This is a genomic window from Polyangium sp. 6x1 (assembly GCF_029946515.1).
GTDB lineage: Bacteria > Myxococcota_A > Polyangia > Polyangiales > Polyangiaceae > Polyangium.
Genome location: NZ_JARZHH010000044.1, coordinates 1 through 57164, shown reverse-complemented (window position 1 = coordinate 57164; position 57164 = coordinate 1). Strand labels below are relative to the sequence as shown.

Here is a 57164-nt window from a genome sequence, read left to right as displayed (position 1 = left end):
GGGGTCGGGACGCCGAAGCAAACGCGCGACATCGTGCTGCGATGCCTCGACGCGATGCGGGTGGATCAGTTCGCGCTGCACCTGCACGACACGCGCGGGACGGCGCTTGCGAACATCCTGGTGGGGCTCGAGCTCGGGGTGCGGGACTTCGACGCGTCGGTGGGAGGTCTCGGAGGTTGTCCGTACGCGCCGGGCGCCGCGGGCAACGTGGCGACGGAGGACCTCGTGTACATGCTGCACGGGATGGGGATCGAGACGGGGATCGACCTCGACAAACTCATCGAGGCGGGCAACGTGGCCGAGCGCGTGCTCGGGCGCCCGCTGCCGGGCAAGGTGCACAAAGCGGGCGCGTTTCGACGGCGGCCGAGCTAGCAGGTTGTCGAGAAGCGCAGCGAGCGCCTCGAAGCTAGGGAGGGCGACGCAGGAATACGCCCGTATTCCGAGGAGCCCGACCGACGATTCGAGGCGCGCAGCAAGCTCATCGGCAACCTGCTAGGGGACGATGCATCCCAGCCGCGTGAAGAACACGTGCTGCTCGCCTTCACGGTCGTCGCGGAAGAGGATGCCGACGTTGCCGTCGGGGCCGAACGTGGCGATCGGATAGATGCTGTCGCTCTTTGCGAACGTGACGCGTTGCTCGGGGCCGGAGTGCTCGAGCTCCTGGTCGAGCATGAGCGCGTAGAGCTCGTAGCCGTCGTTTTGATCGCGATCGTCGGCGTAGACGAGCAAGACGCGATCGCCGAGGGCCTTGAGGCTCGGATAACGCGAGCGGAAGGAGCCGGGGTTCGTGAGGGCCTTGGGCGCGACGAGTGTATTGCCGTCCTCGTCGACGACGGCGCCGTAGATGGCCTTGGGATTGGCCGTCTTGTCGAACCACGCGATGACGTAGCGATCCTGGTTCCAAACGACGGTGGGGTACACCGAGTCGGAGAAGCCGTCCGTGAGGGAGACGGCCTGCGAGCGCGGCGAGAGATCCTGGTTGAAGACCTGGAACTGGATGAAGTGCTGGAGCGCGTCGCCGGGCGCCCACGCGACGCCGATCGAGGAGAGGCCGGCCGCCATCTGCGGCGCTTCGTTGCCCACGTTGAAGGCCTGCGTGAGCTTGACGTTGCCGCCGATCGGCGCGCCGTCGATGGAGAGGCGCTGCGCGTAGAGGTCGAAGAGACCTTCGCGCTCGTCCTGCCACGCGACGATGAACTCCGCGCCGGTCCAGCCGAGCGAGACGTTGATCGAAAAACCCTCGGCGAAGGAGAGGCGCGTGTCGGGCAGAACCTTCGCGCCGTTCTCGTCGAGCAGCGTGAAGTACACCTCGTAGTCGCCGCTGCGGCGATCCTGCCACGCGATGCCGTACCGATCGCCGACCCACACGATCGGGCCGCCGGCGTTGTCGCCGTTCTGGAAGACGATCGGCGCCTCGGGGCCGAGCGGCAGGCCGGTCGGCGCGAGCATGTTGAGCCGCATCGAGAAGCCGTCGACGGTGCCCGTGTACGCGGCCGCGTACGAGGTGCCGCTCCACGCGAGGCCGCCGGGGCCCGCGGGCGCGATGTTGCCCGAGAGGCGGATGGGCTCGTTGAGCAGCGGGACGTACGTGGCGCCGTCGTCGACGACGCCGTTGCAGTCGTTGTCGACGCCGTCGCAGACCTCGGTGCCGCCCGGATACGCGAGCTCGCTCTTGTCGTCGCAGTCGTCGCCGCACGCGTTGGGATCCCCCGGGAGCGTGCCGGGCCGTGGGCCGCGGAAGCCGTCGCCGTCGTTGTCCCGCGTGGCGAGCTCGTACGTGCATTGCCCCGTCTTCGGCACGCACGCGTCGTCGGTGCACGGATCGTTGTCGTCGCAGTTGATCGGCGGCAGGTCGACGCAGAGGCCGCCGTTCCGCGGGACGCCCGCCTCCGCGCCCGCCGCGAGGTCGCAGTAGACGGGCTCGCAGAGGTTCTTGTGGCCGGGACAATCCGTGTCGACGAAACAAGGAGGCTGGGGCGGGCCGACGTCGAGCGGCGTGCGCGCGCCGCACCCGCTCGCCACGATCCCCGCGGCCACGAGCGATCCCGAGAGCGCGGCGAGCGAGAGTCCGATCAGGCTTCGTCCGCCGCGCGCCTTCCGCAAACGCTTCACAGGCATCCGCCGAATCCCTCGACGTCGATGGGCTCGCACACGAGGCCGGACGGGCAGTCGTCGTTGCCGCTGAGCGGGCAGAGCTTCACGCACTGCGTGCCGGAGCCGGTCACGACGCAAGCGAACCCCGCCGCGCACCAGAGGCCCGTGTTGCTGCCGCACGGATCGCCCTGCACGCCGGAGCCCGCGGGCGCGCAGAACGCGCCGTAGACCTCCTGGCCGCAGGGTTCGTCCGGGTACGAGACGAAGATGAAGCACCCCTCGCCGGGGAAGCAGCCGCTGTTCAGTTGATCGAAGGGATCACACTGGAAGTCTTCGATCGGCGCCGGCGTGGAGGGGCAGCCGGGATCGATGTATTCGTCGAACGCGTCCTTGCCCGCGTCCCAGATGGGACCCGTCGTGGTGCTGCTCGACGAATCCCCGCCCTCGCCGCCGCCCCCGCCCTGGCCCTCGGTCTCTCGCACGATCGAGCTGCCGCACCCGCCGAGACCCGCGGCCGGGACGATGAGGCCAAGCGCGGCGGCCACCAAGATAAGCCGCTTCTGCATGCCGGAAGGGTAACCGAATTTTCCCGCGCGCGCCGCGAGGACGAGGCGTCTTCGGCGCAGAAAAGATCACTTGCGGGAGATGGTGACCTTCTTGATGACGGGCGCGTTCTCCGGCTTCTCGCGGGTCACGGGAACGGAGGCGATCTTGTGCACGACGTCGACGGGCGCGCATTCGCCGAAGATCGTGTAGCCGCCGTCGAGGTGGAAGGCCGCCTCGTCCGTGATGAAGAACTGCGCGCTGTTCGTGTTCGGCCCGCGGTTTGCCATGCACAGGAGCCCGGGACGATCGTGGTTCGCGTCCTCCCAGACCTCGTCCGGGATGACGTACCCGGCCTCGCCCGTGCCGTTCTTCTTCGCGTCGCCGCCCTGGATCATGAAGCCCTTGATGATGCGGTGGAAGATGGTGCCGTCGTAGGCCGGCTTCTTCTCCCACTTGCCCTCGGGCGTCTTCCACGGGCGAACGCCGCGCGCGAGGCCGACGAAGTTGGCGACGGTGATGGGCGCCTTGTCCTCGAAGAGCGTGCACTCGAGGCTCCCGAGATCCGTCTCGATCGTGGCCACGAGGGTCTTGCCGGCGGGCAGGCCCTTCGTGGCGTCGGCGAGGGTCCACTTGCCCTTGACCGGGTCGTCCTCGCTCGGCTTGACCTCGGCGACGGGCTTGGCCGAGACCTTCTTCTTCGTGGGCTTCGGCATCTGGATGCGAGGCCGGGACGTCTTCTCGGGCTGGCCGGGGGCGTCCTTGTTGCTCTGGATCATCCCATCGGTCTTGCGCTCGGGGGCCGCCGTGGGCTCGGGCGGGCTCGACTCGCAGCCGCTCGCGAGGGCGGTGACGACCAGGGCAGAAGCCGCGGCGAAGGCGGCGAAACGAGGACCTTGGATCGAGGGAAGTTTCATAGGAGGTCTTTCCCTTGCGGCGAGGCGCGGCGAAGGTCAAGCGCGGGCGCGCATCGTGCTACGAAGGGGCGCGAGCCATGCCCGTCACGAAGCTCCCCATCGCCCTGTCGCTCGGGTTTCTGGTCATCGCCTGCGAGCCGCGCGTCGAGGAGCCGGTACCGCCCTCACGAGACGCGCGCCCCGAGCCGATCGGGCAAGAGGCCCAGGCCTCGGAGAATCGCCCCTCGAAGGCGCGGTGCATCCACCCGACCGAGGACAAACCCAAGCGCACGCTCGCGCGGACGGGCCCCGATCCGGCGTGCCCGCCCGACGATCTCGCGAAGCCGCTTCTGCTGCGCGAGGGCAAGGTGGTGTTCGCCGACGCGAAGGACGAGGCGGTCACCGTGGAGATCGCGCAGCGGGATCAAGAGCGCGCCCGCGGGCTCATGTACCGCAAGGAGATGGCCGAGGAGCGCGGGATGATCTTCGTCTTCGAGCGGCGCGAGGTGCACCAGTTCTGGATGCACAACACGTGCATCCCGCTCGACATGCTGTTCGTCGACGACGACGGGACGATCGTGGGGATCGAGGAGAACACGCCGACGATGAACGACTCGACGTTCTCGGTCCCCTGCGCGTCGCGTTACGTGATCGAGGTGAACGCGGGGTACTGCCGGCGGCACGGGGTGCGCGCCGGCCAGAAGGTTCGTCTCGAAGGGATCTGAAGGCCCGTCAGGGGCACATGTACGTCGCGGCGTCGCAGTCGACCGGGCAACCGACGCACACGACGCAGTCCTGATACGCGACCAAGTCATCGATGCCGGCCGAGTAGGTCGACGCGCAGTTATCGACGCACACGTCGTCCCCGTCCAGGCAGTTGCCGATGCAGGTTGCGAGGTTCAAGCAGCTCGTGTTCGCGTTGCACGCGTTGTACACGCCGACGCAGCTCCCGGTCGTCGAGGCGCAGTCGGCGCAGTCGCTACAGACGCCCTTGTTGTCACACGCGCTCGAGCCGCCGCTTCCGCTGCTGCTACTGCTGCTGCTACTGCTGCTGCTGCCGCCGCCGCCGCCGCTGCTCGAGCTCGATCCGGGTCCTGGGCCACCCCAGTCGTCGCCTCCCTCGCCGCCGCTGCCGCCAAACCCGCCGCCGGTCGAGCCTTTGGCGCAAGCGAACAGGGAGAGCGCGAGAAACGAGCAAGCGACGGCGAAGATCGAACGCGCGGACATCATGAATCCTCCTGCCGCGCGATGGGGCGCGGCGCCGGGGTATCGACGAGCCATCGTCGCACGAATTCGAGGAAAAAAGGACGGAGGGGCGAGGCGCGCGACGGCTTTCGAGACGAGAGTGAGGCGCGAGCCTTGGCACGCTTTTGTTGGTTTCGGTATACGAGGAATGCGTGGCTGCTTTCGTCGTTCCACATGAGCCAGTCCCTCCCGTCGACGTGCTGAAAGACGGGCTCGTCGCGCTCGCGGAGAAGGCGCGCGTGAAGGTGCGCCCGAACGATCTCGAGGCCCGCGATCCGCGCTTCATCGCGCGCGCGATGCCGCTGCTCGGTCTGCTCTACGATCACTACTTCCGCGCGGAGACCGAGCTCGAAGCGCCGTTCGCTCCCGGGCCCGCGCTCGTGGTCGGCAACCACAACGCGATGACCGGAACGCCGGACATGTTCTGTCACATGCTCGCGTTCTGGAGGCTTTACTCGCCCGATCGGATCTCGTACGGGCTCATGCACGACGTGCCGTTCCGCTTCCCCGGCGCGGGCGCGTGGCTGAACGGAGCCGGCGCGATCGCGGCGAGCCCCGAGAACGCGGCGCGCGCGCTCGATCGAGGCGCGGCGGTGCTCGTGTTCCCGGGCGGCGACATCGACGCGTGCAAGCCGTTCTCGCGCAGGTACGAGATCGAGTTCGGCAAGCGCCGCGGCTTCGTGCGCACGGCGCTGCGCCACCAGGTGCCGATCGTGCCGGTGGTGAGCGTGGGCGCGCATCACTCGCTCTACATCTGGACCGACGGGCGGCGCATCGCGGAGGCGCTCCGTCTGCCGCTGCTCGCGCGATCGAACGTGGCGCCGCTCGGCGTGGCGCTGCCGTGGGGCCTCATCGCGGGCATCCCGCTGCCGCACCTGCCGCCGCCCGTGAAGATCCACACGCGGATCCTCGCGCCGATCCACCCCGATCTGCCGCCCTCCGCGGCCGACGATCCCGAGGCGGTGGAGGCTCTTTTCGAACGCGTGCGGAGCGCGATGCAGCGGACGATGAACGATCTGAAGCAACAAGGTCGCCACGGCCTGTTTCCGGCCTCATGAAGGCGCTCGGACTGCTCGTCACGCTCGCGCTCGCGGCCGTCGCGTCCCCGGCGGGCGCCGTCGCCGTGGGCGGCGCGACGCCGCCGCCGGTGGTGCACGAGGACTACCTGATCGTGAGCCACGACGAGGCGAGCGGGCGCGAGCACGTGCTCTTCGCCGCGCGCCTCGCACCCGCCGCGCCGCGCGTGCTCGTCGGCCTGCCGACGCCGAGCGCGCCGACGATCGAGCCGCTCCCCAAGCTCGATCTCGCGGCGCTCGTGCACGCGCTCGTCGAGCCGTACGAGCGGCGCACCCGCGGCCGCGCGCCCGCGCCGCCCGTGGCGTGGGTGATGGATCGCTCGACGCTGTCGAGCTTCGTCGTCGGCCCCTCCGCGAGCGAGCAGCCGTTCGACGCGGCGTGGACGAAGAGCTACGCGGATCGCAATTTTTCGTTCGCCGTGCTCGACGTGGTCACGCCGCCGGGCGGGTGGCTCGAGATCATGACGCCGGCCGCGCACGTCTCGTTCGACGCGCCGCGCTTGATCGTCGCGCGCCGCGAGCCGCCGCGCGCGGAGCCTCCGCAGGACGACGCACAGGAAGGCGCGGCGCTCCCGCTCGAGGTGGAGTCCGTGAAGGCCGAGCCGAAGGTCGTCGCGCCGAAGAGCGAGGTGATCGCGCGTGTCCTCCGCGCGCGCAGCGGTCCCTTGCTCGACTGCTACGAGCGGTTCCTGGAGCGCCGCCCCGGCGAGGCCACGAAGGTGACGATCGAGGCTTCGATCCGGCCGAAGGGCGACACGGCGTCGCTGCGATCCCCGAGCGGGAAGGGCGACGATGCGACGAGCGAGCTCGCGACGTGCGTCACGCAGATCCTGCGCGCGCGGCAGTTCCCGCGGACGGACGAGGGATGGAAGTTCTCCGCGGAGCTCGCGTTCAAACCGCCGCGCACGCCCGCGCGCCGCACGCACGTCGTGCTCGTCGGGCCCTCGCGCTACGTGTGGCGCGAGCCGCCCGCGTCGGCGCGGCTGCTGCACGATTTCGAGGCGAAGCCGGAGGACGTCGCGCGCGCCATGACGCCCGAGCTCCGCCGCGCGCTCGCGCTCCCCGAAGGAAAACGCCTGTGGGTCTCGCACTGGCTCGACCGGGACGTGCGCCGCGCGCTCGCCGAAGATGCGCTCTTCGATCGGGAGGATCTGCCCGCGGACGGCGCGCCCGGTACGCTCTCGGCCCGCGCGGAAAAGCCCGAAGTTCGTCCCACGACGGAAGCCGCACGCGAGACGCCACGCGCTCGTTCCCGCTCGAAGCGCGCGCGGACCACCGTCGCAGCCGCGGCAGCCGCAGCCCTCGCACTCACGGTCGCCCTCGCCCTCTGGCTCGCGCGGGACGAACACCCCTCGGCGTGAAGCGCCTTGCCCCTTGCGCTCGCCCGCGCCGGCATCCATGGATTTCCGCGGAGGTGTCCATGAACGTCGTGATCAAGTACTGCCACGTCTGAAACTACAAGCCCCGGGCCGTGAGTTTCGCGGCCGCCATCAAGGACGCGTTCGACGTCGACAGCAAGCTCGAGATCGGAAAGCCCAGTCAGTTCGACGTGATCGTCGACGGCGAGTTGATCTTCTCGAAGCAGTCGGCAGGTCGCTTTCCGGAGCTGCAGGAGGTGCTCGACGCCATGTCGAAGCGCGCCGCCGGTTGACCGCGGCGAGCGACAAACGGGCCGCGGCTTGACGGCCGTGCGTCGATGAGGTCCCCTATCCAGGATGCGCCGCTCCCTCGCGCTTCCCTTCCCTGCCCTGCTCCTCGCGCTCGCCGCCGGGTGCAGCGACCCCGACACCTTCGTCCCGGATATCCCCGGGTTCAGCGGTCCGGCGGGCGTCGTCGAAGGAACGCTGACCTATTCGGGCCCGCCGCCCTGCACGGAGGGCGGCCGGGTCGTCGGCGCGGCCGTCGTGCTCGCATTCGACAAGCGCCTCCTGCCGCCGCCCTCGGGCCTCGGCACCGGCGCCGCGAGCCTCGACGCGATCCCGGGCGACGTGCTCTTCGGAAGCATCCGCGACAAACTCGTCTTCGACAAGGACGGCAAGCTCCGCTGCCCCGACGCTTCGGCCCCGAACGTCACCGCGAGCGGGACGTGGACGATCGCGCCGCTGTCCGGCGGGACGTACCAGTTCCGCGGGTTCTACGATCGCGACGGCGACTTCAACCCGGCCTTCTCGATCTCGAACCTGCCGACAGCAGGCGACGTGGGCGGCGGCGCGATCGACAACGCCGCCGAGGTGCTCATGGGCGCCGCGCCGAAGTACACGGAGGTCAACGTCGGCGAGCCCGACGGCAAAGGCAACCTCGTGATCCCGCCCGTCGGCGTGCGCGTGCTCGGCGTCGGCGTGACGCTCGGGCAGGTGCTCCCGCTCGAACGCCCCGTGTTCTACCCGTCGGACGTGACCGACAGCGTCGCGGGCAACAAGGATCCACGCAAGGTCGTGGTGCCGTCGGACTTCGAGTTCGCGACGTTCCCCCCAAACGACTCGTCCTTGATCCGCATCACGTTCACAGCCGGCGTCGATCCGACCGAAGTCGACGCAGCCGCACTGACGCCGTTTTTCCTGCCCGTGAAGGATCCGGCCCCGACCATCTACATGGCCGTCGAGGACGTGAACGGCGACGGCCAGCTCACGAACGAAGACCACGTGGTCGAGTCGGTGAACGTGCCGCAGCTCTACCCGACGTCGGTCTTCTCGAAGATCAACGCGACGAGGCTCTCGAAGGACAAACGCATCGAGACGCAAGCGCGGCCGCGCGTGATCATGCAAGGGATCACGCTCTACAAGAACCTTCTGCTCACGGTGACGAAGCTACCGCCCGCGATGCCGGATCCGATGAACCCGCCCTTCCAGTCGGCCGAGCCCGAGGTGACCGTCGCAGTGCGGCCGGCCGCGATCTGCATCGATCCAGTCGACGCATCGAAGAAGGGCGTATTCGTCCTGAGCCGCAAGACAGCCGCAGACGGGACAGCGATCATCGCCGACGAGGAGGCGTTGAAAGCGAGCCTCGCAGCACGCTTCGGGCGCCCCTTCGACATCGCCTACGGCTGTCTGCCGGAAGGGCAGTACTCGATGAACCTCGTCTACCCGACAGGGCAGGCGTGGAGCGTGCCAAACGAGGCCGGCGTATGCGCCCTCGCCGAGCCACAAACGTCCGACGGCAAGACGTGCAAAGCCGTGACGAACGACCGCCCGCGGCTCGTGTCGCAGGACGCGATGCTCGTCGTGGGCGCGCCAAAGGACGCCGCCTACTGCAAGGCGAACCCGACGCCGGCGGCCTGCACCGCGCTCTGAGGCGTAACGCCGGGGTTTCACCCCGGACCCGACCAGGGGCTCTTCGCCCCTGGACCCGAACCAGGGCAAGCCCTGGACCTCTGGTGCATCGACCGCGATGCGGTCGATGCAAGGATTCGTGGGCTGCGCCTCAGCCCCACCAGTACGATAGTTTGGCCAGCAACGTTTCCTCGGAGGCGCGCGGGCCGAGCCATCCGAAGTCGAAGCCAGCGCCGCGTCGGCCAAGCGGCGCGCGTCCGTCGCCCTGCGCGTGCGTGTAGACGAGGAAGAGCGTCGAGCCGAGCCGGTACTCCCAGCGCAAGACGACGTTCGCGTTGATCGATCCGCCCTCCCAGTCCGGATCTTCGTCGAGCGGTGATCCGAACGGCGAGAGCTTGGCGAGGCGCGCGACCTGCCCCGGTCCACGCGTCTTCGAGAGCGTGAAGCCATCGAAGCTCTGCGCCTCGAGGAAGGCCTGCGCATAGGCCTGGAGCGACAGCCGCGGCGTGAACGTGTACGTCGCGCGCATCGTGAGCCCAAGGCTCTGCGCCCGCAGCCGGCCGAAGACGTGACCCGCGCCGATCGTCGTGACGAACCGCGGCTCGCCGCGCGTGTATTGGAAGGCCGGGATCAGGTCGAGATCGAGCTGCGGCAGGAGGCGCAGCGACAAACGTCCGTCTCCCTGCACGTTGATGCCGGTCTCGATACCCTGCACCATCACCCACGCCTCGCCGTTCACGAGGCGCCGGCCGTCGGTCGCGACCCAGAGCTCGCCGCCGAAGAGGGCCGCGCGCTCGAGCGCCGTGCCATCGCCGACCTCGCGATCGTCGTAACGCGAGGGTTTGGCGTGGATGGCGGCCCAGCTCTCCCAGAAGTTCGCCCAGCGCGTGTAGTTGCCGAGCACGACCATGCGCTCCTGCGTGAGCCAGTCGAGCGTGTCGCGCTCGAACACGTCGACGAACGTCCTCGTCTCCAGCGTGACCCACCACGGATCGAGCGTCCGGTAGGCGACGGACCCGGTGAACGCGTGGAGGTTCTGCCGCTGCATGTAGCCGACGTCGTTGTAGTCGACCTTGCGGCCATGCCCGGCGTACCTCGCGTCGAACGTCCAGTGCTTGCCGCCCTCCTTCGCGACGCGCGCCTGCACCGCAGGGCCAATGTCGCCGGAGGAGATGACGGTGCCGTCGCGCAGGGTGCGCGGCGGGCCGTCGTGCACGAGAGAGGCAATGGCCTGTCCGCTGATCACGTACTCGCCGCCAGGCGAACGCCAGCGGCCATCGACGCCGGCGACGTAGGCGTCGTGGAAGCAACGCGCGCCGTGCGCGACGAGTTGTTCCTTCGGACAAAGCACGCGCGTTTGACGGCTGCCGGGCGTGGCCTCGACGGTCGGGTACACGTTCGGCGTCTCGAAGCGGCTCTTCGCCGTCGCCATGAAGCCGAGCGAGGCGCGCGGGCCGAAATCCTTGCGCAGGCGAAGAACCTTGAACGCAGCGAGCGGCTCGGCGACACGCGAGGCGAAGCTGCCGTCTCCGCGCTTCACATCGACGAGGACGGGCGCAGTGACACCGAGCAGTTCGAACGCCGACACACCCTCCGCAAGCTCGCCCGAGAGCTTCGCCGCGGCGTACACCGTGGCCGGCGACGAGGATCCCGCGGTCTCCTCGTCGTCACGCACGGCCGGCATGCCCGGCGCGCGGCCGAGCCTGCGCGTGTAGACGAGCTGGAAGGGCGTCGCGAGGTTGTCCGCGCCTTCTAGAAAAAACGGCCTGCGTTCCGGGAAAAACTGCTCGAAGTTGCTGAGGTTGAGGACGACCTGATCGGCCTCGACCTGGCCGAAGTCCGGGAAGATCGTGGCGTCGAGCGTGAGGCTCTGCGAAGGATGCCACTTGAGATCGAGCCCCGCCGAGCCCGCGGGGAAGACGCCCGCGCCGCGGATCTCGGCCTCGCTCTCGCTGTAGCGGAGCGCGCCGACCACGAAGGGACGGAGTTCGAGCGCGCCCTTCGGCCGGAGGCCCGAGAGGCCGTCGAGCTTGCCGTACCGCGACACCTCGCCGCCCGCGTCGCGAGGGATGAACGTCCACTCGTCGACCTCCTGCAGCATCGACACGCGACGCCGCACCTGCAGGCCGAAGCTCTGCGAGGGCAGATCGCGGAAGCGCAAGATGCGGAGCGGAATCTTGAACTCGGCCGACCATCCGTGCGGCGTGCGCGCAGTGCGCGCGTCCCAGATCTCGTCCCACTCGCGCGAGAGCTCGGTGTCGTTGAAGCGAAGCGCGTCGGAGAGGACGCCTGCCGCGTTGACCTCGAACTCGAGCGCGCTCCGGCCGTCGCCGCGCGTGTCGAGCGTGACCGTGACGGCGTCGGCCTCGACCTGCCTGTCACGGCGCGTGAGGCGCGCGATGATCTCGTCGTCGGTCTGTTCGCAGTCGATGCCGACGTAGACGGCCTCGTCGTCGTACACGACGCGCACGAGCGTGCGGTAGCGCGGCTTGTCGCCGGGCGTGGGGAGCTTCTGCGTGAAGGCGTCGCTGCCCTTGGCCCGCTTCCAGGTGAGCTCGTCGAGGCGGCCGTCGAGGACCGGTGGCGTGGGGACGCGCGTCGCGGTGAGGTGCGGCGTGGCCAGCTGGGTGGTCACCGCGAGGAGCGCGGGCAAAAGAGACATGACGGGAGATGGACGCCGAGCGTATCACCGCGTGACGCGCGGACGGATGGAAGCGCGCGGCGAGCCGGTTCCCGTCAGAAGACGTCGTCGACCGCGGCCACCGTCTGCGCGATGTCGTGCGTCGGCGCGTAGCCGAGATCGTTTCGCGCGCGCACGTCGTCGACCATGCACACGTAGCGGATGTGATCGATCTCGGGCGCGGGGAACGAGGTGGCCCGGTACTGCCAGAGCTTACGGACGACGCCCTGCGCGACGCCGTGGGGGATGGCGACGCGCGTGCGCCCGGTCATCCGGACGAGGCGCGACAAGGGCAGCGGCGGGGGGCCCGCGATGTTGTAGATGCCGCGCGCGCCGGGCATGAGCGCACGAGCGATGGCGCTGACGACGTCGTCCTGGTGGATGACCTGCACCATCGGATCGAAGCCGAGCAGCGTGGGGATGACAGGCAAGCGCAGGTAGTTCGACGGCGCGTTGCGGACGGCGCCGAGGATGTGCACGGGCCGCAGGATCACGGTCTCGGTGCGCGGCCTCTTCCAGAAGAACGACTGCGCGAGCATGTCGACCTCGATGAGGTCGCGGATCTCGCTGAACGAGGCGCCGCCGAGCAGCGGCGCGTCCTCCGAGAGGAACTGGGGGTTGTCCGGACGAGGGCCGTAGACGTTGGCGCTCGAGAGCACGACGAGCTTCGGGATGTCGTAGTGCGCGACGTACTCGAGCAGGCGCTGCAGGCCGACGACGTTCCAACTGTGGTGCTCGGCCTGGCTCTGCCGCGGATCGTGCATGACGCCGAGGTGCACGACCGCGGCGAGGCGCTCGTGGCGGAAGACGTCCTGCGTCTTCTTGCGGCGGATGTCGAGCTGGTGGTGGACGATGTCCTTTGGTTTGCCCTCAAACGATCGTCGATCGATGCCGATCACCGGCCGCTCGCGGTGCAGGTGCCGAGCGAGCCTGCGCCCGAGCCGCCCGCAGATGCCCGTGATGAGCACCGGCAGATGCGAACGATCACTCTCCACGCTCGGCTCGCGCGCAGGATCTCCCTCCACGCTCACGCTCGCCCTGCGCGGCGGCCGCATCGTGAGCCGCGGCGCGACACGCGTCGCCTCGCCTCCCCCGTTCGTTACACGCATCCCCCCGACCCCCGACGCACACCGTGAAGCTCGCGAGCACGTCACGTCAAGCACTTCGCGTCGTGCTGCGATGGCCTCGGTTTGCTACGTTCGAGTGCATGCTGGATGGAGCAGCGCGCACGCTCGGCAGGCTCTCGACCTTCACGACGCGCGAGGCCCTGCCCATCGCGCGCTCGGCGTTTGGCGTCGCCCAAGACGGAATCGACGAGCTCGGCATCAAGCTGCTCGGCCGCGACTTCGAGGAGCGCCTGCGTCGCGTGCCGATCCCCTTGGGCGGCGGCGGCGTCGACCCCTTCGGGCTCGATCCTTCATGGGCGAAGTACGCGATCGGCGGCGCGGCGTTTTTCCACCGGTTCTACTTCCGCACCATCGTCAGCGGCATCGAGCGCGTGCCCGCGTCGCGTGTCCTGCTCATCGCGAACCACTCGGGACAGATCCCGATGGACGGCGTGATCATCGCGGCGTCGATGTTCCTCGACGCGGAGCCGCCGCGCATCGTGCGGAGCATGGTGGAGAAGTGGTCGCAGACGCTCCCGTTCGTCTCGACGTTCTTCTCGCGCGTCGGGCAGGTCGTGGGCGTGCCGGAGAACGCGCGGCGGCTGCTCGAGCTCGGCGAGGCGATCCTCGTGTTCCCCGAAGGCGTGCGTGGCGTGACGAAGACGTTCGCCGAGCGCTACAAGCTCACGGACTTCGGGCTCGGCTTCATGCGCCTGGCGCTCGAGACGAACACGCCGATCGTGCCCGTCGCCGTCATCGGCGCCGAGGAGCAGTACGTCTCGATCGGCAACCTCCGCCGCGTGGCGAAGACGCTGCACTTGCCGAGCTTCCCGATCCTGCCGCAGCTCCTCTTGCCGGGCGGGGCCCTCCCCTTGCCGACGCGCTACAGGCTCACGTTCGGCGAGCCCATGCGCTTCGACGGCGATCCCGACGACGACGACGCGATCATCGAGGAGAAGGTCCTCCGCGTGAAGGCGACCATCCAGTCGATGCTGAACCGCGGGCTGAAGGAGCGGAAGTCGGTCTTCTGGTGAGGCGGGGGCGGCGGGACCGCCCCCTCGTCCTCCTCAGGATTCGTCGTCGAGAAGCTCGGCCTCTTCGAGCTCCTCGCCCGCAGCAGGCTGCGCGGCGGGCTGCTGCGCCTGCTGCGCGTAGGCCTGCTGCTGCTGCGCGTAGGCCTGCTGCTGCGCGTAGTACGCCGCGTACGCCTGCTGCTGCGCGTACGCCTCCTCCGGCGTCTGCGCGGGCTGCTGCTGCTGCGCGTAGGCCTGCTGCTGCGCGTAGTACGCCGCGTACGCCTGCTGCTGCGCGTACGCCTCTTCCGGCGTCTGCGCGGGCTGCTGCGCGTACGCTTGCGGCTGCTGCGCATGCGGGTCCACGTAGGCAGGCTGCGCGGGCGGCTCGGCCTGGACGTACGCCGGCGGCGCAGCGACCATCGGTGGAACCGCAGGCAACGCCGCCGCGGGCGCGAGGGGCGTCGGCTCGGCGTCCGTCGGGGCGTGCCACGCCGGAGGCGTCGACGGCGTCGCGACTGCAGGCGGCGGCGCGGACGGCGTGGGGACCGCACCAGGCGGCGGCACCGACGGAGCAGCATATGCAGGCGGCGGAGGCGTGGACGTACGAGCGTACGCGGGCGGCGGCGCGGAGGGCCCTGCACCGGCAGGCGGCGGCGCGGAGGGCCCTGCACCGGCGGTCGGCGGCACGGAGGCCATCGCCGGGCGCGGCGGCGTGCGCTTGAGCTTGCCGGTCTTGGCACGCTCGAGGCCCGCAGTCGCCTCGGCATCGCCTGCCTTCATGCGCAGCACGCGCCGCCAGGCATCGGCAGCCTCGCGCGCGTCGCCGAGCTCTTCCTCCCACAGCCGCGCGACCTTGCGCGCGAGCTCGGCGCGGACCGCGGGATCACGGCCGCGGAGGATCTGATCCTCGAAGAGCTGGATCATGCCGCGGTGATCACCGAGCTCGGTGAGGAGGTTCGAGAGCTCGTTCATCACGTCCTGATCGGCAGGCGACAGGTCGTGGAGCTTCTTGAAGTCGACGCCGGCGCCCTTCTTGTCGTTCAGCGCGTCGCGGCGGAGGCGCGCGCGGCGCTGCAGGAGCTTGCGGACGAGCGGGCCATCGAAGACCTCTTCGAGCGCGCGCGTGAGCGTGGCCTCGACGCGCGGCAGATCGCCGAGCTCGCGGCCCAGCGTTTCGAGCGCGTCGAGCGAAGCGTCGTCCACATGCGTGACGAGCGCGTCGCCGAGCCACTTGAAGGCGCGCTCGACGTCGCCGAGCGCCCGATGCGCGATCGTCGCGGCGCGCCGGAGGAGCGCGCTCTTCGTGCGCCCACCGTCACGCGAACCCTGTCCGCCGCCGGCGAGCGCCTCTGCCAGGATGCGGCGCAGGCCCGTGCCACCCGAGCGCTCGTCGCCCGCGCCGGCCGCCGCTTCGAGCGCGCCGAGCGTCTCTTCCTGAACGCCCGCGCTGAGCGCGAGCTCGAAGAAGCTGCGCGCGCGATCGTTCGCGCCGCGCTCGGCCGCGACCTGCGCCGCGCGCGCGAGCGCCGTGAGCCGATCCGCGGGCAAACGGCATCGACCGACCTGACGCTCGTACACGTCGATGAGCTGCGTGACGTCGGGCGCGAGCGCCGCGAGCCGCGCGAGCAAGGGCTCGATCTCGCCCGGCGCGACGCTGGTCAGCGCGCCCTCGCCGTGCTGGATGGCCTCGCTCGCGGGCACGGAGGCGGCGATCTGCACCTCGGCCTGCCGCACCATCTCCGCCGCGCGGGCCGGGCCCGAGACGTCCTTCGCGAGCAGGTCGTGTGCGACGCCGAGGGCGTCGAGATCCTTCAGCTTGATCGCGAGCTGCTCGAGCCGCTCGGCGAGCGCGCGATCGGCGCCGCGTGAACGCGCGAGCTCCATGGCCACGCGCGCCGCGTCCGCGTCGCGCCCGACCTCGATGAACCGTTCGAACGCGCCGCGGAGCGCCTCGTTCCGCGCCGGGCCCGAGCCCGACTCGTTCCACGAGACGAGCTTCGTCGCGACGAGCCCCTTCCACCCGAGTTTGTCGCCGAGCTCGACGTACGCGCGCCGGCACGGCTCGTCGCCCGTCTCGGCGACCTTGTCGAGCGCCGCGAGCGCCTCGTCGCCACGGCCGAGTTTGTCGAAGAGGATGTCCGCGACCCTCCGGGTCATGCGGGACAGCTCCTCCTCGTCGCCCTCGACCTCGATGAGGATCTGCAGGAAGTGCGCGACGCGCGGCCAGTCCTCGACCTCGGCGCACAGCCGCTCGAGCCGCCCGATCGCGTCGAAGTCCTCCGAGTCGGCCGCGTGCACGATCTCGAGGGCGCGAATCGCGCCGCGCGGATCGGAGAGGCGGGACTCGTAGATCTGCGCGAGGCGCTGCGCGAGCTCGACCTTCTGCTCGCCCTCGGCGAGGACGACCTCGCGTTCGAGCGCCGCGGCCGCGCCTTGCGGGTTGTTCCGTCGCTCTTCGAGGTTCGCGATCGCCGCGAGCGCGACGCGGCTCTTCGAATCGAGCGACTTCAGGATCCCCTCGTACCGCTCGATCGCGCCGTCCACGTCGTCGAGCCCCTCGGCCAGGATGCTCGCCTCGCGCAGCGCGTGGTTCAGCTTGTCGGCCGGCGCCTTCGTGATCGCGCCGAGCCTGCGGAGCAGCTCCACACACTCCTGGTGATCGCCGCGCTGCGCCGCGTCCTCGACGAGCAGCGCGAGCGCGCCCTCGTCGTCGCCGTCGGACAGCACGAGCAAGAGGCTCTCGCGCGCGCCCTCGTTGTCGCCGAGCGAGCGCTGCACCTCGGCTGCCGCGCGCCGCGAGCCCACGCGCTTGCCACGATCGGAGAGTTTTTCCGCGCGCCCGAGGAGCAGGTGCACGAGGTCCGGCAGCCGCCCGGCCGCGCGGTACTGCTCCTCCAGCGCCTGCACGTACGCGTCGTTCGTCGGATCGATCTCGGAGGCGCGCTCGAGGCGGATCATCGCGCCCGGCGCGTCGCCCGCCTTGAGGAAGAGATCCGCCGCCTGCGCGAGCAGCGTCGCTTGTTGCTTGCCGTCCGCGAGCTCGGCGCGCTGCTCGATCGCGTTCGCCGCGTCGGACATGCGGCCCGCGGCCGTGTACGCTTTCTCGGCCTGCTCCCAGATCTTCGCCTGCTTGCCGAGCTCGGCGGCCTCGGCGAACGCGTCGCCCGCGGCGCCCGGATCGTTCAGCTTGTTCCTGAGATCGCCGAGCTTCTGCAGGAGCGCGGCGCGCGTGTTCGGGTCCGTGAACCCGGTCATGTTGTCCGCGATCGCCTGCGCCGCGAGGTCGAGCCGCTCGCCCTTCTCGTAGAGCTTGACGGCCGTGTTCACGGCCTGCTCGTCCTCGGGCATGAGCGACGCGATCCGCGTCCACACCTCGGCCGCTGCGACCGGATCCTTGCGCTTCGTCTCGTGCAGGCTCGCGAGCTTCTTCTCGATCGCGAGCTTCTGCTCGGTGTCGGGCGTGCTCATCGCGTCCTGCTCGAGCACGGTCGCGAGGTCGTCCCACTTCGTCGCGCGCTCGAGCAACCTGCGGAGCTGATCGCGCGCCTGCTCGTCGCCGCGATCGATCTGGCAGAGCTGCTTCCACGCGGCGATCGCCGTGTCGATGTCGCGCAGCTGCGACTCGCACATGCCGGCCACGTCGCGGAGCTGGGCCTTGCGCGTCTCGGGCGACACCGTGGGCACGCGCGACGCCGCGAGCAGCACGTCGCGGAGATCCGCGAACATGCGCTTCTGCCGCAGGTACTCCTCGACCCACGAGAGCGCCTCGGAGTTCGCCGGATCGATCTTCAGCGCCTCGCGGTACTTCGTGTACGCCTGCGGCTTCTTGCCCTTCTGCGCCTCGGCCGAGGCCTCCTCCAGGAGCGCGTGCACGTCGCCCGCCGGCTGCGCTTGCATCGCGACGACCGAAGGCGAGGGCCCGCGCGCCTCGGGCGCAGCTCCGAACGAGGGCTGCGCGGCAGGCGCGGCAGGCGCGGCGGCAGCCGGCTGCGCGGCAGGCGCGGCCGGGGGCGGTTGCGACGGCTGCGCGACCGCGGCGGGCTGCACGGCGGGCTGCGCGGCGGGCGCAGGCTGCGCGGGTTGCGCGGACTGCGGCGCGGCTGCTTGCGCCGCGGGCATCGGCGGCGGCGGGGGCTGCGCATTGCCCACCTTCATCCGCGCCACGTTCGCCATGAACCCGTTCGGGTTCGCCTTCAGGTACGCCGCGTACTGCGGACCGAGCTCGCCCGTGCGGCCGAGCAGCGCCCCGAAGTGATCCGCGAGCTGCATCGCGCGATCGTGCCCCGGCGACGCGCCGAGCGCCGACAGCGAGTACGACAGCCCGTACTCCCCGTCGTACGTCTCCGCGAGCTGCACGAAGATCCCGGCGGCCTCGTCGCGCTCCGGCTGCGGCACGTTCTCGCCCGCGTTGATGCGCTCGAGCACGCTCACGCCGAGCTCCTGCGTGAGCGCGACGTCGGTCGGACGCACCGCGCGCGCCGAGCGCAGCGCCTGCGTCGCGCCGGGCATGTCGCCCGCGCGCTTGCGGATGTCGGCCTCGTCCCGATAGAGCGCGAGCTTGCGCTCCGGATCCTCGGCGATCGCCTGCTCCATCGCGAAGTACGGGATCGCCTCCGCGTACTGCTGCTGCGCCTTCAGGATCTCGCGCGCCGCGTAGATCGCGTACACGTTGCGAGGATCGAGCTCGGCGACCTTGCGCCAGTTCTCGACTGCGCGATCGGGCCGCGCGAGCTGCGGCTCGCTCCACATCCGTCCAAGCTCCTCGTGGAGCTTGAGCAGCATCGTCCGCACCTCGGGCTTCGCCGCCGCGGGCGCGAGCCCCTTCGCTTGCCGTTCGTAAAGCTGGATGAGCGACATGACGTCGCCCTTCTCGCGGAACAACTGCGCGAGCCGCTCGGCCGAGCGGTGCATCGGATCCCTGTCGACCGCGAGCAGCAGCGTGCGCACGGTATTGTTCATGTCGCCGAACGCCGCTTGCCAGACGTTCGCGGCCTCGCTCAGCCAATGTGCGCCGTAGGCGGGATCCGGCGTCTGCGAGCCGACGCGCTCCAGCAGCATGGCGTACGAGCGAGGGTCCTGCGCGCCTGCGCGATGCGCGTACGCGAGCGCCTCCTGATCGTGAGGGTTCGCGAGCAGGCGCTGGACGAGCATTTCGATTTCACGAGGATCCATCGTTGTCCGTGCGCGAAGGTACACGGCTCTCCGGGCGCCGTACAGCCGCCTCGCGCCCGCCCGCTGCATGCCGCGCCGCGCCGGACCCCGGCCCTTGGTTGAACGCCTCCTCGATGGCCGCGATGAACGCCCGCGCGCTCTCCGGCCGATCCTCCGGCCGCTTGCAGAGCGCCCGCACCACGAGGTCCGACAAGGCGCGCGGGATCCCCGCCTCCGGCGCGGCCTCGCGAGGCGCGATCGGCGGCTCGTGCACGTGTTTGGCCATCACCCGCGCCGCGTCCCGCTCGACGAACGGGGGCCGGCCCACGAGCATCTGGTAAAGGAGCGCGCCCACCGAATACAGATCGCTCCGCGCATCCACCGCCTCGCCCAGCGCCTGCTCGGGCGACATGTACCGAGGCGTACCGATCGGACCGGCCCCCCACCCGAGCGCCGCCTCGTTCGGGTCGCGCGGCCCGAGCCCGAGGTCGGCGAGCCCGAAATCGAGCAGCTTGGCCACCTCGACGCCTCCTCCGAGGCGCGCGAGGAACACGTTGTCCGGCTTCAGATCCCGGTGGACGATCCCCTTCTCGTGCGCCTCGGCCAGCGAGGCGAGCGCGTGCGTCGCGAGCCGCGTCGCCTCTGCGACCGAGAGCCGCCCTTCCCGCCGCAGCCGGAGGCTCAACGGCTCGCCTTCGAGCATCTCCATCACGAGGAACCGCGACACCGTGGGCGAGACGAGCGCGTCCTCGCCGCCTTGCACGATCTCCCCCACGTCGAGCACCTGCACCGTGTGCGGCGATCGCAGCATCGCGAGGACCCGCGCCTCTCGATCGAGCCGCGAGAGCGCCCGCGCGCCGAGCCCGCGATCCCCGCGAAACACCTTCACCGCGACGTCGCCCTGCCCGCGCGCGACGTCTCGCGCCCGGTACACCGCCCCCATCGACCCCGCCCCGATCCGGCGCAGGACGACGTACCGCCCTCCGATCGTCGTCCCGAGGAACGGATCTCCATCCGCGTCGGCGAGGACGGCTGCGGCGACGAGCGCGAGCCCGTCGCGCGGGCAGAACACGAGCGCTGTCGTAGCGGGCTGGGGGTCGCGGCAGCGCGGGCAGACGAGCCCGGTCATGGACCGGAGCGCGGGCCTTCCCATCAGCGGAGCTTGCAGGCGTAGTCGCCCACCATCACGAACGCGCGCCGGCAGACCACGTCCACCGTCCGCTTCGGCGTCACCATCTCGAACGTCTGCCCGAACGGCGTCCGCTCGAGCCGCGTCACCTGCGCGCGGCAGTTCGGCCCCTGCTCCCCGCATGCCACCGCTGCGGCCGCACGCTCGACCTCGCTGTTGTCCGACATCACGTTCACCGCGGCGGAGACGCTGAACAAGACGCAGAGGACGAAGATCGAGATCTGCCCGGCGCGCTTCATGACAGCGCATCCTAGCAGCGGTCGGACGCGCCGCGCCCGTCATGCCCCCCTGCATCGACCGCATCGCGGTCGATGCACCAAAGGTCCAGCGCTGGCGCTGGTCCGGGTCCAGGGGTGGACAACCCCTGGTCGGGTCCGGGGTGAAACCCCGGCGCTACGCTGCGCAGTCAGTCCCCTCTCACAACTTGATCCCGCCGTTCTGGATCGGCTCGAAGCTCTGCCGCCGCGTCTCGTACTTCCCCCGCACGAACGCGCCGAGCACGGGCGCCATGTTCGCTGGCACGTCCTCGTCCCACTCGCCGCCGTCGATCGCGTCGCGCGGGTAGAGATCCGGCGCCAGGAGGAAGAACGTCGGCACACGCTCGTGCGGCATCTTCAGCCCCGTGAGGTCCTCGTCGAACGCGTCGATGTCCACGCGAACGAGCCGCACGTGCGCGAGCGCGGTCTGCATGAGCGAATCGCCGAGCGATGCCGACAGGCTGCGGCATGAGACACACTCGCTCTTCGTCGTCATCACGACGAGCGTCTCGCCCGCCGCGGCCGCGGCCGCGCGCTCCTTCGCGAGCTCCTGCGAGAGCGACGACACCGAGACGCCGACGTCCACGATCGTGACGTTGCCTTCTTTGTGGACCAACGTTTCTTTCTGAAGCACGGGCACGGCCTTCGAAGGCGGCGACGTGGGCTCCGTGGTCTCGACCGTCCCTTCCGGCGCCCGCGGCGTCTCCCCGACCGCCAGGACATTGGCGATCGCATCGTGCCGCGCCTCGTTGCGCCGCTCGATCGTCCACACCCCGAAGGCGATCGCCGCGCCCCAGGCCACTGTCAGGCAAATCCCGAGGCCCATCCCCAGTGTCGCCAGGACGTACCCGCGACGCTCGGCGCCCACGCCGTCGAGCTCGCGACGCGCGGCCCAGCCGAAGACGATCGCGGCCACCGAGCCCAGCGGTCCGCCCACGAAGGGCGCCAGGATCGACGTCAAGGCCAGCGACGAGAGCGGCTTTTTGGGTGGCCGCCTCGGCCCCCGCAGGTACGGGTCCGAGAGAGGAGGGAGCTCCGTCGGGCCCTCGGCTCGGGCGACGCGCGAAAGCGCGGACCTCGGGGAAATGGCCTCGCTCACCCACGAATTCTAGCGCCTAATCTCGCTTACGCTTGCAAACCAAGGATGGACGGAATGAAGCGTCCCGACCGTGCAGAAGGGATGCGCCATACCCCCACGCAGCGTGGTAGGAGGAAGGTGCCCTCTCATGATCGAACCGGCCCGCTCCTCCGTCTTTCCCCGAGCCCCGGCCGCGAGGCTCGTGTCCGTGACGATCGGTGACTACCAGGCGCTCGGGAGCAGCACGATCGAGCTCGCCATCGCTCCGCGCCGCACCGTGCTCCTCGCGAAGGGCGGGTCCCTCGCGTCCCAGCTCGTCCAGGGCATCGCCGAAGGCGCGCACATCGCCGTCCACGCCCTGAGCGATCCGGAAAAACCGCGCCATTTCCGCTGCGAGTTCGAGGGCGATGCCGGCGAGCACCTGGTCTACGCGTACGACCGGCGCTTCCAGGATCTCGAAGACGACGACGAACCCTTCCCGCCCTCGATGCGCTGGGAAGAACACGCCGCGAGGACCGACGAGGCCAACGTGGACCTCTGGACCGTGCGCGATCGACGCGCCGTCTTCGGCGACGGCAGCCGCATCTCGCTCCCCTCGGGCGTCGGCGCGCTCGCGCTCGCGGGCGAGTCGGCCGATCGCGTCCCCGAGGACGCGCGCCGCATCCGCGCCTACCTCGAAGGTATCCGCTGGCTCGGCCTCGCCCTCGCGCGCCCCCCGATCGAGGATCGCGCGGGCGTCACGCTCACCGGCCGCTCGGGCGTCCTCTGGACCTCGCGTGGCCTCGACGCGCGCCTGCTCTCGCTCGCGTCGACGCTCGTCATCTGGTTCGAGCTCCACCGCGATCGGTACAACAAGCTCGTCGAGCTCTGCCAGCGCATCGGCGCGCCGGGCGAGCTCGCCGTGCAGATCACGCGCGACACCTCCGCGCGCGCGGACGTCGCGCCGCAGGACCGCGCCAGCATCACGTTCGAGGGCGTGGACTTCGGCCGTTTGTCCGACACCGTGATCCGGAGGCTCGAGCTCCTCGTCGCGCTCGTGGATCCGGAGGCGACCGCGCTGCTCGTCGAGGAGCCCGAGATCTACGCGGTCCCCGGCAAGATCGACGCGCTGCTCGACGTGATCGAGTCCTCGGCCGATCACCGGCAGATCATCATCTCGACGAAGTCGCCCCACGTGGTCGACTGGGCGCGCCCCGACGAGCTCCGTCTCGTCGACAAGAACCGCTACCGCGACCTCACGGTGCGCGGGCTCGACTTCAGCGAGCTCGGCGCGGCCCAGGCCCACGTCGCGGCCGGCGGCAAGCTGTCGGCGTTCCTCGCGTCCTGATCCAAAGGCCGACCGCTCGCCGCGCGCGTGTGCAGGACGCTCCCCTGCGCGTGCGCTCGAACGACACGTTGTTCCGCGCTCAGGGGATGCAGCTCGACTCGAGCGTCCGCAGGATCGCGCGCTTCGTGCTCACGCCGTTGCTCATGGGCTCGGTCCACAGGAAGCCGAAGCGCGGGCCGGCGGGCGTGACCGCCGCTGGATCCTTCACCGGGCCCGTCCCGTCGCTGATCCGCATGCCCGTGGACGACGGCTCACCGCTCTCCGAAAGCTTCACCGCGAGGACCTGATCGTCCTTGCCGCCTTCCTGACCGAGGAACACGACGAGCGCGCCGTCGCCGATCGGCGCGAGCGCCGGAGCGCGGCCGCGCCCGACCAGCCACGTCTTGTCGCCCGGGCGCGCCGCCGCGTCGACTGCGCGCGCGAGGATCTTGTCGCCCTCGACCCACACGGCCATCGCGCCTTTCGTCGTGGCCACGAGGTTCACGCGCTCGCGCGCGGGCGCGCCGGCCGGCGGGGCCGCTGCGAGGGTGTAGGCCTCGTCGATCTCCTTGCCTGCGAGATCGAAGCGCGACACGACGATCCGCCCGTCTCCCTCGTGCCAGGCGAGCGTGTATCCGGTTCCATCCGCGGCGACGGCGGACCTGCGCGGCTCGTGGGCGTGGTGCGTCGCGCCGAGCGCCTGCACGGCCGGCGCGGCCGCGTCCGTCGGGGCGAACTGGAAGAGCCCGAGCTGCGCCTTGTCCATGTTGAACGGCGCGACCGCGACGATCGCGCCCGAGGGCGTCGCGGCGAGGGCCACGTCGTCCGCGTTCGCGGCGCTCACCGTGCTCAGGCGCTCGATCACGGGCGCCGGCGCGGTCTCCCAGCGCGGCTTCGTGTACGCCAGGCCGTCGCCGTCGAACCACACGAGCGTCCAGCCGGCGCCGTTCGAGAAGATTCGCGGCGCCGTCTCGTTCGCCGTCCCGATGCCGCGCGCGCGCGCCACCTGCTTCGCGTCGAGGGCAAACCCTGCGAACGCGAGCTGCGCGCCCGGCTTGTTCGCGGCGAGCTTGATGAGCCATGCGGCGGCGATCGCGCCCTCGCGCCCTGCGGCCGTGACCTCGCCGCGTTGCAGGTACGTCGCGATGTCCCCGCTCTGCGCCTTGCACGCCTCGGTCTGCGCGGCCGCGACGAACGACGACACGCCGGAGCCCACGGGCTCGCTCGGCGGAGGCGGCGGCGCCTGGGCGACGCTCGCCGAGGTCGTGGGCGGATCCGCGCTCGTCGCGGCCGAAGCGCTCGTCGCAGCCGACGCGCTCGGGGCTGGCCCGGCGCCGCCTTCCGTCTTGCGTTGCCCGCAACCGGCGGGAGCGAGGCCGAGGACCAGGCTCGTCGCGAAGCCGACGAACCCGAAGGTCCACGCGCGGGTCGCGATCTCGGGGGAGCGAACCTGCTTCATCCCCCCCGAGCCCCCCGGCGCGCCATGCGACATTGGATCGTCCTCGTCAAGGCTGGCACCTGATCCGCGAGGGGATCACGGCTGCCTACCTCATCCAAGCGAAGTCGCGATACCCTCGACGACGTGTTCGACGTATTTGTCGAGCCGAAACAGTGCGAAGAAGAGGACTTGAACCTCCACGCCCTTGCGGGCACTGGAACCTGAATCCAGCGCGTCTGCCAATTCCGCCATCTTCGCGTGATGCCTTCCCGTGAAGGACATCGTTCCGCCAGCCGTTCGGCCAGCGGGGGCGTATAGATAGATCGGCCCGAGCCCCGCGCGCAAGGACGATTTTCGCTTTTCGTCTCCTTCACGGCCGAGGCCCCGAAGCGCCGCGAAAAACCGGCCGGCGCGCGCCTCCTCACGCCCCGGAGCGCTCGCCCTCGCCTGCGCCCGCCTGCACGTGCGCCTCCGCCACACGGGCGCGGCACCGTACGTGCTCCGCGAAACTCCGATGGTGAGGCACGAGCACCTTGGGTCTCTGGTGGTCGCTCGTGCAGCGACCGGCGGTCTGCTCGCCCCTGCGCGCGCGCCCGCCTTCCCCACCGACTGGAGGAGCCTTTTCGTGCCGAGGAAGAAGATCGTCGTCGTGGAGGACGACCCCGAGCTCCGGGATCTCGAGACCTTCCTGCTCGGCGCCGAGGGCTACGACGTCGTCGGCGTCGCCGATGGCATCGAGGCCGCCGCGATCGTCCAGCGCGAGCACGCCGACCTCGTCCTGCTCGACCTGATGCTGCCGGGCAAGGACGGCAACGCGGTCCTCGAAGAGCTCGCCGACCAGCCGGACACGCGGAGCACGCCCGTGATCGTCGTCTCCGCGTTCCTCGCCCAGCTCCGCCTCACGCCGCAGGTCCGCCGCGTCCTCTCGAAGCCGTTCGACGTGAGCGACCTCCTCGACGCCGTCGCGCGCGAGGTCGAACGACCTCACGAAGAGGTGGCTCGATGAACGGCCCTCGCGACGACGGCTCTGCGCGGAGTGGCCTCCCTCCCCTCCCCGTCGACATCGATCCCTCGCCCACGCCGCAGACGAACCAGCCCGCCGGCATCATCTCCCTCGACGCGCCGCCTTCTGCGCGTGACATCCGCGAGGCCACCCTCCTCAAGGAAGGAGATCTCTTCCTCCTCACGGATGCCGAGGGCAACGTCCCGCGCAAGAACCGCGAGGGCTACGGCCTCTACCTCGGCGACACGCGCTTCTTGAGCAGCTACGAGCTCGCCATCCAGGGCCTCCGCCCGACGATCCTCCTCTCCAGCGACCACGCGCATTTCCTCGGCGCGCAGGTGCTCACGAACCCGAACCTCGTCACGCCCGAGGGCCAGGAGGTCCACGAGCAGACGATCCAGATCCGCCGCTACCGCCTGGTTCGTCCCACCGAGGTCAGCGAGTCGCTCACGTTCCAGAACTACAACCGCTTCCCCGTCACGCTCGACGTCGAGCTCCACTTCGAGGCCGACTTCTCCGACATGTTCGAGGTCCGCGGCATCGTGAAGGGCGCGCGCAAGGGCGTGACGCACGCTCCCGAGCACACGCCAAAGGTCCTGCGCTTCCGCTACGACGGCGCCGACGATCTCGCGCGGCGCACCGAGGTCCGCTTCGATCCCACGCCCGACAAGCTCGCGTCGTGCACCGCGAGTTACCGCATCGAGCTCCGCCCCGGCGGCTCCACGTGCATCACGATCGGCGTCAGCGTCGACGCCTCGCCCATCACGAGCACGAACGGCCCTTCGGCCCCGCGCCGCGCGCTCACGGGCTACAAGCAGTGGCTCGCGGGTCAGGTCGGCGTCGAGACGAGCAACAGCCTGTTCAACGCGATCTTCGCGAAGGCGCGCAGCGACCTCCGCGTGCTGCTCTCCGGCGATCCCGACGCGCCGTTCATCGCCGCTGGCATCCCCTGGTACGCGTGCCTCTTCGGGCGCGACACCATCATCACGGCGCTGCTCTACCTCTGGATCTCCGCCGAACCCGCGCGCCAGGCGCTCCGCTTGCTCCACCACCACCAGGGCAGCCGCGACGATCCCATGCGCGACGAGGAGCCTGGCAAGGTCATGCACGAGCTTCGCCGCGGCGAGCTCGCACGCCTCGGCGTCGTCCCTTTCTCGCCGTACTACGGCACCGTCGACGCGACGCCCCTCTGGATCATCCTCCTCGCCGAGTACCATCGCGTCACCGGCGATCTCGACCTCGTCCGCGAGCTCCGCCCGAACCTCGACGCCGCGCTCGCGTGGATGGATCGCTACGGCGATCGCGACGGCGACGGCTTCCTCGAGTACGCGTGCCGCTCGGAGACGGGCCTCGTCAACCAGGGCTGGAAGGACTCCACCGACGCGATCATGCATCCCGACGGCACCCTCGCCGAGCCACCGATCGCGCTCGTCGAAGCGCAGGCGTATGCCTACGCGAGCCGCCGCGCCGCGGCCCGCATCTACCGCGCCCTCGGCGATCCTGCGCGCGCTGCCTCCGAGGAGCTACGCGCCGCCGCGATCCGCGACGCCCTCGACGCGGCCTTCTGGATGCCCGCGGAGAACGCCTACGCCATCGCGCTCGACGGCCACAAGCGACAGGTCGCGACCGTCTCTTCGAACGCGGGCCACGCGCTCTGGGCCGGCGCCGTCCCGCATGCGCGCGGCGAGCTCATGTCGCGCCGCCTCATGGAAGAGGACCTCTTCTCCGGCTGGGGCATCCGCACCCTCTCCACGCGCGCGGCGCGGTACAACCCCACGGGCTACCACGTCGGCACCGTCTGGCCCCACGACAACGCCCTCATCGCGCTCGGCTTCAAGCGCTACCGACAGGAGCCCCTCGCCCTCGAGCTCGTCACCGCGCTCTTCGAGGCTGCGCAGCACTTCCCTGCGTACCGCATGCCCGAGCTCTTCTGCGGCTTCGCGCGCAGCGCCTTCGCCGTCCCCGTCCGTTACCCCGTCGCGTGCAGCCCCCAGGCCTGGGCGGCTGCTTCCTGGGCGGCCCTCCTCGCCTCCCTCCTCGGCCTCTCGCCCAACGCGCCGGGGAGCGAGCTTCGGATCGTCCGCCCCACCCTCCCTCGCTGGCTCCACTGGGTCGAGGTCAAGCGCCTGCCCGTCGGCCGTGGGGAAGTCGACCTTCGGTACCAGCGTGTGGAAGAGCATACTGCCGTGGACGTCGCTGCGATGCGTGGGGATGTGAGGGTGACCTTCGTGGACACCTGGGAAGAGGACGGCACGTACCCGCCCAACCTCACGAATCCATGAAGGTTTTTCGGATCCGGCGCATGCCCTCCCACCTTCACGCACCCGAGCAGCAGTCTCCCCTCATTTTTTCCGATGTCCGTACCGCTCTCGATGCATACCTTCCCGGCTCCCTCGTCCAAGTCAGCCAGGAGGTCCTACCCGTGCGAACGACTGTCTTTCGCTCCCTGCTCGCCACCGCCGTGATCGCTTCCGCCTCTGGTTTCCTGTGCGCGGACGCGGCCGCGGAGGGGACGGTCGGGGTCCTCGTGCTCCGGGAGCACGGGGTGGGGAGCGCAGCGCAAGCTCAGCCTTATGTCGACAAATTCGTGTCCGTGGCGGCCAAGCAGAACGGCTGGGGCGGCGCGAAGGGCGAGTATCACACGAGCCGCGGCAACGCCGAGGCCTTCATCTCCGCCCAGAAGCCTCACTACGGGATCCTCTCGCTCGGTGCCTTCCTCGGCCTCAAGGCCAAGCACAACCTCGAGATCATCGGCCAGGTCGCGGTCAATCGCGCCGGCGGCCAGCAGTATCACCTCATCAGCAAGACCGCCTCGGACCTCGCCGGCTGCAAGGGCAAGGCGCTCGCGAGCGATCACGCCGACGACGCGAAGTTCATCGACAAGGTCGTCTCGAAGGGCGCCTTCAAGCTCGGTGATTTCACGTTGGTCGCGACGACCCGCCCGATCCAGACCATCAAGAAGGTCGTGAGCGGCGACGCGGCTTGCGCGCTCGTCGACGACGCGCAGCTCGCCGAGCTCGGCAAGATCGACGGCGCGGGCGACATCAAGTCCGTCTGGTCGAGCGACAAGCTCCCGCCCATGGTCGTCGTCGCCTTCCCCTCCGCGCCCGCCGATCAGCGCAAGGCGTTCCAGGCAAACCTCGGCAAGATCTGCGAGGGCGAGGGCAAAGCGACGTGCGGCGAAGTGGGCATCCTCGCCCTCAAGTCGGCATCGTCCGGCGATTACGCAGGCGTCGTCGCTGCGTACGACAAGTAGCGCCTCCCCGCTCGCCTGCGCGGGGGGCTTCTCCTCGCCGACAGTGTTATTTCTCCCGCCCGTGCGCTGGTCCTCCCTTTTCCTCGTCGCTGCCCTGGGCGTGTTGCCCGCGTGCTGGGGCGGCGTGACCGGCGCGCAGGGCCCCGCCGTCAACGCTTCTCTCAAGACCGCCATCGCCACGAAGGACGCGCTCGTCATCGCCGACGCGCTCGAAGACCTCATCGCCGCGGGCGTGGACACCCCGGAAGATCGCCAGCTCGCGTATGCCGAAGTGCGCGCGCGCGCGGTCGACACGGCCGCGTACACGTTCGCGCGCGCCGTCGTCACAGGGAGGCTCGTGCAGCTCAAAGGCCTGCTCGGGGCCGACATGATCGGCGAGGTCGAGCACTACGCGCGCCGCAGCCGCCAGCTCGATCCGAGCTTCCGAAGCGGCGCCGCGACGCGCATGCTCGGCACGCTCTACGTGGTCGCGCCCGCTGCGCTCCTGCGAAATGGAGACTCGGAGACCGGGCTCGAGTTGCTCGAAGGCCTCGTGCAGAAGGATCCCGACGTCATCGAGAACCACCTGCGCGTCGCCGAGGCTTACATCGCGCTCGGCGACGTCGATCCCGCCAAGCCTCACCTCTGCCGCTGCTCGGCCGAACGCGGAAAGCTCCGCCGCGACGATCAGGCGCTCCTCGCGCAGCTCCTCAAGGACGCGGGCAACCCCACATGCCCGAAGCCTGCTGCGCAAGCGCCTTCGCCCTGAAACGCCGCGCGGGATCGACGGGCGGCCTGCGCGGGATCGTGATAGCAGCGTCCCGTGTCGACCTCTCCGAGCACTCCGAAAGGCCCCGCGAGCCCGAGCCACGACGCGCCCGGGTGGCTCGTGCGGATCTTCTCCCGCATCATCTCGGCCCGCTGGATCATCATCGCCCTTTATGCGCTCGTCCTGCCGCCCGCGGCCTGGTTCGCGGCGCGCGTCCAGCAGGACAACGCGATCGAACGCCTCATCGCGACGAGCGACACCGACTACGTCAAAACGCGCGAGTTCGAGAAGGTCTTCGGCTCCGGCGAGTTCGCCGTCCTGCTCGCCGAGGCCGACGATCCCTTCGCGCCCGCGGTGCTCGAGCGTCTCGACAAACTCGAACGCGCGCTGAAAGAGATCCCGCGCGTCGAGCCGAACTCCGCGCTTTCCATTTATCGCCGCGCCAAGGCCGGCTTTGATCCCAGGCCGGAGCAATCCGAGGCGCTGCGCAAGTTCGTCTCGGGCACGAAGCTCTTTCAGGATCAGGGCCTCGCCGGCGACGGCTACCTCGCCATCGCTCTCATCCTCGACGTGCACTCGAGCCAGGAGCGCCGCGAGACCCTCACGGCCGTACGTCGCGCCATCGAGGCGACGGGCGGCGACGGCGCGCCGCTCCGGACCCTGCGCCAGGTCGGCCAGCCCTACGTCAACATCTACCTCGACGAGGACATGCAGAAGACCGGGCCGAAGTACTTCGGCTTGTTCGCGGCGTTCATCATCGGCCTCTGCCTCTTCCTCTATCGCTCGGCGCGCACGCTCGCGGCCTTCTTGATCACGCTCGGCGTCTCGATCGCCCTCTCCATGGCCTACATCGGCCTCACGGGCGGCGTCCTGACCATCGTCTCGCCGATGGTGCCGATGACGATCCTCGTCACGACCACCGCGACGCTCGTCTATTTGCAGTCGCGTTTCGTCGAGCGCCCGGCAGATCGCAGCGTCGACGACCACCAGGTCTTCTCCTTCGCCAACAAGTGGCTCGCGTGCACCGCCTCGGTCTTCGCGACGGCTGTGGGCTTCGCGGCGCTCGTCGTATCGAGCATCCAGCCCATCCGGCAGATGGGCGTCTGGGTCGCGGTCGGCCTCGCGCTCAGCTACATCGTCTCGTTCACGCTCTTCCCCGCGCTGCAGAAGATCCTGAAGACCCCGACCGCGATCGAGCAGAAGGTCGCGGCTGCGTGGTTCGTCCGCCTCACGGCGGCGCTGCCCCGGTGGAGTTATCGTTATCGCTGGCCGCTCGTCCTCGGCTCGATCCTGCTGTCCGCCGCGGGCGCCGTGGCGCTCCTCGGCCTGCCCGGCGTCGTCAAGCCGATGCAGCTGCTCACCGATCCCGTCGAATACATCAATTCGGGATCACGGCTTTACAAGGACACGAAGGCCATCGAGGCGAAGATGCCCGGCCTCTCGATCACCGAGGTCTGGCTCAAGGGCGGCGTCGGCAGCGTCTCGGAGCCCGACGCGCTGAAGGGATTCCAGGCGTTTCACGAGGCGCTCGTCGCCGATCCCGAGGTCGGCGCGGCGATCGGGCCGACCACGATCCTGCGCATGATGCAGTACCTCGGCGGCGCCGGCGACGCGTTCCCCAAGGACGCCGAGGCGCTCGACGAGCTCGCGGGCACCTTGGAATCGCTCGCGCCCGTGGATCCGCTCCTCGGCCGGTTCGTCCAGAAAAACGGCCTCGGGCAGACGCATTTCACGGTCATGTCGAAAGCGACCGAGCACGAGGCGTTCAAGCGGCTCGAGGCCAGCATCGACAAGCACTGGAAGGCCGCGGCCGAGGCGAACCCGGCGCTCCGGGAGTTCGAGCTCCGGACCGTGGGCATGGCGCCGCTCCAGGCGCGCGTCTCGCAGAGCCTCGTGCCCACGCTGGTCGAGAGCTTCGAGCTCACGGTCGGGATCATCTTCGTCACGTTCCTCATCGTGTTCCGCAGCGGGGCGGCGCGGCTCATGGCCATGATCCCCTCGCTCTTCGCGATCCTCGTCATGTTCGGCGTGATGCGCATCTCCGGCATGACGCTGAACGTCGCGACGATCCTGATCGCGTCGACCGTGCTCGGGACGAGCGAGAACGACCAGATCCATTTCTTCTACCACTTCCAGGAGGGCCGAAAGGAAGGCTCCGTGGAGCAGGCGCTAAGGCACACGCTCTTCGTGTCGGGCCGGGCGATCTTCTTCGCGACGCTCATCAACGCCGGCGGCTTCGTGGCCTTCGGAATGGCGGATCTGCCGCCGATCCGGCAGTTCGGCATCCTCTCCGCCGTGGCCTTCGTCCTCTCGATGATCGCGGACTTCACGGCCCTGCCCGCGGCGCTCTGGCTCGTCTTCCGCACGAAGCCCGACGCCGAGCTGAATCCGGCGAAGGAGCCGAACCAGTCTTCTGTGGCGAATTAGCCCTGCCAAACCCATTGAAGGAGGAACCGATGACCATTCGCACCGAGCGTGTCCAGATCCCCGTCGCCGATGGCACCACGATGGACGGCTACCTCTGCCGGCCCGAGGGCGACGCGCCCCGCCCCGCGATCCTCGTCCTGCAGGAGATCTTCGGCGTCAACGCGCACATCCGCGACGTCGCCGAGCGCTTCGCGCGGGAAGGATACGTCACGCTCGCGCCCGATCTCTTCCACCGCACGGCGCCCGGCTACGAGGGCGGTTACGTGGACTTCGCCCCGAGCATGAAGCTCGCGGTCCAATACAAGGCCGAAGAGAGCGAGGCCGACGTGCGCGCCGCCGCCGAGTACCTCGCCAAGCACCCGGCCGTCGAGGCGGGACGCGTCGCCTCGCTCGGGTTCTGCATGGGCGGGCGGCTCTCGTTCGTGGCGAACGGCATCACCCCGCTGAAATGCGCGGTCTCCTTCTACGGCAGCATCGCGCCCGACAAACTCCCGTATGCCGCGACGCAATCGGGAAAAATCCTGCTCATCTGGGCCGGCAAGGATCCGTTCATCTCGAACGAGAAAGCGCAGAGCGTGGTGGACGCGCTGCGGAAGCACGAAAAGCCCTTCGTCAACATCGAGTTCTCCGAGCACGATCACGGCTTCTTCTGCGACGCGCGTAGCAATTACAACGCGGCCGCCGCGTCCCAGGCCTGGGCGCTCACGCTCGCGTTCCTGAAATCGCACCTCTGATCGATCCATTCGGCAGGCCGCCGCGAGAGCGCCCGCCGCCTCCTGATGTCCTGCGAGCCGCGGGCGCTCGCTGCTTTTCTCGTCGTTTCCGTCGCAGCGTGGGTGAAAGAGGCCCTCCTGGAGCATCGGCCGGATCACTTCGGGCGGAGGTGGCCGGATCTGCACGCGCGGCCCTCACGACGGCGGCGGACGTCGCGGCCGCGCTGCGACGCGGACGGAAGGCCCCGCAGCTCCCGACGCGCGCAGGAGCGACAGGCCCTGTGTCTGCGCCTCATCCGACGCCGGGCCCCGACGGTAGACCTCGAACCGGGACGGCCGTGGACGAGGGCATCTCCCTTTGAATATGGCCACGGCGGCGGGGCGGGCCGGGCAAGGCACACCCATATGCCTTGAATGAAACGCGCAGCATTTACCCGGCCGTCTCGCGCGATATCCCACGATGCCGCACAACACCTGGTCGAGCTCGCTTCTATCGATGAATGATCGACAACGGTGGAGTCTGGCGACCGCAATTTTCATCCACGCGCGGTGACCGCTCGCCTGGTCTGGAGCTTGCTCGCTTCGGTGCAATCGACGGGTCTTCCCCCGAGCGGAGAGATCGGAGAGCGAGGCCATGCCGCCGGCAAACAGCCAAAAATCAGGGTCCGCACGAGGATCGATGCCGGGCGCGGAGCTCCACGTCCTCGCGAAGACCATGTTCCGTGATTTCATGAACGCTGGGTACCAGGCTCGAGACGTGATCACGTTCGCGACCGAGCTCTTGGACCTGGTCATCGCGAGCGTCCGACAGACGAAAGAGCCGCGGAGAGCTCCGGACGAAGAGGGGAAGTAACGTCGTCGGGAGCGGTCCGCCACGGCGCCCGCAGCTCGCGAGAGCGCCGTGGGTGCGTGATCGGCCTCCCGTTTTATGGATACACGAGCTCGCAATGGCCATGGAGACCATCGCTGGCCGAGCGATTATTTTCATCGAGCGAATGATTCTCGGACGTCGAACACATGGAGGGGAAACATGGCCACCTTGTGCAGGCCGGAAGTAGCGGTTCCGGAGAACATCGTCACGATGGAAGACACCTTGAAATTGGCCGAGCAGCTCCATGCGGGCAAACCGCAATTGAAGCTCGCCATGAGGCTCATCGCCGCCACCGGGGTGCAGAAGCGGCACATCGTGCAGCCGCTCGAGCAGACCCTCGCGCACCCTGGCTTCGAGATCCGCAACAAGATCTACGAGCGTGAATCGAAGAGCCGCGTGCCTCCGGTGATCAAGCGCGCGCTCGAGAATGCGGAGCTCAGCGCGCAGGACATCGACGCCATCATCTATGTCTCGTGCACCGGCTTCCTGATGCCGGCCCTCACGGCGTGGCTCGTGAATACCATGGGCTTCCGCCACGACACGCGGCAGATCCCGATCGCGCAGCTCGGCTGCGCGGCCGGCGCCGCCGCCATCTGCCGCGCGCACGATTTCTGCGTCGCGCATCCCGGCAGCAACGTGCTCGTCGTCGCCTGCGAATTCTGCTCCCTTTGCTACCAGCCGCCCGACGACGACGTCGGATCCCTCCTGTCGGACGGGCTCTTCGGGGACGCGGTGGGCGCCATGGTCGTCCGGGGCAGCGGAGGCGACGGCATCCGCCTCGAGCGAAACGCGGCGTACATCATCCCGGACACCGAGGAATGGATCTCGTACGTCGTGAAGGAGACGGGGTTCCATTTCAGGCTCGACAAGCGGGTCCCGGGGACGATGAAGCCCCTCGCTCCCGTGCTGCGGCAGCTCGTGGAGCGGCACGGCTGGGACGTGGGCAACCTGGATTTCTACATCATTCACGCCGGCGGGCCGCGCATCCTCAATGATCTGTGCAAGTACCTGGGTGTGCCCCAGGAATCGTTCCGGTACAGCAGGGCCACGTTGACGGAATACGGCAACATCGCCAGCGTGGTGGTGCTCGACTCCATCGGACGCCTCTTCGCCGACAACCAGGTGCGCGAGGGCGGACGGGGCGTGATCGCAGGTTTCGGCCCCGGAATCACGGCGGAGATGTCCGTTGGTTCCTGGAGGACCAAGAACGGCCAGTAGGGACGGCGTGCATTCGGCTGCCGTCGTGCATCGAAATGGACAGGGGGGAATTGCAATGAATACACCGCTCAAAGCTCCGTCGTCGACGTTCATGCTCGGCGGCGACCTTCCCGTGCGGCGTCTCGGCTATGGCGCGATGTACCTGACCGGGCCCGGCATGTGGGGACCTCCGACCGATCCGGACGCGGCCGTCCGGCTCCTGCGCCGCGCGGTCGACCTGGGCGTCAATTTCATCGACACGGCCGATTCCTACGGCCCGGCCGAGAACGAGAAAATCATCCGCCGCGCCCTCCATCCCTATCCCGCGGGGCTCGTGATCACCACGAAGGGCGGGCTCTTGCGTTCCGGGCCGGACGACTGGACGAACCGGAATCAGCCCTACATCGTCCCCTGCGGGCGCCCGGCGTACCTCCGGCAGCAGGTGGAGCTGAGCCTGCGCAACCTCGGCGTCGAGCGCATCGATCTCTATCAGCTCCACCGCATCGACCCGGCCGTCCCGCTCGCCGACCAGCTCGGCGAGCTCGTCCGGCTCCGGGAGCAGGGCAAGATTCGTCATATCGCGCTCTCCGGGCAACCCGAGGTGACCCTGGAGCAGCTCGAAAGGGCGCGCGCCATTACCGAGATCGTGGCGGTGGAGAACCTCTACAACGTCGCGGATCGCGCCAGTGAGCCGGTCCTGCGTCATTGCGAGGCGAAGGGCATCGCGTTCATTCCGTGGTTCCCCATGGGACACGGCGCCCTCGCCGGGCCGAACAGCATCCTCGCCGGGTTTGCCCGCAAGCGCGGCGCCACGCCCGCGCAGCTCGCCCTCGCGTGGCTCTTGCACAAGTCGCCGGCCATTCTCGCGATCCCTGGCACCTCGTCCATCACCCACCTGGAGGAGAACCTGCGCGCCGCCCAGATGACGCTGGACGACAAGGAGATGGCCGAGCTCGTCGCCATTGCCTCGAGCGTGCCGACGTGGCGTCCGACGCCGCCGCCCGAGTCTTCGACCAAGGAGGTTGCATGAATACCGCGATCCATCCGAATGTCCGGTCGCTGCGCGCCATTTACGCTGATCTGACGCGCATCGGGGAGTACTCGGCCGACGACGTCGTCCTGCACAAGGCCGATCGTGCGTTCCTTCGTGACGCTGCTGCCGGCCGCGCCGTCGGCCGGGAAGCGGTCGTCACGCACGAGCGCGAGCTCGTCCGGATGACCGACGGCACGTTGGTGATGGATGTGGAGCACATGGTCGCGAACGACCACTTCGGCGCCGTCTTCGGCGTCCTTCGAGCCCATCGCGCCGGGGCGACCCTCGCGATTCCGTTCTGCGGCGTGTGGCGCTTCCGCGACGGCCTGGTCACGGAGCACTGGGAGAACGCTTATGACGTGGGTGCCGTCCAGGCATTCCTCATGGGCGATTCGAAGAGCGCCCCCGTGCACGGAAACGAGGACTGATCAACGCCCATCTCGCGAGCCTCGGTCCCCGCCGTTCAATGACCGGCGGGGCCGAGGTCCACCTCGCCGCCGGGGTACACGAACGAGTCGCTCGGCGAATAGAAGCACGCGCCTGGCACGACGTGGAGCGGCGAGGCGGGGCGCAGCGCATACACCGGGTGATCGGGGGCCAGCATCTCGATCGAGAGCACCTCGAACGGGGTCACGAGGTCGCCGATGTACGGATATCGCCCGCCGAGAATGCGATCACCGAGCCGCGTCAGATAAAAGAGGTGGCCGCGGGCGACCATGCCGATCTCCTTGCCCACGCGCGCGCGGGAGCGAATCACGGCGACGCCGTCCACGAACGTCGTGGCCGTCAGGATGTCGTTCTCGATCTCGAGCGTGGTCTCGCCGGGCGAGGCGGGGACGCCGCGCTCGCGCGCATAGCTGCGGACGCGCTCGGACGAGTTCAGGTAATGCGTGAAGAACCGGCCCGGGGTCACGCCGTCGGGCGCGACGTGGCCGTCGAGATCGAGTCCGAGGTACGTGAGCGAATACGCGCCGAAGCCCGTCGTCTGCTCGGGCGAATCGACCACGTATTGGTTCATGTAGATCGCGTGGTTCTTCGCCGGGCGCAGCGTGGCGGGCAAGAGGCGCGCGCAGGCCTTGGGATCGGCGGGGATCCAGCTCGTGTAGAGCATGCGGCTGTGAATGACGAGCTGCGGCGAGACGAGGGGGCCTTCGGACATTCATGCCTCCAGGAACGAGATCAAGACGAGCGTACACGCGCCGCGCGCCCCCACAAGGCGCCGCGGGGGGCGAAAACCTGCCCCAACGCTGCACGTTCGCGCCCCTCGCGCTCCACCTGTTCAGGGCGGTAGACTGACGCATCGCGTGCGAAACGACCTCGACAAGTCCTGCCTCGGTTGCAAGCTCCGCCTCCCAGCGACGGATGTGGTTTGCCCGCGCTGCGGCGGCGCGATCGTGCCCGTCGCGGACGCGCTCCGGACCTTGCGCAGCCGCGCCGGAATGGAGAGGTGGCGCGACGCGACGCGCACGCTCGCGCTTTACGTGCCCGCGGCCCTCGGCCTCCTCGTTTCGGTCGTGATCGACGGGGTTTTCCTCTGGGATCAGGTGATCCACGAGCCCACCTTCCCGCAGAACGCCCTCGGGGTCGGGCTCGTGCTGCTCGCGAGCGTGTCGTTCTTCGGCATCTGGTGCCTGGTCCTCACGCTCCCTTGGGGCCTCTGGGCAGGGCTCGTCGCCCTCGGGTTCGCCATCTACCGCCACGTTCGTTTCAAGCCCCCGCCCCCGCCCCTCCTTGTGCCGCTGGCCATCCCCGCGCCCCTTCGTCCGAGCGTGCTCGGTCGGGTCGCCGCGCGCCTCGAGCGCCTCCACGCGAAGCTCGACGCGTGGCACAACGGGAGGAGCAAGCCGAGCCTGCGCATCCCGCTGCTCGTGCTCGTGGCGGCGATGGTGCTCGCCGAGGTCCTTGCGCCGACCCCCCTCATCGAATTCACGAGCGCGAAGGCCTTCGCGAACTCGGTCGGCCCCCTCGTCATCATGATGCTTCCCCTCGTCGTGGTGGCGAGGATCGCCCTCATGTTCCCGCTTTATGCCACCACCCGCGTCACCGATCGGATCGGCGCGGCCCTCCGGCTCGTCGACGCGCGAAGGCGCGCGCGGGTGGACGACGCGCCCTCGGTGGAGCCGCTCCGCGAAGCGCGCGCCTCGGCGCGTGGGCGCGCGTCGGGAGGCCCGAATCCCCCGCTCGTCGCCCCACTCTCGGGCAAACCCTGCCTCGCGTTCCGGCTCGTGGGCCACCTCGACGATATCGTCCTCGACGACGGTGAGGCCGCCGCCATGACCGTCGTGAACGACGCCGAATCGGTGGAGATCCGCGGCGAACGTTTTGCCATTGCGCTCGCGGAGCCCACGGAGAAGGCGGGATCCCTCGGCCCCGAGGCCGCCGCGCGCATTGCGACATTTCTCGCCGCGCGCGGGATCCAGGCCGAGCCCATCATGGTGGATCTCACGGAGATCTGCGTTCGAGAAGGCGACGAGATCGAGGCCTGGGGAAGAGCGACCCAGGAGAGGAGCGCGGGCGAAGGGTATCGCGACGTGGTCCTCGGCCGCGTGCTCGACGACGCGGACGGTTTGCCCGTCCTGATCACACGATAGCCGTCACGCCGAGCCCGGGCTCCGCCGGGAGCTCGTACCGCGGGCCGTCCGCTTCGTATCCGCCGCGGTAGGGATCCCCGTCGAGCAGCCACGCCGTATCCAGATCGACGAAATCCACGCCCCCGAGCGCCGCCGCCACGTGCGCGCCCGCCGTCATGCCGAGCCGCGTCTCCACCATTCCGCCGATCATGATCGGCATGCCCGCCCCTTTCGCCGCGCGCCCGATCGCGAGCGCCCCGAGCGGACCGCCCGATTTCACGAGCTTGAGGTTCACGCCGTCCGCGGCGCGCGCCACGAGGACCCGCCCGAGATCGGCGAGCGTCTTCACCGACTCGTCCGCGATCACCGGCGACGCGAGCGCCGCGGCCACCTCCGCCATTCCTTCGAGATCGTCCGCGGCGCAAGGCTGCTCCCAGCATTCGACGACGAGCCCTCTCGCCTCGACGGCGCGGCCCATCGCGATCGCCTGCGCCGCGGAGAAGCCCGCGTTCGCGTCGATGCGAAACCGCGCGTCGGGGACGGCATTCCGGATCGCGAACAGCGCCGCGAGGTCCTGATCCATGTCCTTGCCGACCTTCACCTTGAAATGGCGAAAGCCCCGCGCCGCCCAGCCCCCGGCGAGCTCGGCCATGCGCGCGGGCTCGGCGATCGGGATCGTGATGTCCGTCAGGAGCGCGCGCGTCGCCTCGCCCCGCGCCCCGCCGAGCAGGCGCCGGAGCGGCATCCCGAGGAGCCGCGCCCACGCGTCGAGCAGCGCCGTCTCCAGCGCCGCCCGCGCCACCGGCCGCCCGGAGAGCGCCTCGTCGAGCGCCGCCCCGAGCTCCGCGAGGCCCGCGAGCGAGACCCCGACGTCCGCGTCCACCCGCGGGAGCGCAATCGTCTGGCCGGACAAACGTTCCGCTGCCGCGCCGAGCGCCGCGAGCACGTCCGGCTGATCCTCGACCGTCACCGGCCAGAGCGCCGCGCCCTCGCCGAGCCCCTCGGCGCGCGCGCCGCCCGCCGCGAGCGTGACGCGCACCTCCGCCGAGCGCGTCACGGTCACGCGTCCCGTCGCGATCACGAAAGGATCGTGCAGCGGCACCGACAGCGGGCGAACCGAGATGGCCTCCACGGAAAACATGGGCGCCACGCTTAGCACACCCGTCACGCCATTGGGCGTCACGCCGTCGGTAGCTCGAGCCCGATCCGCGCGCCGCCTTCCTCCCGATTCGCCGCCCGCGCGCGGCCGCCGTGCGCCTCGGCGATCCGCGAGACCAAGGAGAGCCCGAGCCCGAGCGAACCCTGCTCCCGCGCCTTCTCGCCGGGCCGCCGGTAAAACGGCTCGAAGATCCGCTTCTCCTCGCCCGGATCGAGGCCGCGGCCCGCGTCCTCGACCTCGAAGGCGGTGACGCCCGGCGCCGCCGTGATCCGCAGCGCGACCACGCCGCCGCCGTGCTTCTTCGCATTGTCGAGCAGGTTCGCGAGGGCCCGCGCGAAGAGCGTGGGATCGGCGAGGACGGGCGCGGGGGTCCCCTCGACGACGAGCGCCTCGGCGCCGAGCCCCGCGCGGTCGAGCGCGCGCAGGCCCGCCTCCACCGGATCGAGCGGCTCCTTCGCGAGCGCCGTGAAATCGAGCCGGCTCTGCGCGAGCAGATCCCCGACGAGCGCGTCGATCTCGAAGATCTCGCGATCGAGCTCGTCGAGGTTCTTCGGCACGTTCACCCCGTCCCGCGTCAGCTCCGTGAGCAGGCGGATGCGCGCGAGCGGCGTGCGCAGCTCGTGCGAGACCGCCGCGAGCAGCTCCCGTTGATCGCTCATCTGCCGATCGATCCGCGCCGCCATCTCGTTCATCGCCATCGAGAGCACGACCGCCTCGCCGTGGACGTGCCGCCCCATCCGCGCCCGCGCGCCGTAGTTGCCGCGGCCGATCTCGCCCGCGACGCGCGCAAGCTCCTCCAGCGGGCGCGAGAGCCTTCGCGCCACCGTGCCCGAGAGCGCCCACAGGATCATGCCCGCCGCGAAGAGCGGCGCGAGCCAGCGCAGCGGGCCGAAGGCGCGCGGGCGCTCGGCGCAGATCGTCACGCCCCCGAGCCTGTGGCCCTCGCGCACGACGGGCGCGTCGAGCGTCCACCACGCCTTCCGCCCGCAGCCGTGGCCGAGCGCCTGGAGCTCGGCGCCGCTCGTGTCCCGCAGGATCACGCTCACTTCGAGGTCCTGTGCGATCGCGCGGGCGAGCGCGTCGCGGGCGCGGTCGTCGTTCCACACCTCGCCGAAGCGAGCGCCCACGAAGACACGCGCGCGGCCCATCTCGCGCGCCCAGGCCGGGCCGCCCGGGGCCGAGACGAGCAGCGTCACGATCGAGAACGCCACGCCCGAGAGGAGGATGGCCACGCCGAACCACAAAAAGAGGCGGCGCTGCAGCCGGGCGCGCACGTAACACGATAATCGATTCACGACTTTTCTTTCGCCAATACGTACCCCACGCCGCGCACCGTCTTGATGAGCTTCGGCGAGCGCGGGTCGTCGCCGAGCTTCTGCCGGAGGTGCGAGATGTGCACGTCGACCGTTCGTTCTCCAACGATCACGTCTCCACGCCCCGCCTCCGAGAGCAGCGCGTCGCGGGCGACCACGCGTCCCGGGCGGCGCGCGAGCGCGCAGAGCAGATCGAACTCGAGGCCCGTGAGCTCGACGAGCTCGCCCTCGCGCGTGACGACGCGGCCGGGCACGTCGATCGCGATGTCGCCCGCGACGATCCGCTCGCCGGAGGCCTCGGGGCGGGCCCTGCGCAGCACGGCCTTGATGCGGGCGACGAGCTCGCGCGGGCTGAAGGGCTTGGCGACGTAGTCGTCGGCGCCGATCTCCAGGCCGACGACGCGATCCGTCTCGTCGCCGCGCGCCGTGAGCATGAGGATGGGGATCGTGTTTTTCTGGCGAATCCGACGGCAGACCTCGATCCCGTCCATCCCGGGCATCATCACGTCGAGCAACACGACGTCGAAGGTTCCGGCTTCCAGCGCGGCGAGCCCGCGGGGTCCGTCCGGGGCTCCGATCACGTGGAAGCCGTTCTGCTCGAGATAACTCGACAGGAGGTCGAAGAGCCGGACGTCGTCGTCGATGAGGAGCACGCGGAGCGCCATGGCGATGACAGAGTACCAGGGCCGTGAAACCGGCCGTCACCCGAGCTTGCGCGCGCTTCGTGAAGACGCCGCCGGGTCGTCCGTGAAGAAATGCAAAGGGCCCGCGGGGACGGGATCGAAATCCACCATGATGCCCGCGGACAGGCCCTTTTCGGAAGGCAAAACGTGCGGAACGCGCAGCCGCGACACATTCCTGCTCCCTGCGTCAGGAAGAGGACGCTGGAAAACGAAAGTCCTTGCTCTTCCAGGAGGGGAACTGGTAAGTAGGAGAGTCATCGCGGAACTCCAAATTGGGCTCCGCAGGTATTCGGGTTCACGGCTCGCCACGCTGCTGCGCGGGGAGCGTGTATCCGATTGGTTCTCATGACGCGCGAGAGAATGCGCGTAGGAGTTGTCCCATGAATACGCTTCGTTCGATCACCGGGCTCTTTGCGATGGCTTCCCTCTTCGCGTTCGCCGCTGGGTGTAGCGTCAGCGAGAAGGAGGAGCTGGTCGGGCAGAGTGAGCAGTCGCTTGCCCAGCCTTGCGAGTGCCCGACGGTCGTCGGTAGCTCTTCGGACCTCGTCGCGCCTCCGTGCGATTGCGAGCCGCCGCCCGAGGAGCCGCCCGTCGAGGAGCCGCCCGTCGAGGAGCCGCCGTCCGGCCCCTGCGAGGAAGGCTTCCACGAGGAGTGCAGCGTCAAGGCGCCGGGGGGCGTGCAGTCGCTCGTCGCCCCGCCGCCGGAATGCGTCTGCGTTCCGGACGATGAGCCTCCCTGCCCGCCGAATGCCGTGCCGGTCACGACCTGCGGTGGGATTCTCGCGCCGAGGGGCGCAAGCCAGATCTGGGGCGGCAGCGGCGGCTGCATCGTGCAGTGCGCCTCCGTCTTCTGATCGACTGACCTCGGCGAGTACACCCCGCCGAACGCCCCGGGAAACCCCGGGGCGTTTTGCGTTTGTGCCCCCGCCGCATGGTTTCGCCGGGGCCGTCGACCTGTATTCCCTCAAACAAGTGCTAGACTTCGCCCGATGCGGGACGTCGCTTCGGGACAGCCGTCGGGGACCGAAGTCGCGCTCGATCGGCTCGATTGGCCCGCGCAGGGCCTGTCGCCCCGGGCGCGTCGGGTGGTCTTCGCCTACGCAGAGGCCATGTACGCGGACGAGGACGAACAGGGCGCGATCGTGCCGGCGAGCCCGGCCATTTGCGAGCGCGCCACGTCGTGGCTCGACCATTCCGTCGGACGCGCGAGCGGCGATCTGCGCCGCGGCTTCGCGGTCCTCACGTGGCTCCTCGAGATGATGCCGCTCTTCGTGATCGGCGCGTTCTCCCGCATGAGCCGCCTGCCCATCGCGCGGCGGGTCGGCTATCTGGAGGCGCTCGAGCGAAGCCGGTTCGGCCTCTTCGCCATCCTGCTCGTGGCCTTCAAGGTGCCGACGAGCGTGGCCGTGTTCGAGGAGGGCGAGGAGCTCGCCTCGACGGGGTTCGATCGGCCGAGCACCACGGCACGAAGGCAGCTCCGCATCGCGAAGGAGCGGGCGTCATGAGCGACCTTCCATCGGGCGAGCCAGTCCTTCACGGGCGCGATTTGTCGGGGCCGTTCGAAGCCTCGTGTGACGTGGTGGTGGTCGGGTCCGGCGCGGGCGGCTCGGTCGTCGCGACGCTGCTCGCCGAGGCGGGCCTGCGGGTGATCGTGCTCGAAGAGGGGCCGTATTACCGGCCCGAGGACTACCAGCGGTTCCGGCCGAGCGAGGCGCTGCGCAGGCTCTTCCGCGAGTCGGGCATGGCGACGGCGTTCGGCATCGGGCAGACGCCGATCATCGCGATCACCATGGGCCGGGCCGTGGGAGGTTCGTCGCTGCTGACGGGCGGCGTCTGCTTCCGGATCCCGAGCGACGTGCATCATCACTGGGTCGCCGATCTCGGGCTCGACGCGCTCTCCGAGCGCGCGCTCGAGCCCGCCTACGAGGACGTCGAGCGCAGGCTCTCCGTGCGCGAGGTGCCGGCCACGCTCCGCTCGCGATCGACGCAGAAGTTCATCGAGGGCGCGGAGAAGCTCGGGATCACGATGAAGCCCATGCGCCGCAACGCCGAGGCGTGCGAGGGCAACGCGCGGTGCAATTTTACATGTCCGGCAGGCGCGAAGCGATCGGTCGACGTCTCGTACCTGCCGAGCGCCTTCGCGCACGGAGCGCGGATCGTGTCGGACGCGCTCGTGCAGCGCGTGCTCGTCGAGGGCGGGCGCGCGGCAGGCATCGAGGGGCGGCTGCTCGGCGGCGAGGGCGGACGGCCCTCGTTCCCGTTCGTGGTGCGCGCGCCGGTCGTCGTGGCCGCTTGCGGGACGCTGCACACGCCGCTCTTGCTCGGCGCGAGCGGCGTCGGGCGGGCGAGCGAGAAGCTCGGGCGGCGCGTGACCTTGCACCCGGCCGTGCGCTGCGTGGCGGTGTTCGACGAGGAGATCGGCGGCTGGGACGGCGCGATGCAGAGCGTGTATTCGGACGATTTCGCGCCCGAGGGGATCAAGCTCGTCGGCGTGTACAGCTCGGTGAACGTGCTCGCGGCGGGCATGCCGGGCGTGGGCCCGCGGCTGCGACGCATGGCGCGCGAAGTCCGCAGGCTCGCGGTGTTCGGCGCGATGGTGCACGACGAGGGCGGAGGCACGGTGCGCCGAGGTCCGGGCCGCGAGCCGATCCTGACGTACACGATGGCGCCGCGGGACCTCACGAGGCTGCGCCGCGGGATCACGATCGTGTCGGAGATGGCGCTCGCGGCAGGCGCGCGCGAGGTCTACACGTCGGTGACGGGCGCGGGCGCGCTCCGAACGATGGATGATGCGCTCGCGCTCGAGCGATCGAACTACGACGCGCGCCGTCTCGAATGCATGGCGTTCCACCCGCTCGGGAGCGCGCGCGCCGCGAACGATCCGAGGCGCGGGGTCGTCGATCCGGACGGCCAGACCTACGAGCTGCCGGGGCTCTTCGTGGCCGACGGTTCGATCTTGCCGACGAGCATCGGCGTGAACTCGCAGGAGCCGATCATGGCGATGGCGACGCGCATCGCGTGGCGCATCGCTGAAAGATTTCGACGGATCGCGCGCTCGGCGTGATCACTCCATCCCGGGATTGCGGAGGTCGCCGAAGAAGTCGACGAGGAGGTTCGCGACCTCGCCGGGCTTCTCCTGCTGCGTCCAGTGGCCGCAGTCCGCGATGCGCTCGACGCGCAGGTTCTTCACGTACGGCCTGGAGAGCTCGGCCATCTCGGGCCGCAGGACCGGATCCTTGTCCGCGACCACGAGCATCGCGGGCATGTCGATCTCGAAGGACGAAAGCGCGCGGTCCTCCTCCCACGAGAGATCCATCGCGCGGTACCAGTTCAGCCCGCCGCGGAAGCCGGTGCGCTTGAAGATGCGCACGTACGTGTCGAGATCGATCTTCGAGAGGAACGTCTCGCCGGGGCCGATCTTGTCGAGCAGCGAGGTGCCATCTCCCACGGTCATGAACGTCGCCAGGGAGTCTGCGTACTTCGCCGGTCGCATGAGCTTCTGGAACGTGTCGCGCACGTCGGCCTCGAGCTCGCGCTCGGCGACGCCCGGCTCCATGAAGTGGCGCATGTAGAACGTCTTGTCCGTGAGGCCGAGGGCGTCGCGGAACATGAGGCTCGGGGCCACCGGGCCCGGCGGGATGTACGGGGTGTTGAGGCTCGCCACGCGCTCGGTGCGCTCGGGGTGACGGAGCGCGAACTGCCACGCGAGCGTGCCGCCCCAGTCGTGCCCGACCACGCCCGCCTTGTCGATGCCGAGCGCGTCGAAGAGGCCGTGGATGTCTTCCACGAGCTCGCGCATCACGTAGCTCTCGATCTCCTCGGGCGCGTCCGTCCCTCCAAACCCGCGCAGGTCCGGCGTGAGGACGCGGAAGCCCGCCTCGGCGAGGGCGTAGATCTGGCGTCGCCAGGAGTACCAGAGCTCGGGAAAGCCGTGACAGAGGAGGATCGGATATCCGCGGCCCGCATCGGTCACGTGCATGCGGATGCCGTTCGAGTCCAGGAAGGTGTGGCGGATGATCGTGCCCATGCGGTGAAGACTCCGGTTTCGCGCTGCTCGGTACCGGTGTCGCCCGGGACCGAGCGCGCGTCAACGCAGGGCAGTGACGGGAAGGTGCGTCCGGGTCCGCTCAGGGGGAGGAGTCACCCGAGCAGGTGACGAACAGGGTGGCGCCCTTGGAGGGTTCGCCCTCACCGACGAGGCGGATCGTGCGGCGCTCGGAGTCGGCGCAGCGAGCGACCAGCGCAGGGTTGCCGACGGGCGGGTCCGTCGAGGCATCGACGTAACAGAAGCCGCTCACCGGTTCGCCGGCGGCCGTGACCGGCTTGTCCGAGACGTCGTTCTGGCAAACCGTGAGCTCCTCGCCTTCGAGCTGCGGGATCTGGCAGAAGCAATCCCAGCCCGACTCGGGCGAGCGCGCCTTGGCCTCCTCGATCGCGGCGGCGTGGATGGGATCGACGGGGATGCGGGCATGTTCCGCGTCACACGAGCAAGCTCCGCCGGTCGGGCGCGCCTCGATGAGCAGGCAGTTCACGGCGCCCTTGTCGTTGCGGTCGAGCGTGCGCGGCAGGCACGGGCCGCCGATCTTCTCCTTCAGCCGATCCACGAGCGCGCCGATCGCGGGGCGGTAGCCGTAGTCGGCCAAGGTGCGATCCGTGACCTGGCTCGGACAAACCGAGCCCACGATGCCCTGCTCGCCGAGGCCGCGGAGCACGCTGAGCTGGCGCAGGCCGGGGTAGCCCTTGGCGCGGACCTGCATCGTGGGGGCGGCCGGATCGCAGAGCGGGTTGTTCGCGGTGCCGTCGCGGCACTCGGAGCACTGCGGATCGTTCACGCAATCGGTCGCCTGCGGCAGCTCGAAGATGCACGCGTACTGGAGGTCGTCGCCGAGCGTGTCGTACTCGTGCCCGTTGATGGAGTTCCCGAGCGGCGAGTCCGGGGTCATGTCGGTTTGCTCGCCCGTGATCGGGTGCGTGCCGTGGCGCGGGTCGGGCGACTCGACCATGAGCGGATCCTTCGGCAGGACGCCCTCCGCGGGATCGCCGAGGATGAGGTCCCAGGTCCCGTCCCCCATCTCGCGCGCGCTCTTGGTCCCCTTCTTCAGGTCCTTCGGATCCCGAGCGATGTCCTGCCACGGCACGCCGACGATGCCGGCGAGGAAGACGAGGTCCGGCGTGCGCACGACGGGCACGCCCTCGGCGGGGTTCGCCTTCGGGAAGAGCGGGTTCTCCACGATCTCACCGCTGCGCGTCGTGATCTCGGGGCTCGAGAAGGCCTTCACGTAGCGGTCCGTCGGGTAGAGGAAGTTCACGCCGAAGCGGCGCTTCTGGTCGAAGCAACGCAGGTTGACGGCATCCTCGGCCTTGGTCAGCAGCATGAGCTCTCCAGCAGCGTTGAAGCATCCCGGATCCGGGGGGCAGCCCTCGGGGGTGGGCAGGCCGCAGGAGGAGCAGCATTTGTCGTTCGGATCGATCGCGCACTCGGCGCGCGGGCGCGGCAGCGCGTCGGAGTGCGAGGCGCGGTAGTAGAAGCCGGTCTCCCGGATCGAGCAGTCGTTCTCGTCGCTCAGCATCAGGATCGCCACGAGCGAGTCGGGGCGGAGGAAGTCCTTGCGCTGCGTGAGCAGGTCGTCGTCCGTGCCGGTCACCTTCACGTTGCCGGACGAGGCGTCGATGGTGTCGTAGGGATCGGGGTCGACGAGGAAGCGGTAGATGCTCTCGAGCTGCGACTCGTAGCCGCAGCCGACCTGGCCGGTGCCGTTGACCATGTCGGCGAGCGCGGGCACGAGGCCGGGCACGGCGCCGTCGAGCGTGCCGAGGCTCGCCTCGCCCGGCGGGTTCAGCTTCTGCTCGGGATCCCACGCGAGGAAGCCCTTGTTGGCGTACGTCGGGACAACCTCGCCGGCGACGCAGGCATCGGCGCGCGAGACGAGGTGACCGCGATCGTTCTTGGAGACCTTCGCGTCGTTGCAGTTCGGTTCGGTCTGCAAGTCGGGACAAACCGAGCCGCCGTGACCGCCGAGGCTCGACGAGACGATGCCGATGTGGATGTCGAGCACGGGCTCGAACTCACGGCGCGAGTTGAGGGGGCAGTCCTCTTTGGGGCCCTTGGGCTGCTTGGCGGGCTCGATCGGCTTGCCCTCTTCGTCGATGCACGGCGGGTTGACGAGGCTCTCGACGAGGTCGGGCACGGCCTGGGCGAGGATCTCCTGCTTGTCGGCCATGGACGCCGAGTTGTCGATGCCGAGGATGAGGTCGATCTTGTCGACGCCGCTGTGCGGGACGACCTCGACGATGGTCTGCGTGCTGCGCGGCTCGACGACGTCGATGGGCCGATCGAGGCACCCCATGGCCATGAGGCCGGTGAGGCCGGGGAAGACGACAGCGGAGGTGGCAGCGAAGACGCCCGGAAGGCCTGGACGAAGAGGACGGCGGTTCATGGGGCTCCCTTTCTGATTTGCGAGGTGCCTTGGGTGGCTGCCTCATCAGCAGCGCCGTCCACCCTCTTCGCAAAAGGGATGCCGACCCGATTTTCTTGATTTTTAGTGGATTTATTCAGTCACACGGAAATTTTGACAACACAGTTGGCGGATCGTTCGAAACACGCCAACCGAAGTCGTGCTCTCGCGGGATCGAGGGTCAGGGGTGCGGGGGCGGCTGGTCGATCGCCGCCGTCCAGCGCGCGATCTCCTCCGCCGTCATGCTGCCCGCGGGCCAGAGGCGCGCGTCGTCCCAGCCCTCGCTCACGTCAGCGAGGTACTGCGCGCGCGAGAGGAGCGTGCCCCGGCAAAGGCGACCCCCCTCGGGCGGCGACGCATTCTCGGCTTCGAGCCGCGCGACGAGCTCGCGCATGACCCACGGCGGGATGCGGCGCTGCTCCGCCGGATAGATGAAGCCGAAGAGGATGAGGTGGCTCAAGAGCACCCGCCAGTGCTCGCCGAAGCGCGCGACGATCCGAGGCCAGTCGAGCTCCTCTCCGCACGCGCGCAGCACATGGGCCACGTCCGCCCCGTCGTACCGCTCGCGCTCCTGGATGAAGGCCTTGGCGAAGATGGTCTCCTCGGCCGGGCAGAGGCCCACCTCGACGCCAAAGACCTCGCCGCGGCCCGCGTGCTCGAACCAGAGATCGTCGACCTCGGCGAGGCCATTGCCCGAGCTCCAGATGACGTCGACGTGCTCGCCGCCCGCAAACGCCTTCGCGAGCCAGTGCGGGAACGCGATGCAAGTCGGATAGCCCGCGTGTTCGAGGACGAGGAGAGCCGCGCCGACGTCGCGGCGGCGAACGAAGACGTCGAGGTCACGGGTGCGTCGCCGCATGCCAGCGTGGTGCGCGAGCGCATAGGCGCCGCCGACGAGGAAAGGAACGTCGGACGCGTCGAGCGCACGAAGCGCGGAGGCAAAGAAGTCGCGCGCCTCGGGCGTCATGTCGAGCGCGAGGACCGCGTTCGGATCGACGTCGCGAGGCAAGGCGAGCGTGGGCTCCACGGCCACGACCCCGCTTGATGGAGGCTCGCAAGCAACCATGGGTTGAGGGAGCGGGAGCCGCGTCGTGTCGAGCGAGCGAGGCGTCCCGGAGGACGGAATGGCATCAACCGTGCGGCGGAACATCACGGCACGACGTGTTGCCAGGCAGTTCGTACCGCAAGGGGCGTAGGGACAGAAATCGAGCGGCTACGGAGCGTCGTCGAGCGAGCGTTCGAGCGCAGCACGCAGGTGGTTCTGCGCGCGGAGCGTGTACGGTCCGTCGGGCGAGAGCTCGAGGTGCATCGCGAAATGCTCGGCCGCGCGGCCGAACTCGCCCTTGCGATACCGCACGATGCCGCGCGCGAGCTCACGCGGGTACGAGGGATCGAGGGCCGAGAGCTCATCGATCTTGCGGAGCAGGAAGGCCGCCGGATCCTGCGCGCCGCGGCCTTCGCGGAGGCCCAAGCTCGGGCGTGGCGGGTGCGCGAGGAGGAACCCGAAGAGCGCGCGCTCTTCATCGACGCCAAGGGCAAACGCGCTGCCCGAGAGGCCGCTGATCTCGTTCCACCGGCGCTTGAAGGAAGCGCGGAGCGCCTGCTCGTCCATGTGCATGGCGCACGGCGCGTTTCCCTCGCACCAGCCGTTCCGCGCGAGGACGTCGGCGAAGGGTCCGCCGAGCTCGACGAGCTCGTCCGAGGATTCGCCGGTCAAGACGAAGCGGCGCACCTCGCGCAGGAAGGAGCGGAGCTGGAAGGCGCGCAAGGCGAGGACGGCGTCGTCCCCCTGCGCGAGGGCGCGGGCGGCAGCAGGGCCCATCTGGCGGCGCAGCTCGGCAAGCATGGCGTCGTCGCCGCGCGCGTCAGCCCGGCCGAACGCACGGAGGAGCGAGCCGAGCGCGCGGACGTCCGCGTCGAGGGGTTTCGTCTCCGCAGCGCGAGCACGGGCATCATCGTTCGCCGCAAGCGCGGCGAGCTTGGCAGGCTCGACGAGCGGCAGGGGCAGGTCCGCAGGCGGGACCGACCGAGGGACGGCGAGGAGGGCGGCGCTGCCAGCAAGGAAGACGGCGACGAGGCCCGGCTGCCAGCCCTCGAAATGCCGGCCGAACCCCCCGGCGACGCGCACCTCGTTTTTTGCCACCGCGCTCCGACCTCCGACCGTTTATTGTAGGACGCCGTCGCGGCACGAGGAGAGAAAGTGTTGTCGGAGAAGCGAAGACACACGCGAAGGGTCGTTCGATTGGCAGTCGCGTTCCAGGTGGGGGACGGCCCGCGCGTCGATGCCTTCTCACGCGATCTCAGCATCGGCGGCATGTTCATCGTCACCGACAAGCCCGCCCCCTTCAACGCAAGCGTGAACCTCTTCATGCAGCTCCCAGGCGTGAAGCAAGAGGTGATGGTGAAGTCGACCGTGCGCTGGACCGAGCCCGACGGAATGGGCGTACAGTTCGGTCTGATGGGCGCACGCGAGACGCACGCGCTGATGCAGTTGCTCACAGGCGCGCCGCCGTCGATCCGCTGAGCAGGGACAAACCTTACGCGAAGGCGCCTCGCTGGGGCTTTGCCCCAGGCCCCACCAGGAGCTGTCCGCTCCTGGACCTGGACCAGCGCAAGCGCTGGACTCGGGGTCGATGAACTGCGCGATGCGCAGTTCATCGAACACCAGGTCAAGACCACAGGCGACTCTGCCAACCAAGACAGCCGCGCTGACGGTTCAGCTGGCAACGCTGTACCAACGGCCTGTTGGAAGAACTGCGCGCAGCGCAGTTCTTCCACGAAAGGTCCAGGGCTGGCCCTGCAGATAGGGGGCGGACAGCTTAAAAATCTCTCCCCGCATCGACTGCGCTTCGCGCAGTCGATGCCCAGAGGTCCAGGGCTGGCCCTGGTCCGGGTCGAGGGGCGGATAGCCCCCGCGGGGCCCGGGGCAGAGCCCCGGCGCGGCGCCTCGTTCACTGACCGAGATTGAAGGGCACGGAGACGGGCCCGTTCGTCCCGACGAACTTGCCTGGGCGCAGCGAGTTGAAGACGCACTGCATGAACTGGGGTTCGAGGGGCGGGTCGAAGCGCACGGAGGAGACGGCGCCTTCCGGGTCGAGCGAGAGGGTCACCGTGGCTGTGACGGAGAGACGAACGGAAGGGTCGCCGCCGCGGTAGTGCGTCTCGAAGCAGCCTGAGAGGCCTGCGTGCACGGAGGCGCGCGTGAGGACGGGCGCGGGCTTCGGTGCGGGCGGCGCTTCGGGCGCGACGGAGGGCGCTTCCACCGGCGGAGGTGGCGCGGGGGGTGCGTCGGGACGATCGGGGACGTGCGGCAGCGGGCGTTCGGCGACGCTTGGGGGCGGCGGCGCGATCGTGGGCTTCGGCGGAGGTGTGGGCTCGATGGGCGCGGGCGGCGCGGGCGGTGCGTCTTCTACGGCGAGCATGCGGGCGACCTCGCCGCCGTCGAGCGAGAAGGAGGCGCGCGCGCGGCCGACGAGGAGGCGACCGGTGGTGACGCCGGGGCGACCTGCGGGGCCCACGGCGACGGCGCCGTGCTCGAGATCCACGAGGACGTCGTCGGTGCCGCGGACGACGGTGAATGCCGTGCCGTGTGCGGCGACGCGTGTGCGGCCGACGTCGACGGCGAAGGTCTCGACGAGGCCTTCGGTGGTCTTTCTTGGTGTCACGTCGGCGCGCAGCGAGCCTCGTTCGAGGCCGAGGACGAGCGCGTCACCGGACGCGAAGGCTGCGGCGACGACGGTGGCGCGTGCGCCGGGTGCGAGCGTGACGCGGACGATGCCACGTTGCACGAGCGTGAGTGGTGCCTCGCCGGCCTCGACGCCGTCGCCGGGCCGAAGGAGCGAGAGATCTCGCTCGGACTCGCTGCCTGGGAGGAACGCGATCGTCTCGGGCGCGCGCCACCTCACGGCGAACCCTGCGGGCGCGTCGTGCTTCGATCGTGCGCCGAAGCTCGCGACGGCGATCACGGCTGCGGCGGCTGCGGCGAGCGCGAGGCCGATCCGCGCGCCTCGCCCGATGCGGGGGAGCGCTCGCGCTGCGCGCGCTTGCTCGTCCTGATCGATGCGCTCCTCGAGCTTCTGCTCGATGGCGTCCCAGGGCAGCTCGGGCGGCATCTCGTCGGCGAGCGCGCCGCGCATCACCTCGAGGGCGCGCGTGCTGGGGTCGTGGTCGCTCACGTGGTTTTCCCCTCCGCCGGCGCGTGCCGGCCTTCCTCGCGTGGCGCCGCCGCCGATCGAGGGCTCCGCTCCGAGACGCCGAGCTGCGCCCCGAGGCCTGGCATTTCATCCACGAGCTGCGCGAGCGCAGGCTCCTCTCGCATGAGCTCGGCGAGCTCGCGCCGCGCGTAAAACAGCCTCGTTCGGACGGTCAGCACGGGCGCATCCACGATCGTCGCGATCTCCGCCGGCGCCAATCCTTCGATGTCGTGCAGCACGTACACCGTACGTTTCTTCTCGGAGATCCGATCGAGCAGCCGCTTGAACGCGGCGAGCCGACGCCGAAGCGTCGCCTCCTCGTCGGGCAAGAGGCCTGCGTCCCTCTCGTGCTCGGTCGCGAGTGGCTCGTCGGCGAACACCGGCCGACTGCGCTCGGCCCTGCGGATCATGAGCACCACGTTCACCGTGATGCGGTGGATCCAGGTCGAGAACTTCGACTGTCCGCGGAAGTCGCCGAGGCTCCTGTGCACCTGGAGGAAGACCTCCTGCACCACGTCCTCGATGTCGCTCGCTCGGCCCAGCATGCGGAACACGAGCCGCGCGACGGCCTCCCGGTGCATCCGGTAGAGCGCCGAAAAGGCACCCCTGTCACCGCTCCGGGCGAGCCGGACGAGCTCGTCTACGTCGACGGGGTCCACGAACGCCCGAGTGGCCAGGCTCGCGCTCGGCCATGCGAAAAACGACGCGGTGGGGACGACGCGCCGCGCCGAGACCAGCGAGGAGATCGCGCGCGGCAGCGCCACGGGGTACACGAACGGCTCCGTTGCACGGCGGCGGGGCCGCATTCACCCGCTCGCCTGTTTGCACGAAATTTGTCCATTTCCCGCGGCCGGCCCCAACGTCGGCGCATGCTCTACATCGCCGTGGGATTGACCGTCGCCCTCGTCGCCGCCGACCTGCTCGACATCTCGTCGCGCAAGTCCGCCCGCCGACGCCTGGGCGATCTGTAACGGACGGCCCGAGCGCCGTCCGCGACACACCCTTCGAAAAAGATTCGGGGGTGAAGCTTCGTCTCCGAAGCCTCACCCCCGCCTCGTCACTCAGGCCGCCGAGGCCTTCTTCTCGCCGGGGAAGAGCGCCTTGAGGTCGACCTTCTCCTGCTTCTTCTGCTCGAGGATGTGGTTGACCGCGCGCAGCACGCGCGTCTTGACCGGGCCGCTGATGGACTTGCCCGCGAGCGCCGACGCGATCGCGCGGTCCGTCACCGGGCGGCCGCTGCGGGGCTTCTTGAGCCCTTCCTTCTTCTTCGCGCCGTCTTCGCTCTTGCGGGCGAGGCGCTTGGTCAAACGGATCGCCCGATCCTCGGGGCGCAGCTTCTCGATCTTCTGGGACGCCGCGATGATCCTGCGCGGGTCGATCGACTTGGCCTTGAGGAACTCTTCGAACGTGCTCATCGGATTCACCTTGGAAGCTTCTGGAGGAGCGGGCTACGCGCGAGGTTTGGCGCTTTAGCCCCTCAACGACGCAGGAGGGCGCGCACCCTATCACGGACGCCCAAGCCCTGCACCCTTCTCGAAGCGACGAAGACCAGGACGGACAGCCCGGCGGGCACGGGCAAACGTTTACCCGCCCCGTCCGCCTGTACTAACCTCCGGGAAATGAGCCTGATCTCCCACCTCGACGAGGCCGTCGCCGTCATCCGTTCGAAGAGCCCGCTCACCCCGGTGGTCGGCGTGGTGCTCGGTTCGGGGCTCGGCGCGTGGGCCGAGCGCCTTGAAGAGCACGTGGTGCTCCCCTATAGCGACATCCCGTTCATGCCCGTGTCGACCGTCGTCGGGCACGCGGGCAAGCTCTGGATCGGCCTCGCGGACGGGGTGCCCGTCGCCTGTCTGCAAGGTCGCGTGCACCTCTACGAGGGCCACACGCCCGAGCGCGCGGTGTTCGGCGCGCGGCTGCTCGCGCGGCTCGGGTGTCGCGCGACGCTCTTGACGAACGCCGCCGGCGGCACGAGGCCCACGTTCCAGCCCGGGGACCTGATGCTCATCCGTGATCACCTGAACATGACAGGACAAAACCCGCTCGTCGGGCCGAACGAAGCCGGCCTCGGCCCGCGCTTCCCGGACATGACGCACGCCTACGATCGGCGGATCGCCGCGCTCGCGCGCGAGGCGGCCTCGGACGCGGGCGTGTCGATCCACGAGGGCGTGTACGCGGGGCTGCTCGGTCCGTCGTACGAGACGCCCGCCGAGATCGCGATGCTGCGGACGCTCGGCGCCGACGCGGTCGGGATGAGCACGGTGCACGAGGTGATCGCGCTCCGGCACATGGGCGTGCGCTGCGGGGCGATGTCGTGCATCACGAACCTCGCCGCGGGCCTGAGCCCGACGCCGCTCGATCACGCCGAGGTCGAGGCGACCGCGAACCAGTCGCGCGAGCGATTCACGGCGGTGCTCTCGACCTGGGTGAAGAAGGTCGGCGCGGCGATCACCGGGGGCGGGAGCTGGCGAGGAGGAGCGGCTTGACCGATCCGCAGATGAACATCGATTGGACGGCGCTCGCGCGCGCGGCGATCGACGTGCAAGCACGCGCGCACGCGCCGTACTCGGCCTACCAGGTCGGCGCCGCGCTGCTCACCGCGTCGGGTCGGGTCTTCGCCGGTTGCAACGTGGAGAACGCGTCGTACGGGCTCTCGATCTGCGCGGAGCGATCGGCGATCGTGCAGATGGTGGCCGCGGGCGAGCGGGATCCGATCGCGCTCGTGGTCGTGACGCCGGGGACGTCGAAGCTCGGGCCGGGCGTGGATAGCCCGCCGATCGGCGCGCCGTGCGGGATGTGCCGGCAGACGCTCGCCGAGTTCGCGGACGATCTGCGCATCCAGATGTGTGTCGCCGGTCAGGACGGGCTCACGAAGATGACATCGCTCGCGGCCCTGCTGCCGGAGGCGTTCCGCGCGAAATCGAGCTGAGCGGCCGCGCGGCCGCTCGGCTCACTCCGCGTCGATCGGCCGCGACTCGACTTCCTGGATTCGCTGCACGGCTTGCATCAGCGACTCGCGCGCGCGTTCGAGCGCGAGCTTGTCCTCGTCCCATCGCGCCCGGACGCGCGTGAGGCGCGAGGCGGCGTTCACCGCGTCGGCCACGAGCGCCGCCTTCTCCGCGGCGAGCGCGTCGCGCTCCTCCTCGCGCTTCTTGAGCTCCTCTTCGAGCCGCGCGACGTCGGCCACGCGCGCCGCGAGATCCGCGCGGACCCCGCCCTCGTCCCGACGCGCCGCCTCGATCGCGCCGCGGGCCTCGTCGAGCTCGGCCCCGAACGCGGTGATGCGCGCTTCGAGCTCGGCCGCGGCGGCGCGCGAGGTCGTCTCCTGCTCGGCGAGCGCGCGCTTCCGGACCTCGCGCTCTTCCTCGATCTCCGCGGCGCGCGCCGCCTCGCTCGCGCGCGCTCGCTCCTCCTGCTCCGCGACTGCCTTCCGCGTGGCCTCCTCGGCGCTCGTGATCGCCGCGGCGTGACGCGCTTCGAGCTCGGACACGGCGCGCGCGTGCTCGTCCTTCAGCTCCTGCTCGCGCGCCGCGAGCCGCTCGCCTGCCGCGCGGTTCGCTTCCTCGATCGCGATCGCCTTGGCTTCCTCGATCGCCTGCGCCTTGTCCGCGCTCGCCGCTTCGAGGGCCTTCGCGTGCTCCGCTTCGATCCGCGAGAGCGCGGCCGCATGCTCCTCGCGGAGCTTCGAGATCTCTTCTTCCCTCGCGCGCTCGGCCTCGTTCGCGCCTGCCGTGCGCAGCGCATCGATCGCCGCCGCGTGCTCCTCGCGGAGCTTCGTGATCTCCGCCGCGTGCTCCTCGCGCGCCTTGCCGAGCTCGGCGCCGTGCTCCGCGTTGAGCTCGCCGATCTCGGCCGCGTGCGCGTCGCGCAGCTTCGCGATCGCCTCGGCGTGCTCCTCGCCGAGCTTCTTGCTCGCGGCCGCGTGCTCCTCACCGAGCTTCGTGATCGCGGCCGCGTGCTCCTCGCCGAGCCTCGTGATCGCCTCCGCGTGCTCCTTGCCGAGCCGCTCGGCCTCGCTCGTGCGCGTCCGCGCCTCCGCGTCGGCGACGGCTTGCGTGAGCGCCTCGCTCGACGTCCGGAGCTGCTCCTCCCGCATCGCGATCGCGGCCTCTCGATCGAGCCGCGCCGCCGCGAGCTCTGCGTCACGCGTCGCGAGCTTCTCCTCGACGCGCTCGAGCAAGAGCTGGAAGTTCGTCACGCGTTGCTCGAGGGCCTCGCGATCGCCGCGCAGCTTCTGCAGCTCGGCGTCGTTCTGCTCGCGCGAGCCCTCGAACTCGATCATCCGATCGAGCTGATCGGCCTTCTCGCGCTCCAGGACGAGCGCTTGATCGCGCAGCTCGATGATCTCCTTGTCGCGCTGCGAGAGCTCTCCGCGCAGGGCGAGGATCTCCTTGTCCTTCTTGTTCAGGGCCTCGCGCAGGTCGAGGAACTCGCGGCTCGACGCGCCGCCGAGGCGGGAGGTGGCGGTGAGCGCCGCTGTGCCCGTCAAACCGCCTCCGCCTTGCATGGCCGCCGTCGCCGCGATGGCCGCGGAGAGCTTTGCCTTCAGCTCCTCGGCCTCACGCTTGAGCCGCACGACGTCAGCGGATCCTTCGCTCGCCTTGGCGAGATCGACTTCGAGCCGCGACACGTTGGCTCGTGAGGCGTGAAGCTCCTGATCGAGACGCGCGCTCTCGTCCCGCGTCTGCGCGAGCTCGGCCTGGAGCGACGCGATCTCTTGCTGGAACCGCGGGAGATCACCGTCGCTGCGCGCGGACTCGCCCTTCGCGCGCGTGAGCTCGTCCTTTGCCTGCGTGAGCTCGTCCTTGCTGCGCGTGAGCTCGTCACGGCTCTTCGTGAGCTCGTCCTTGCTCTGCGCGAGCTCGTCCTTGCTACGCGCGAGCTCGTCCTTGCTCTGCGCGAGCTCGTCCTTGCTCTGCGCGAGCTCGTCACGGCTCTTCGTGAGCTCGTCCTTGCTCCGCGTGAGCTCGTCCTTGCTACGCGCGAGCTCCGCGCGGAGTCGATCGAGCTCCGCCGTGTCCGCCGCTTGCGGGGCCGGCGGGCGTTCGCTCGCACGGAAAGCCGCCGCGGGCGGAGGCACCGAGCGCGTCGTCGCGGGCACGGGCGCCGCGGTCGGACGCGGAGGCGCCGCGGCAGCCGGTGGTCCGCCCGGACGCGGCGGCGCGACAGGAGGCGGCGCAGCAGCGACGGGTGCGGGCGGCG

At 69.9% G+C, this 57164-nt stretch carries 48 protein-coding genes, 1 tRNA gene and 1 pseudogene (1 of these 50 running past the window's edge); 25 read left to right on the top strand and 25 right to left on the bottom strand.

Going from position 1 to position 57164, the window contains the following annotated elements; all coding sequences use genetic code 11:
- On the top strand, positions 1–372 hold the final stretch of the coding sequence (locus QHF85_RS32625) for a hydroxymethylglutaryl-CoA lyase (RefSeq protein ID WP_281331297.1). It extends 588 nt beyond the left edge of the window; 372 of the gene's 960 nt are visible here — the last part of the coding sequence; the start codon falls outside the window, past its left edge; its stop codon occupies positions 370–372.
- Positions 373–492: 120 nt separating this feature from the next.
- On the opposite strand, the gene QHF85_RS32620 is transcribed toward QHF85_RS32625, so the two are convergent.
- The 3 genes from QHF85_RS32620 to QHF85_RS32610 form a co-directional block, all read right to left on the bottom strand.
- The gene (locus QHF85_RS32620) at positions 493–2118 is read right to left on the bottom strand and encodes a putative metal-binding motif-containing protein (RefSeq protein WP_281331296.1); all 1626 of its coding nucleotides are present in this window, start codon (positions 2116–2118) and stop codon (positions 493–495) included.
- Positions 2109–2660: a hypothetical protein gene (locus tag QHF85_RS32615; RefSeq protein WP_281331295.1), complete on the bottom strand. Its 552-nt coding sequence runs from the start codon at positions 2658–2660 to the stop codon at positions 2109–2111. Before QHF85_RS32615 ends, QHF85_RS32620 begins: the two co-directional genes overlap by 10 nt.
- A 66-nt stretch (positions 2661–2726) precedes the next feature.
- Positions 2727–3554, bottom strand: coding sequence for a peptidylprolyl isomerase (locus QHF85_RS32610; protein ID WP_281331294.1), 828 nt, complete (start codon positions 3552–3554; stop codon positions 2727–2729).
- 77 nt (positions 3555–3631) lie between these two features.
- On the opposite strand from QHF85_RS32610, the gene QHF85_RS32605 reads away from it, so the two are divergent.
- Positions 3632–4258 carry a DUF192 domain-containing protein gene (locus QHF85_RS32605; protein WP_281331293.1) on the top strand — a complete coding sequence of 209 codons (627 nt, stop codon included), beginning with the start codon at positions 3632–3634 and terminating at the stop codon, positions 4256–4258.
- A gap of 7 nt (positions 4259–4265) precedes the next feature.
- On the opposite strand, the gene QHF85_RS32600 is transcribed toward QHF85_RS32605, so the two are convergent.
- Positions 4266–4763 (bottom strand): hypothetical protein, encoded by a 498-nt coding sequence (locus tag QHF85_RS32600; RefSeq protein WP_281331292.1) that lies wholly within the window; start codon positions 4761–4763, stop codon positions 4266–4268.
- A gap of 167 nt (positions 4764–4930) precedes the next feature.
- On the opposite strand from QHF85_RS32600, the gene QHF85_RS32595 reads away from it, so the two are divergent.
- The 4 genes and pseudogenes from QHF85_RS32595 (at position 4931) to QHF85_RS32580 (ending at position 9144) form a co-directional block, all read left to right on the top strand.
- Positions 4931–5836 carry a lysophospholipid acyltransferase family protein gene (locus tag QHF85_RS32595; protein WP_281331291.1) on the top strand — a complete coding sequence of 302 codons (906 nt, stop codon included), beginning with the start codon at positions 4931–4933 and terminating at the stop codon, positions 5834–5836.
- Positions 5833–7215 (top strand): hypothetical protein, encoded by a 1383-nt coding sequence (locus QHF85_RS32590; protein ID WP_281331290.1) that lies wholly within the window; start codon positions 5833–5835, stop codon positions 7213–7215. Before QHF85_RS32595 ends, QHF85_RS32590 begins: the two co-directional genes overlap by 4 nt.
- A gap of 104 nt (positions 7216–7319) precedes the next feature.
- Positions 7320–7505 (top strand): annotated as a pseudogene (locus tag QHF85_RS32585) (Rdx family protein); the annotation flags it as partial.
- Between the two features lie 64 nt (positions 7506–7569).
- A complete protein-coding gene (locus QHF85_RS32580; protein WP_281331289.1) occupies positions 7570–9144 on the top strand; it encodes a hypothetical protein in 1575 nt (524 codons plus the stop codon).
- 130 nt (positions 9145–9274) lie between these two features.
- On the opposite strand, the gene QHF85_RS32575 is transcribed toward QHF85_RS32580, so the two are convergent.
- Together QHF85_RS32575 and QHF85_RS32570 are read right to left on the bottom strand one after the other, a co-directional pair.
- On the bottom strand, positions 9275–11758 hold the full coding sequence (locus tag QHF85_RS32575; protein ID WP_281331288.1) for a DUF5916 domain-containing protein: 2484 nt from the start codon (positions 11756–11758) through the stop codon (positions 9275–9277).
- Between the two features lie 101 nt (positions 11759–11859).
- Complete coding sequence (locus tag QHF85_RS32570) at positions 11860–12912, bottom strand: NAD-dependent epimerase/dehydratase family protein (RefSeq protein ID WP_281331287.1); 1053 nt, start codon at positions 12910–12912, stop codon at positions 11860–11862.
- Between the two features lie 98 nt (positions 12913–13010).
- Here QHF85_RS32570 and QHF85_RS32565 point away from each other — a divergent pair, with 98 nt between their 5' ends.
- The gene (locus QHF85_RS32565) at positions 13011–13943 is read left to right on the top strand and encodes a lysophospholipid acyltransferase family protein (RefSeq protein WP_281331286.1); all 933 of its coding nucleotides are present in this window, start codon (positions 13011–13013) and stop codon (positions 13941–13943) included.
- Between the two features lie 33 nt (positions 13944–13976).
- Here the strand turns inward: QHF85_RS32565 and QHF85_RS32560 are convergent, their stop codons facing one another.
- The 4 genes from QHF85_RS32560 to QHF85_RS32545 all read right to left on the bottom strand — a co-directional run bounded on the left by QHF85_RS32560 (position 13977) and on the right by QHF85_RS32545 (position 21483).
- Positions 13977–19097, bottom strand: a complete 5121-nt coding sequence (locus QHF85_RS32560) for a hypothetical protein (protein ID WP_281331285.1) — start codon at positions 19095–19097, stop codon at positions 13977–13979.
- Positions 19084–20205 carry a serine/threonine-protein kinase gene (locus QHF85_RS32555; protein WP_281331284.1) on the bottom strand — a complete coding sequence of 374 codons (1122 nt, stop codon included), beginning with the start codon at positions 20203–20205 and terminating at the stop codon, positions 19084–19086. The genes QHF85_RS32560 and QHF85_RS32555 overlap by 14 nt, the downstream gene beginning before the upstream one ends.
- 23 nt (positions 20206–20228) lie before the next feature.
- The gene (locus QHF85_RS32550) at positions 20229–20504 is read right to left on the bottom strand and encodes a hypothetical protein (RefSeq protein WP_136971488.1); all 276 of its coding nucleotides are present in this window, start codon (positions 20502–20504) and stop codon (positions 20229–20231) included.
- 178 nt (positions 20505–20682) lie between these two features.
- Positions 20683–21483, bottom strand: a complete 801-nt coding sequence (locus QHF85_RS32545) for a DUF4190 domain-containing protein (protein WP_281331283.1) — start codon at positions 21481–21483, stop codon at positions 20683–20685.
- Between the two features lie 265 nt (positions 21484–21748).
- Here QHF85_RS32545 and QHF85_RS32540 point away from each other — a divergent pair, with 265 nt between their 5' ends.
- Complete coding sequence (locus QHF85_RS32540) at positions 21749–22927, top strand: hypothetical protein (protein ID WP_281331282.1); 1179 nt, start codon at positions 21749–21751, stop codon at positions 22925–22927.
- Between the two features lie 79 nt (positions 22928–23006).
- Here the strand turns inward: QHF85_RS32540 and QHF85_RS32535 are convergent, their stop codons facing one another.
- Together QHF85_RS32535 and QHF85_RS32530 are read right to left on the bottom strand one after the other, a co-directional pair.
- Complete coding sequence (locus QHF85_RS32535) at positions 23007–24365, bottom strand: hypothetical protein (protein ID WP_281331281.1); 1359 nt, start codon at positions 24363–24365, stop codon at positions 23007–23009.
- Positions 24366–24518: 153 nt separating this feature from the next.
- A tRNA-Leu gene (locus tag QHF85_RS32530) sits at positions 24519–24602 on the bottom strand.
- A 367-nt stretch (positions 24603–24969) separates the two neighbouring features.
- On the opposite strand from QHF85_RS32530, the gene QHF85_RS32525 reads away from it, so the two are divergent.
- The 10 genes from QHF85_RS32525 to QHF85_RS32480 all read left to right on the top strand — a co-directional run bounded on the left by QHF85_RS32525 (position 24970) and on the right by QHF85_RS32480 (position 36020).
- Positions 24970–25350, top strand: a complete 381-nt coding sequence (locus tag QHF85_RS32525; protein WP_281331280.1) for a response regulator — start codon at positions 24970–24972, stop codon at positions 25348–25350.
- The gene (locus tag QHF85_RS32520) at positions 25347–27629 is read left to right on the top strand and encodes a glycogen debranching N-terminal domain-containing protein (RefSeq protein ID WP_281331279.1); all 2283 of its coding nucleotides are present in this window, start codon (positions 25347–25349) and stop codon (positions 27627–27629) included. The genes QHF85_RS32525 and QHF85_RS32520 overlap by 4 nt, the downstream gene beginning before the upstream one ends.
- 140 nt (positions 27630–27769) lie before the next feature.
- Entirely contained in the window at positions 27770–28603 is an 834-nt protein-coding gene (locus tag QHF85_RS32515; protein WP_281331278.1) for a hypothetical protein, read from the top strand.
- A gap of 61 nt (positions 28604–28664) precedes the next feature.
- The gene (locus QHF85_RS32510; RefSeq protein WP_281331277.1) at positions 28665–29351 is read left to right on the top strand and encodes a tetratricopeptide repeat protein; all 687 of its coding nucleotides are present in this window, start codon (positions 28665–28667) and stop codon (positions 29349–29351) included.
- Between the two features lie 54 nt (positions 29352–29405).
- The gene (locus QHF85_RS32505) at positions 29406–31778 is read left to right on the top strand and encodes an MMPL family transporter (RefSeq protein ID WP_281331276.1); all 2373 of its coding nucleotides are present in this window, start codon (positions 29406–29408) and stop codon (positions 31776–31778) included.
- A 29-nt stretch (positions 31779–31807) separates the two neighbouring features.
- A complete protein-coding gene (locus QHF85_RS32500; RefSeq protein ID WP_281331275.1) occupies positions 31808–32512 on the top strand; it encodes a dienelactone hydrolase family protein in 705 nt (234 codons plus the stop codon).
- Between the two features lie 658 nt (positions 32513–33170).
- Entirely contained in the window at positions 33171–33344 is a 174-nt protein-coding gene (locus QHF85_RS32495) for a hypothetical protein (protein ID WP_281331274.1), read from the top strand.
- Between the two features lie 177 nt (positions 33345–33521).
- Positions 33522–34580 carry a type III polyketide synthase gene (locus QHF85_RS32490; RefSeq protein ID WP_281331273.1) on the top strand — a complete coding sequence of 353 codons (1059 nt, stop codon included), beginning with the start codon at positions 33522–33524 and terminating at the stop codon, positions 34578–34580.
- Between the two features lie 55 nt (positions 34581–34635).
- Positions 34636–35589, top strand: a complete 954-nt coding sequence (locus QHF85_RS32485) for an aldo/keto reductase (RefSeq protein WP_281331272.1) — start codon at positions 34636–34638, stop codon at positions 35587–35589.
- The gene (locus QHF85_RS32480; RefSeq protein WP_281331271.1) at positions 35586–36020 is read left to right on the top strand and encodes a nuclear transport factor 2 family protein; all 435 of its coding nucleotides are present in this window, start codon (positions 35586–35588) and stop codon (positions 36018–36020) included. Before QHF85_RS32485 ends, QHF85_RS32480 begins: the two co-directional genes overlap by 4 nt.
- Positions 36021–36055: 35 nt before the next feature.
- Here QHF85_RS32480 and QHF85_RS32475 read toward each other — a convergent pair whose 3' ends face one another.
- On the bottom strand, positions 36056–36751 hold the full coding sequence (locus tag QHF85_RS32475; protein ID WP_281331270.1) for a hypothetical protein: 696 nt from the start codon (positions 36749–36751) through the stop codon (positions 36056–36058).
- A gap of 145 nt (positions 36752–36896) precedes the next feature.
- Between QHF85_RS32475 and QHF85_RS32470 the strand changes: the two genes are divergently transcribed.
- A complete protein-coding gene (locus QHF85_RS32470; protein WP_281331269.1) occupies positions 36897–38183 on the top strand; it encodes a hypothetical protein in 1287 nt (428 codons plus the stop codon).
- Here QHF85_RS32470 and QHF85_RS32465 read toward each other — a convergent pair.
- The 4 genes from QHF85_RS32465 to QHF85_RS32450 are packed head-to-tail and all read right to left on the bottom strand — an operon-like array spanning position 38173 to position 41461.
- On the bottom strand, positions 38173–39303 hold the full coding sequence (locus QHF85_RS32465) for a dipeptide epimerase (protein ID WP_281331268.1): 1131 nt from the start codon (positions 39301–39303) through the stop codon (positions 38173–38175). The two genes, QHF85_RS32470 and QHF85_RS32465, sit on opposite strands and share 11 nt — an antisense overlap.
- A 38-nt stretch (positions 39304–39341) precedes the next feature.
- Positions 39342–40616, bottom strand: a complete 1275-nt coding sequence (locus QHF85_RS32460) for a HAMP domain-containing sensor histidine kinase (protein ID WP_281331267.1) — start codon at positions 40614–40616, stop codon at positions 39342–39344.
- A complete protein-coding gene (locus QHF85_RS32455) occupies positions 40613–41299 on the bottom strand; it encodes a response regulator transcription factor (protein ID WP_281331266.1) in 687 nt (228 codons plus the stop codon). The genes QHF85_RS32460 and QHF85_RS32455 overlap by 4 nt, the downstream gene beginning before the upstream one ends.
- 36 nt (positions 41300–41335) lie before the next feature.
- Positions 41336–41461: a hypothetical protein gene (locus QHF85_RS32450; protein ID WP_281331265.1), complete on the bottom strand. Its 126-nt coding sequence runs from the start codon at positions 41459–41461 to the stop codon at positions 41336–41338.
- A gap of 236 nt (positions 41462–41697) precedes the next feature.
- Between QHF85_RS32450 and QHF85_RS32445 the strand changes: the two genes are divergently transcribed.
- From QHF85_RS32445 to QHF85_RS32435, 3 genes are all read left to right on the top strand, one after another.
- Positions 41698–42171, top strand: coding sequence for a hypothetical protein (locus tag QHF85_RS32445; protein WP_281331264.1), 474 nt, complete (start codon positions 41698–41700; stop codon positions 42169–42171).
- 135 nt (positions 42172–42306) lie between these two features.
- On the top strand, positions 42307–42822 hold the full coding sequence (locus tag QHF85_RS32440) for a hypothetical protein (protein WP_281331263.1): 516 nt from the start codon (positions 42307–42309) through the stop codon (positions 42820–42822).
- Entirely contained in the window at positions 42819–44381 is a 1563-nt protein-coding gene (locus QHF85_RS32435) for a GMC family oxidoreductase (protein ID WP_281331262.1), read from the top strand. Before QHF85_RS32440 ends, QHF85_RS32435 begins: the two co-directional genes overlap by 4 nt.
- Here the strand turns inward: QHF85_RS32435 and QHF85_RS32430 are convergent, their stop codons facing one another.
- The 4 genes from QHF85_RS32430 to QHF85_RS32415 form a co-directional block, all read right to left on the bottom strand.
- Complete coding sequence (locus QHF85_RS32430; protein ID WP_281331261.1) at positions 44382–45344, bottom strand: alpha/beta hydrolase; 963 nt, start codon at positions 45342–45344, stop codon at positions 44382–44384.
- 100 nt (positions 45345–45444) lie between these two features.
- On the bottom strand, positions 45445–47754 hold the full coding sequence (locus QHF85_RS32425; protein WP_281331260.1) for a hypothetical protein: 2310 nt from the start codon (positions 47752–47754) through the stop codon (positions 45445–45447).
- Between the two features lie 199 nt (positions 47755–47953).
- Positions 47954–48799, bottom strand: coding sequence for a nucleotidyltransferase family protein (locus QHF85_RS32420; RefSeq protein ID WP_281331259.1), 846 nt, complete (start codon positions 48797–48799; stop codon positions 47954–47956).
- Between the two features lie 186 nt (positions 48800–48985).
- Positions 48986–49915 (bottom strand): hypothetical protein, encoded by a 930-nt coding sequence (locus QHF85_RS32415; RefSeq protein WP_281331258.1) that lies wholly within the window; start codon positions 49913–49915, stop codon positions 48986–48988.
- 57 nt (positions 49916–49972) lie between these two features.
- Between QHF85_RS32415 and QHF85_RS32410 the strand changes: the two genes are divergently transcribed.
- Positions 49973–50296 (top strand): PilZ domain-containing protein, encoded by a 324-nt coding sequence (locus QHF85_RS32410; RefSeq protein WP_281331257.1) that lies wholly within the window; start codon positions 49973–49975, stop codon positions 50294–50296.
- A gap of 427 nt (positions 50297–50723) precedes the next feature.
- Here the strand turns inward: QHF85_RS32410 and QHF85_RS32405 are convergent, their stop codons facing one another.
- The 3 genes from QHF85_RS32405 to QHF85_RS32395 form a co-directional block, all read right to left on the bottom strand.
- Positions 50724–51947, bottom strand: a complete 1224-nt coding sequence (locus QHF85_RS32405) for a FecR domain-containing protein (RefSeq protein ID WP_281331256.1) — start codon at positions 51945–51947, stop codon at positions 50724–50726.
- Entirely contained in the window at positions 51944–52738 is a 795-nt protein-coding gene (locus tag QHF85_RS32400; RefSeq protein ID WP_281331255.1) for an RNA polymerase sigma factor, read from the bottom strand. The genes QHF85_RS32405 and QHF85_RS32400 overlap by 4 nt, the downstream gene beginning before the upstream one ends.
- 288 nt (positions 52739–53026) lie before the next feature.
- Positions 53027–53380 (bottom strand): hypothetical protein, encoded by a 354-nt coding sequence (locus tag QHF85_RS32395; RefSeq protein ID WP_281331254.1) that lies wholly within the window; start codon positions 53378–53380, stop codon positions 53027–53029.
- Between the two features lie 204 nt (positions 53381–53584).
- On the opposite strand from QHF85_RS32395, the gene QHF85_RS32390 reads away from it, so the two are divergent.
- Both QHF85_RS32390 and cdd read left to right on the top strand, forming a co-directional pair.
- Complete coding sequence (locus QHF85_RS32390) at positions 53585–54448, top strand: purine-nucleoside phosphorylase (RefSeq protein ID WP_281331253.1); 864 nt, start codon at positions 53585–53587, stop codon at positions 54446–54448.
- A complete protein-coding gene (gene cdd, locus QHF85_RS32385) occupies positions 54445–54891 on the top strand; it encodes a cytidine deaminase (protein WP_281331252.1) in 447 nt (148 codons plus the stop codon). The genes QHF85_RS32390 and cdd overlap by 4 nt, the downstream gene beginning before the upstream one ends.
- A 21-nt stretch (positions 54892–54912) precedes the next feature.
- Here the strand turns inward: cdd and QHF85_RS32380 are convergent.
- Positions 54913–57164: hypothetical protein (locus tag QHF85_RS32380; protein WP_281331251.1), on the bottom strand; the 2252-nt coding region annotated here is incomplete at its 5' end.

Bases quoted from the DNA above. Each gene is read 5' to 3' on its own strand.
- QHF85_RS32565 (WP_281331286.1), top strand. From the start codon at position 13,011: ATGCTGGATGGAGCAGCGCGCACGCTCGGCAGGCTCTCGACCTTCACG.
- QHF85_RS32445 (WP_281331264.1), top strand. From the start codon at position 41,698: ATGAATACGCTTCGTTCGATCACCGGGCTCTTTGCGATGGCTTCCCTC.
- QHF85_RS32570 (WP_281331287.1), bottom strand. From the start codon at position 12,912: ATGCGTGTAACGAACGGGGGAGGCGAGGCGACGCGTGTCGCGCCGCGG.
- QHF85_RS32440 (WP_281331263.1), top strand. From the start codon at position 42,307: ATGCGGGACGTCGCTTCGGGACAGCCGTCGGGGACCGAAGTCGCGCTC.
- QHF85_RS32395 (WP_281331254.1), bottom strand. From the start codon at position 53,380: ATGAGCACGTTCGAAGAGTTCCTCAAGGCCAAGTCGATCGACCCGCGC.
- QHF85_RS32475 (WP_281331270.1), bottom strand. From the start codon at position 36,751: ATGTCCGAAGGCCCCCTCGTCTCGCCGCAGCTCGTCATTCACAGCCGC.
- QHF85_RS32390 (WP_281331253.1), top strand. From the start codon at position 53,585: ATGAGCCTGATCTCCCACCTCGACGAGGCCGTCGCCGTCATCCGTTCG.
- QHF85_RS32620 (WP_281331296.1), bottom strand. From the start codon at position 2,118: ATGCCTGTGAAGCGTTTGCGGAAGGCGCGCGGCGGACGAAGCCTGATC.
- QHF85_RS32495 (WP_281331274.1), top strand. From the start codon at position 33,171: ATGCCGGGCGCGGAGCTCCACGTCCTCGCGAAGACCATGTTCCGTGAT.
- QHF85_RS32610 (WP_281331294.1), bottom strand. From the start codon at position 3,554: ATGAAACTTCCCTCGATCCAAGGTCCTCGTTTCGCCGCCTTCGCCGCG.
- QHF85_RS32465 (WP_281331268.1), bottom strand. From the start codon at position 39,303: ATGTTTTCCGTGGAGGCCATCTCGGTTCGCCCGCTGTCGGTGCCGCTG.
- QHF85_RS32560 (WP_281331285.1), bottom strand. From the start codon at position 19,097: ATGGATCCTCGTGAAATCGAAATGCTCGTCCAGCGCCTGCTCGCGAAC.
- QHF85_RS32540 (WP_281331282.1), top strand. From the start codon at position 21,749: ATGATCGAACCGGCCCGCTCCTCCGTCTTTCCCCGAGCCCCGGCCGCG.
- QHF85_RS32535 (WP_281331281.1), bottom strand. From the start codon at position 24,365: ATGAAGCAGGTTCGCTCCCCCGAGATCGCGACCCGCGCGTGGACCTTC.
- QHF85_RS32455 (WP_281331266.1), bottom strand. From the start codon at position 41,299: ATGGCGCTCCGCGTGCTCCTCATCGACGACGACGTCCGGCTCTTCGAC.
- QHF85_RS32425 (WP_281331260.1), bottom strand. From the start codon at position 47,754: ATGAACCGCCGTCCTCTTCGTCCAGGCCTTCCGGGCGTCTTCGCTGCC.
- QHF85_RS32430 (WP_281331261.1), bottom strand. From the start codon at position 45,344: ATGGGCACGATCATCCGCCACACCTTCCTGGACTCGAACGGCATCCGC.
- QHF85_RS32605 (WP_281331293.1), top strand. From the start codon at position 3,632: ATGCCCGTCACGAAGCTCCCCATCGCCCTGTCGCTCGGGTTTCTGGTC.
- QHF85_RS32600 (WP_281331292.1), bottom strand. From the start codon at position 4,763: ATGATGTCCGCGCGTTCGATCTTCGCCGTCGCTTGCTCGTTTCTCGCG.
- QHF85_RS32485 (WP_281331272.1), top strand. From the start codon at position 34,636: ATGAATACACCGCTCAAAGCTCCGTCGTCGACGTTCATGCTCGGCGGC.
- QHF85_RS32480 (WP_281331271.1), top strand. From the start codon at position 35,586: ATGAATACCGCGATCCATCCGAATGTCCGGTCGCTGCGCGCCATTTAC.
- QHF85_RS32490 (WP_281331273.1), top strand. From the start codon at position 33,522: ATGGCCACCTTGTGCAGGCCGGAAGTAGCGGTTCCGGAGAACATCGTC.
- QHF85_RS32580 (WP_281331289.1), top strand. From the start codon at position 7,570: ATGCGCCGCTCCCTCGCGCTTCCCTTCCCTGCCCTGCTCCTCGCGCTC.
- QHF85_RS32550 (WP_136971488.1), bottom strand. From the start codon at position 20,504: ATGAAGCGCGCCGGGCAGATCTCGATCTTCGTCCTCTGCGTCTTGTTC.
- QHF85_RS32500 (WP_281331275.1), top strand. From the start codon at position 31,808: ATGACCATTCGCACCGAGCGTGTCCAGATCCCCGTCGCCGATGGCACC.
- QHF85_RS32590 (WP_281331290.1), top strand. From the start codon at position 5,833: ATGAAGGCGCTCGGACTGCTCGTCACGCTCGCGCTCGCGGCCGTCGCG.
- QHF85_RS32435 (WP_281331262.1), top strand. From the start codon at position 42,819: ATGAGCGACCTTCCATCGGGCGAGCCAGTCCTTCACGGGCGCGATTTG.
- QHF85_RS32520 (WP_281331279.1), top strand. From the start codon at position 25,347: ATGAACGGCCCTCGCGACGACGGCTCTGCGCGGAGTGGCCTCCCTCCC.
- QHF85_RS32555 (WP_281331284.1), bottom strand. From the start codon at position 20,205: ATGACCGGGCTCGTCTGCCCGCGCTGCCGCGACCCCCAGCCCGCTACG.
- QHF85_RS32615 (WP_281331295.1), bottom strand. From the start codon at position 2,660: ATGCAGAAGCGGCTTATCTTGGTGGCCGCCGCGCTTGGCCTCATCGTC.